At 46.8% G+C, this 57,671-nt stretch carries 55 protein-coding genes and 3 pseudogenes (1 of these 58 only partly in view); 16 read left to right on the forward strand and 42 right to left on the reverse strand.

Annotation, left to right across the window (positions count from 1 at the left end; genetic code table 11):
• Positions 1-3,326: DNA polymerase III subunit alpha (locus tag CZ379_RS21475; protein ID WP_234404972.1), on the reverse strand; the 3,326-nt coding region annotated here is incomplete at its 3' end.
• 151 nt (positions 3,327-3,477) lie between these two features.
• Here CZ379_RS21475 and CZ379_RS21480 point away from each other — a divergent pair.
• The 3 genes from CZ379_RS21480 (at position 3,478) to CZ379_RS21490 (ending at position 4,785) form a co-directional block, all read left to right on the forward strand.
• Positions 3,478-3,807, forward strand: coding sequence for a YtrH family sporulation protein (locus tag CZ379_RS21480; protein ID WP_110933487.1), 330 nt, complete (start codon positions 3,478-3,480; stop codon positions 3,805-3,807).
• Complete coding sequence (locus CZ379_RS21485) at positions 3,804-4,301, forward strand: sporulation membrane protein YtrI (RefSeq protein WP_110933488.1); 498 nt, start codon at positions 3,804-3,806, stop codon at positions 4,299-4,301. Before CZ379_RS21480 ends, CZ379_RS21485 begins: the two co-directional genes overlap by 4 nt.
• Before the next feature lie 172 nt (positions 4,302-4,473).
• Complete coding sequence (locus CZ379_RS21490) at positions 4,474-4,785, forward strand: YtpI family protein (protein WP_110933489.1); 312 nt, start codon at positions 4,474-4,476, stop codon at positions 4,783-4,785.
• Positions 4,786-4,891: 106 nt separating this feature from the next.
• Here the strand turns inward: CZ379_RS21490 and CZ379_RS21495 are convergent, their stop codons facing one another.
• The 4 genes from CZ379_RS21495 to CZ379_RS21510 form a co-directional block, all read right to left on the reverse strand.
• Positions 4,892-6,229, reverse strand: coding sequence for a DRTGG domain-containing protein (locus CZ379_RS21495; protein WP_110933490.1), 1,338 nt, complete (start codon positions 6,227-6,229; stop codon positions 4,892-4,894).
• Positions 6,230-6,503: 274 nt separating this feature from the next.
• Complete coding sequence (locus tag CZ379_RS21500) at positions 6,504-6,812, reverse strand: hypothetical protein (protein ID WP_234404973.1); 309 nt, start codon at positions 6,810-6,812, stop codon at positions 6,504-6,506.
• Positions 6,813-6,920: 108 nt separating this feature from the next.
• On the reverse strand, positions 6,921-7,268 hold the full coding sequence (locus CZ379_RS21505; RefSeq protein WP_110933491.1) for a YlbF/YmcA family competence regulator: 348 nt from the start codon (positions 7,266-7,268) through the stop codon (positions 6,921-6,923).
• A gap of 105 nt (positions 7,269-7,373) precedes the next feature.
• Positions 7,374-8,540, reverse strand: coding sequence for a DUF445 family protein (locus tag CZ379_RS21510; RefSeq protein ID WP_110933492.1), 1,167 nt, complete (start codon positions 8,538-8,540; stop codon positions 7,374-7,376).
• 273 nt (positions 8,541-8,813) lie between these two features.
• Between CZ379_RS21510 and CZ379_RS21515 the strand changes: the two genes are divergently transcribed.
• The 5 genes from CZ379_RS21515 to CZ379_RS21535 all read left to right on the forward strand — a co-directional run bounded on the left by CZ379_RS21515 (position 8,814) and on the right by CZ379_RS21535 (position 15,049).
• Complete coding sequence (locus CZ379_RS21515) at positions 8,814-10,181, forward strand: YheC/YheD family endospore coat-associated protein (RefSeq protein WP_110933493.1); 1,368 nt, start codon at positions 8,814-8,816, stop codon at positions 10,179-10,181.
• Positions 10,182-10,198: 17 nt separating this feature from the next.
• On the forward strand, positions 10,199-11,320 hold the full coding sequence (locus tag CZ379_RS21520) for a YheC/YheD family endospore coat-associated protein (protein ID WP_110933494.1): 1,122 nt from the start codon (positions 10,199-10,201) through the stop codon (positions 11,318-11,320).
• An 83-nt stretch (positions 11,321-11,403) separates the two neighbouring features.
• On the forward strand, positions 11,404-12,777 hold the full coding sequence (locus CZ379_RS21525; protein WP_110933495.1) for a YheC/YheD family endospore coat-associated protein: 1,374 nt from the start codon (positions 11,404-11,406) through the stop codon (positions 12,775-12,777).
• Positions 12,777-13,901, forward strand: coding sequence for a YheC/YheD family endospore coat-associated protein (locus CZ379_RS21530; protein WP_110933496.1), 1,125 nt, complete (start codon positions 12,777-12,779; stop codon positions 13,899-13,901). Before CZ379_RS21525 ends, CZ379_RS21530 begins: the two co-directional genes overlap by 1 nt.
• Positions 13,902-13,936: 35 nt before the next feature.
• The gene (locus CZ379_RS21535) at positions 13,937-15,049 is read left to right on the forward strand and encodes a YheC/YheD family endospore coat-associated protein (protein WP_324616499.1); all 1,113 of its coding nucleotides are present in this window, start codon (positions 13,937-13,939) and stop codon (positions 15,047-15,049) included.
• Between the two features lie 49 nt (positions 15,050-15,098).
• Here the strand turns inward: CZ379_RS21535 and CZ379_RS21540 are convergent, their stop codons facing one another.
• A complete protein-coding gene (locus CZ379_RS21540; RefSeq protein WP_110933498.1) occupies positions 15,099-15,815 on the reverse strand; it encodes an HAD family hydrolase in 717 nt (238 codons plus the stop codon).
• A gap of 150 nt (positions 15,816-15,965) precedes the next feature.
• Between CZ379_RS21540 and CZ379_RS21545 the strand changes: the two genes are divergently transcribed.
• The 4 genes from CZ379_RS21545 (at position 15,966) to CZ379_RS21560 (ending at position 19,635) form a co-directional block, all read left to right on the forward strand.
• The gene (locus tag CZ379_RS21545) at positions 15,966-16,238 is read left to right on the forward strand and encodes a hypothetical protein (protein WP_110933499.1); all 273 of its coding nucleotides are present in this window, start codon (positions 15,966-15,968) and stop codon (positions 16,236-16,238) included.
• Between the two features lie 225 nt (positions 16,239-16,463).
• Entirely contained in the window at positions 16,464-16,940 is a 477-nt protein-coding gene (locus CZ379_RS21550; RefSeq protein WP_199925721.1) for a class F sortase, read from the forward strand.
• The gene (locus tag CZ379_RS21555; RefSeq protein WP_110933501.1) at positions 16,924-18,051 is read left to right on the forward strand and encodes an amidase domain-containing protein; all 1,128 of its coding nucleotides are present in this window, start codon (positions 16,924-16,926) and stop codon (positions 18,049-18,051) included. The genes CZ379_RS21550 and CZ379_RS21555 overlap by 17 nt, the downstream gene beginning before the upstream one ends.
• A 93-nt stretch (positions 18,052-18,144) precedes the next feature.
• Complete coding sequence (locus CZ379_RS21560; RefSeq protein WP_110933502.1) at positions 18,145-19,635, forward strand: oligosaccharide flippase family protein; 1,491 nt, start codon at positions 18,145-18,147, stop codon at positions 19,633-19,635.
• Here CZ379_RS21560 and CZ379_RS21565 read toward each other — a convergent pair.
• The 17 genes from CZ379_RS21565 to CZ379_RS21645 all read right to left on the reverse strand — a co-directional run bounded on the left by CZ379_RS21565 (position 19,624) and on the right by CZ379_RS21645 (position 35,079).
• Complete coding sequence (locus tag CZ379_RS21565) at positions 19,624-20,220, reverse strand: SCO family protein (RefSeq protein WP_110933503.1); 597 nt, start codon at positions 20,218-20,220, stop codon at positions 19,624-19,626. The two genes, CZ379_RS21560 and CZ379_RS21565, sit on opposite strands and share 12 nt — an antisense overlap.
• Entirely contained in the window at positions 20,217-20,588 is a 372-nt protein-coding gene (locus tag CZ379_RS21570; RefSeq protein WP_110933504.1) for a c-type cytochrome, read from the reverse strand. The genes CZ379_RS21565 and CZ379_RS21570 overlap by 4 nt, the downstream gene beginning before the upstream one ends.
• Before the next feature lie 26 nt (positions 20,589-20,614).
• The gene (locus CZ379_RS21575; RefSeq protein WP_110933505.1) at positions 20,615-21,076 is read right to left on the reverse strand and encodes a FixH family protein; all 462 of its coding nucleotides are present in this window, start codon (positions 21,074-21,076) and stop codon (positions 20,615-20,617) included.
• 31 nt (positions 21,077-21,107) lie between these two features.
• Positions 21,108-21,425 (reverse strand): hypothetical protein, encoded by a 318-nt coding sequence (locus CZ379_RS21580; protein ID WP_110933506.1) that lies wholly within the window; start codon positions 21,423-21,425, stop codon positions 21,108-21,110.
• A gap of 240 nt (positions 21,426-21,665) precedes the next feature.
• Complete coding sequence (locus CZ379_RS21585; RefSeq protein WP_110933507.1) at positions 21,666-23,657, reverse strand: methyl-accepting chemotaxis protein; 1,992 nt, start codon at positions 23,655-23,657, stop codon at positions 21,666-21,668.
• A gap of 364 nt (positions 23,658-24,021) precedes the next feature.
• The gene (locus CZ379_RS21590) at positions 24,022-24,924 is read right to left on the reverse strand and encodes an EamA family transporter (protein ID WP_199925722.1); all 903 of its coding nucleotides are present in this window, start codon (positions 24,922-24,924) and stop codon (positions 24,022-24,024) included.
• A 123-nt stretch (positions 24,925-25,047) separates the two neighbouring features.
• Positions 25,048-25,884 carry a sensor histidine kinase gene (locus CZ379_RS21595; RefSeq protein WP_110933508.1) on the reverse strand — a complete coding sequence of 279 codons (837 nt, stop codon included), beginning with the start codon at positions 25,882-25,884 and terminating at the stop codon, positions 25,048-25,050.
• A 72-nt stretch (positions 25,885-25,956) separates the two neighbouring features.
• Entirely contained in the window at positions 25,957-26,514 is a 558-nt protein-coding gene (locus CZ379_RS21600) for a TlpA family protein disulfide reductase (protein WP_110933509.1), read from the reverse strand.
• Positions 26,511-27,251 carry an ABC transporter ATP-binding protein gene (locus CZ379_RS21605; RefSeq protein WP_110933510.1) on the reverse strand — a complete coding sequence of 247 codons (741 nt, stop codon included), beginning with the start codon at positions 27,249-27,251 and terminating at the stop codon, positions 26,511-26,513. The genes CZ379_RS21600 and CZ379_RS21605 overlap by 4 nt, the downstream gene beginning before the upstream one ends.
• A complete protein-coding gene (locus CZ379_RS21610) occupies positions 27,244-28,065 on the reverse strand; it encodes an ABC transporter permease (protein ID WP_110933511.1) in 822 nt (273 codons plus the stop codon). Before CZ379_RS21610 ends, CZ379_RS21605 begins: the two co-directional genes overlap by 8 nt.
• Before the next feature lie 17 nt (positions 28,066-28,082).
• Complete coding sequence (locus CZ379_RS21615) at positions 28,083-28,673, reverse strand: nitrous oxide reductase accessory protein NosL (RefSeq protein ID WP_110933512.1); 591 nt, start codon at positions 28,671-28,673, stop codon at positions 28,083-28,085.
• The gene (nosD, locus tag CZ379_RS21620; protein WP_110933513.1) at positions 28,670-30,079 is read right to left on the reverse strand and encodes a nitrous oxide reductase family maturation protein NosD; all 1,410 of its coding nucleotides are present in this window, start codon (positions 30,077-30,079) and stop codon (positions 28,670-28,672) included. Before nosD ends, CZ379_RS21615 begins: the two co-directional genes overlap by 4 nt.
• 326 nt (positions 30,080-30,405) lie before the next feature.
• The gene (locus CZ379_RS21625) at positions 30,406-31,122 is read right to left on the reverse strand and encodes a GntR family transcriptional regulator (RefSeq protein WP_110933514.1); all 717 of its coding nucleotides are present in this window, start codon (positions 31,120-31,122) and stop codon (positions 30,406-30,408) included.
• A gap of 9 nt (positions 31,123-31,131) precedes the next feature.
• Entirely contained in the window at positions 31,132-32,148 is a 1,017-nt protein-coding gene (locus CZ379_RS21630; protein ID WP_110933515.1) for a sugar kinase, read from the reverse strand.
• Complete coding sequence (gene dagF, locus CZ379_RS21635) at positions 32,141-32,896, reverse strand: 2-dehydro-3-deoxy-phosphogluconate aldolase (protein WP_110933516.1); 756 nt, start codon at positions 32,894-32,896, stop codon at positions 32,141-32,143. The genes CZ379_RS21630 and dagF overlap by 8 nt, the downstream gene beginning before the upstream one ends.
• Position 32,897: 1 nt before the next feature.
• Positions 32,898-34,001 (reverse strand): DgaE family pyridoxal phosphate-dependent ammonia lyase, encoded by a 1,104-nt coding sequence (locus CZ379_RS21640; protein WP_110933517.1) that lies wholly within the window; start codon positions 33,999-34,001, stop codon positions 32,898-32,900.
• The gene (locus CZ379_RS21645) at positions 33,967-35,079 is read right to left on the reverse strand and encodes an amidohydrolase/deacetylase family metallohydrolase (protein ID WP_110934498.1); all 1,113 of its coding nucleotides are present in this window, start codon (positions 35,077-35,079) and stop codon (positions 33,967-33,969) included. The genes CZ379_RS21640 and CZ379_RS21645 overlap by 35 nt, the downstream gene beginning before the upstream one ends.
• A gap of 334 nt (positions 35,080-35,413) precedes the next feature.
• Between CZ379_RS21645 and CZ379_RS21650 the strand changes: the two genes are divergently transcribed.
• Positions 35,414-36,157, forward strand: coding sequence for a CAP domain-containing protein (locus tag CZ379_RS21650; protein ID WP_110933518.1), 744 nt, complete (start codon positions 35,414-35,416; stop codon positions 36,155-36,157).
• A 97-nt stretch (positions 36,158-36,254) separates the two neighbouring features.
• Here the strand turns inward: CZ379_RS21650 and CZ379_RS21655 are convergent, their stop codons facing one another.
• From CZ379_RS21655 to CZ379_RS21680, 5 genes are all read right to left on the reverse strand, one after another.
• Positions 36,255-37,628: a sensor histidine kinase gene (locus CZ379_RS21655; RefSeq protein WP_110933519.1), complete on the reverse strand. Its 1,374-nt coding sequence runs from the start codon at positions 37,626-37,628 to the stop codon at positions 36,255-36,257.
• Positions 37,621-38,328: a response regulator transcription factor gene (locus CZ379_RS21660; protein WP_110933520.1), complete on the reverse strand. Its 708-nt coding sequence runs from the start codon at positions 38,326-38,328 to the stop codon at positions 37,621-37,623. The genes CZ379_RS21655 and CZ379_RS21660 overlap by 8 nt, the downstream gene beginning before the upstream one ends.
• Positions 38,329-38,366: 38 nt before the next feature.
• Positions 38,367-38,627 carry an FAD/FMN-containing dehydrogenase gene (locus CZ379_RS21665; RefSeq protein ID WP_110933521.1) on the reverse strand — a complete coding sequence of 87 codons (261 nt, stop codon included), beginning with the start codon at positions 38,625-38,627 and terminating at the stop codon, positions 38,367-38,369.
• Between the two features lie 512 nt (positions 38,628-39,139).
• Complete coding sequence (locus CZ379_RS21675; RefSeq protein ID WP_110933522.1) at positions 39,140-39,832, reverse strand: PadR family transcriptional regulator; 693 nt, start codon at positions 39,830-39,832, stop codon at positions 39,140-39,142.
• A gap of 181 nt (positions 39,833-40,013) precedes the next feature.
• Positions 40,014-41,195, reverse strand: a complete 1,182-nt coding sequence (locus CZ379_RS21680) for an MFS transporter (RefSeq protein ID WP_110933523.1) — start codon at positions 41,193-41,195, stop codon at positions 40,014-40,016.
• A gap of 578 nt (positions 41,196-41,773) precedes the next feature.
• Between CZ379_RS21680 and CZ379_RS21690 the strand changes: the two genes are divergently transcribed.
• A complete protein-coding gene (locus tag CZ379_RS21690) occupies positions 41,774-42,370 on the forward strand; it encodes a protein kinase family protein (RefSeq protein WP_110933525.1) in 597 nt (198 codons plus the stop codon).
• Between the two features lie 96 nt (positions 42,371-42,466).
• Here CZ379_RS21690 and CZ379_RS21695 read toward each other — a convergent pair whose 3' ends face one another.
• A complete protein-coding gene (locus CZ379_RS21695; RefSeq protein ID WP_110933526.1) occupies positions 42,467-43,762 on the reverse strand; it encodes an arsenic transporter in 1,296 nt (431 codons plus the stop codon).
• Between the two features lie 109 nt (positions 43,763-43,871).
• On the reverse strand, positions 43,872-44,195 hold the full coding sequence (locus CZ379_RS21700; RefSeq protein WP_110933527.1) for an ArsR/SmtB family transcription factor: 324 nt from the start codon (positions 44,193-44,195) through the stop codon (positions 43,872-43,874).
• A 169-nt stretch (positions 44,196-44,364) separates the two neighbouring features.
• Here CZ379_RS21700 and CZ379_RS21705 point away from each other — a divergent pair, with 169 nt between their 5' ends.
• A complete protein-coding gene (locus CZ379_RS21705; RefSeq protein WP_234404974.1) occupies positions 44,365-44,964 on the forward strand; it encodes a cupin domain-containing protein in 600 nt (199 codons plus the stop codon).
• 176 nt (positions 44,965-45,140) lie between these two features.
• Here the strand turns inward: CZ379_RS21705 and CZ379_RS21710 are convergent, their stop codons facing one another.
• From CZ379_RS21710 to CZ379_RS21750, 10 genes and pseudogenes are all read right to left on the reverse strand, one after another.
• On the reverse strand, positions 45,141-46,925 hold the full coding sequence (locus CZ379_RS21710) for a copper amine oxidase N-terminal domain-containing protein (protein WP_199925724.1): 1,785 nt from the start codon (positions 46,923-46,925) through the stop codon (positions 45,141-45,143).
• A gap of 22 nt (positions 46,926-46,947) precedes the next feature.
• Positions 46,948-47,349 (reverse strand): DUF2304 domain-containing protein, encoded by a 402-nt coding sequence (locus CZ379_RS21715; RefSeq protein ID WP_110933529.1) that lies wholly within the window; start codon positions 47,347-47,349, stop codon positions 46,948-46,950.
• Positions 47,339-48,091 (reverse strand): glycosyltransferase family 2 protein, encoded by a 753-nt coding sequence (locus CZ379_RS21720; RefSeq protein WP_110933530.1) that lies wholly within the window; start codon positions 48,089-48,091, stop codon positions 47,339-47,341. The genes CZ379_RS21715 and CZ379_RS21720 overlap by 11 nt, the downstream gene beginning before the upstream one ends.
• On the reverse strand, positions 48,057-49,349 hold the full coding sequence (locus tag CZ379_RS21725; protein ID WP_234404975.1) for an ArnT family glycosyltransferase: 1,293 nt from the start codon (positions 49,347-49,349) through the stop codon (positions 48,057-48,059). The genes CZ379_RS21720 and CZ379_RS21725 overlap by 35 nt, the downstream gene beginning before the upstream one ends.
• A gap of 190 nt (positions 49,350-49,539) precedes the next feature.
• Entirely contained in the window at positions 49,540-50,766 is a 1,227-nt protein-coding gene (locus CZ379_RS21730) for a sensor histidine kinase (RefSeq protein WP_110933531.1), read from the reverse strand.
• 1 nt (position 50,767) lies between these two features.
• On the reverse strand, positions 50,768-51,478 hold the full coding sequence (locus CZ379_RS21735; RefSeq protein ID WP_110933532.1) for a response regulator transcription factor: 711 nt from the start codon (positions 51,476-51,478) through the stop codon (positions 50,768-50,770).
• Positions 51,479-51,845: 367 nt separating this feature from the next.
• Positions 51,846-51,959, reverse strand: a complete 114-nt coding sequence (locus CZ379_RS26805; protein ID WP_234404976.1) for a putative holin-like toxin — start codon at positions 51,957-51,959, stop codon at positions 51,846-51,848.
• Between the two features lie 175 nt (positions 51,960-52,134).
• Positions 52,135-52,265 (reverse strand): annotated as a pseudogene (locus CZ379_RS21740) (manganese catalase family protein); the annotation flags it as partial.
• Between the two features lie 1,176 nt (positions 52,266-53,441).
• Positions 53,442-53,642: a hypothetical protein gene (locus tag CZ379_RS26810; RefSeq protein WP_110933533.1), complete on the reverse strand. Its 201-nt coding sequence runs from the start codon at positions 53,640-53,642 to the stop codon at positions 53,442-53,444.
• A 33-nt stretch (positions 53,643-53,675) separates the two neighbouring features.
• A pseudogene (locus tag CZ379_RS21750) lies at positions 53,676-54,068 on the reverse strand (manganese catalase family protein); the annotation flags it as partial.
• Between the two features lie 376 nt (positions 54,069-54,444).
• Between CZ379_RS21750 and CZ379_RS21755 the strand changes: the two are divergent.
• A complete protein-coding gene (locus tag CZ379_RS21755; RefSeq protein ID WP_110933534.1) occupies positions 54,445-55,242 on the forward strand; it encodes a hypothetical protein in 798 nt (265 codons plus the stop codon).
• Positions 55,243-56,065: 823 nt separating this feature from the next.
• On the opposite strand, the pseudogene CZ379_RS21765 reads toward CZ379_RS21755, so the two are convergent.
• A pseudogene (locus CZ379_RS21765) lies at positions 56,066-56,448 on the reverse strand (manganese catalase family protein); the annotation flags it as partial.
• Positions 56,449-56,667: 219 nt separating this feature from the next.
• On the reverse strand, positions 56,668-57,671 hold the 3' portion of the coding sequence (locus CZ379_RS21770; protein WP_110933537.1) for an IS110 family RNA-guided transposase. 175 nt of this gene lie beyond the right edge of the window; only the last 1,004 of its 1,179 coding nucleotides appear in the window; its start codon lies beyond the right edge, outside the window; the stop codon is at positions 56,668-56,670.

Consider the following 57,671-nt stretch of genomic DNA (forward strand, 5'->3'; position numbering starts at 1 on the left):
GCGCTAAGCGGCGCGAGCTCGTCCGCCAGCAGCTTGAAGCCTTCGTCCTGCTGCTGGACAGTGGCGCGCAGCGCAAGCAGGGCGCCTTTGGCGACCAGCTCCCCGCTGCGCCGCCATATTTCAGGAAAGAGCACGACCTCGCAGCGCTCCACCTGATCCTCCAGCTCCATGAAAGCCATCGCTTTGCCCTGCTTCGTCGTAATCGTCTTCACCGATACCGCCATGCCGGCGACGACCACCCGGCTTCCGTCAGGACTCTCTCCTAAATCCATAAGTCTTTCTATGCCATCTCCCGCCAGCAGCTCATCGTAATCATCCAGCGGATGGCCGGACAAATACAAGCCCAGCAGCTCTCGCTCCAGCTCCAGCTGCTGTCCCGCATTGAACGGGGGGATTTCCGGATATTCAATGTTCCAGTTCGGCGTCTCCACAAAATCAAATAGCTGAATTTGCAAATCCTCCCGCTCCTTGCGCCATTTCAGCGCGGCCTCGACCGTCTCGTCCAGCATGGCAAGCAGTTGGGCCCGGTGCCCCGGTAGCGAATCAAAGGCTCCGCCCTGAATGAGCGATTCGATAACGCGTTTATTGCAAGTACGCAGATCAACCCGTCTGCAAAAATCGAGCAAGCTATCGAAAGGCCTCTCCTTGCGCTCCCGCAAAATACTCTCCATGGCCTGGGTTCCAACGTTCTTGATCGCCGCCAGGCCGAACCTGATAACACCCTGCACTGCAGCCTGCTCCGCTGTCCTATTTATGGATTCGCTCTCCCTCGGCACCTGCAATTCGCTTTCTGCATCCGGATCTGCCGCGGTAATGGATGCATCTGTTCCGCTGTTTTCCCGTAATATTTTACCATCCGATGACTCGGCCAAGCGAGGCGTAAACAAAATACTGCTCTCATTGACATCCGGCGGCAGCACCGTGATCCCCATTCGGCGGCACTCAATGATGTATTCGGCCACCTTGCGATGGCTGCCCATAACGGCAGTCAGCATCGACGCCATAAAATGAACAGGATAATGCGCCTTCAAATACGCTGTTTGAAAAGCAAGAACTCCGTATGCCGCAGCATGCGCGCGAGGAAATCCATAGTCCGCAAAGCGAACGATCATATCGTAAACCGCATTCGCATCCTTCTCTTCATATCCTTTGGCCAAGCTTCCTGCAACGAAATGCCCTCTCTCTTCATCCAGCACCTCGCGTTTCTTCTTTGAAACGGCGCGGCGCAGCAAATCGGCTTCACCGAGTGAGAAACCGGCCATTTTCGCCGCGATCTGCATAATTTGTTCCTGATAAACGATAATGCCGTATGTGTCCTGAAGAATTGGAATCAGGTCAGCATGCGGATACTCCACGGTAATCTGCCCATGCTTGCCTGCGATATATTTCGGAATAAATTCCATCGGACCAGGCCGATACAAGGCGAGAACAGAAATAATGTCCTCGAACACAGACGGCTTCAAATCTCTAAGTACCCGCCTCATTCCTGCGGATTCTAATTGGAACACGCCTGTTGTCTCGCCCCTTCCCAGCATTTCATAGGTGGCTGGGTCATCATCCGAAGTATGGCGAAAATCAGGGACTTCTCCTTCCTGCTCCTGAATCCAGTTCATGCAGCGTTCGATAATCGAGAGCGTGCGCAGTCCCAGGAAATCCATCTTGAGCAGCCCGATCGATTCCAAATGCTCCATAGAATACTGGGTCAGGGGCGTCCCTTCACCGCCCGCTTGCAGCGGCACAGTGTCTGTCAGCGGATCGCGGGAAATAACGACGCCAGCCGCATGAGTCGAGGCGTGACGCGGCATACCCTCCACCTTCCGGGCCATGTCGAGCAGGACTTGAATCCGCTGCTGCGACTCATAAAGCCCCCTCAGCTCCGGGCTTTCCTTGATCGCCCGCTCGATCGTCATACCGAGGTTTCCAGGGATCAGCTTCGCGACTTTATCCACTTCGCCGAACGGAACATTTAACACGCGTCCCACATCCCGCACCGCGGCGCGCGCGGCCATTGTCCCGAACGTAATAATTTGCGCTACATGCTCGGCACCGTATTTGTCGGCGACATAAGCAATCACTTCATCCCGCCGCTCATCACTGAAATCGATATCGATGTCCGGCATCGTCACCCGTTCAGGATTCAAGAAGCGCTCGAACAATAGATTGTATTTCATCGGATCAACATCCGTAATATTTAACACATAGGCCACGATGCTTCCTGCAGAGGAGCCCCGTCCTGGGCCAGTAGCAATGCCCTGTCTATGAGCATAAGCGATGAAATCCCAAACGATCAGAAAATAATCCGCAAAGCCCATATTCCCGATCACATTCAGTTCATAATGAAGCCGCTTTTTCAACGGCTCCCGCGTATGCTCCTGCCGCCAAATATCTAGATGGCCGTATCTTTCCTCAAGCCCTTTTTCGCATAGCAAAGCCAAATAAGCTTCCGCACTCATTCCGTCCGGAATTGGGCGGTAGGCCGGCAGAATATGCCGCCCGAATTCAAGTTCAAGATTACATTTTTCCGCGATGATCTTCGTATTAGCGACAGCCTCGGCAATATATGGGAAGAGCGCCGCCATTTCTGCGCCGCTTTTTAAATACAACTGGTCGGTCGGGATTTGCAGCCGCTCCTCATCCTCAACCGTCTTGCCTGTACCGATGCAAATGAGAACATCCTGCACCTCGGCATCCTCTTGGTTCAGATAATGCACATCATTTGTGGCGACCAACTGCACATCAAGCTCGCGAGCCAGCTTGATCAGCTCGGGGAGCACTTTTTTCTGCTCCGGAATGCCATGATCCTGAAGCTCGATATAAAAGTCATCTCCAAATGCCGCCTGATAACGCTGTACAGCCTTCCGGGCCTCATTATATCGGCCATGCAGCAGATGCTGCGGCACCTCTCCGCCAAGGCACGCGCTGAGGCATACGAGTCCCTCACTGTGCTGTTCGAGCACCTCCCAGTCGATCCGTGGCTTATAATGAAAGCCCTCGAGATGACCGATCGAGGACAGCTTCATAAGATTCCGGTAACCCGTTTCATTCTTGGCCAGCAATATTAAATGATGGATCGGCTGATCCTTTCGAGTTCCCCGTTCCTTGCGCGAGCTGGCCGTAAAATACATTTCACAGCCGATGATCGGCTTGATGCCGCTTGCCTTGCAATATTTATAAAAAGGAACCGCCCCGTACATCACTCCATGATCGGTCAGTGCCAACGCCTTCATCCCGAAGCTTGCCGCTTTGGCAACTAAATCTTGAAGTCTGGCGGCGCCATCCAGCAGACTGTACTCGCTATGCACGTGCAAGTGAACAAATTCGTCCATGCGTCTCCTTCCTTTCCAAGACAAACTACCTCTCAAAATATTTTATCATATAAGGCTGGAAAGCGCCCATACAATGGTATAGAAGGACAAGCGAAGCAGGGCCGTATGGCTTGAAAACATAAATAACCTGAAAGAGAGGAGAGTTTGAAGCATGAGCACATTTCTTACAAAAGCAGTGATGGACTTCTTTATCGCTTTCGGCATCGTCCTGGGAGGTGCATTGGTCGGGGGAATCGGAGCCGTCGTATCCCTGCAGCCGCCAACTCAGACCATGCTGGATGTCGCGGATCGGATCAAGATTTGGGCGCTCGCTGCGGCGGTGGGGGGAACGATCGATCCGATGCGCGTTATAGAAAGCAATTTCTTTGACGGCAACCTGTCACCAGCCATCAAGCAAATTCTTTATTTGCTGTTCGCCTTTCTTGGCGCGCATATGGGATCGGAGCTGGTACGGTGGGTGTGCGGAGGCAATCGGGGATGAGCCCGATTCGTCGGCCGACGATTGAGGAGTTCAGACGGTTTATGCAGCTGACGGCGATTTTTATACTAGGGATGGTTGTAGGAAGCGTTGTGTACAACATCCTTTATCAAATGAGCTACAATACGCTCTGGATTCAGAACAAAGACCTGCAAATTCAACTCTATCAAGCGGAGGAAGATAATAAGACGCTCAAAAAGTACAATAAAAGATCGACGGTGATCAAAGAAATTAAAATCCGCGTAGAGGATCGAGATCCTCCGCTCGATTCGCTCGCTGTGAAGGAGGTGGTGCAGCAGTTGCACGAGGAGCTTGAAGTGCTGCGCGGCCGGAGCATTTTTGAAATCGATTCGGACGGGAAAATGGCAAGGACTCTATTGAATCGAAAAATATACGCCGTCCGCGACAAAGAGTACAGCATTCAAATTAAGACGATGCTCGTCAGCGAGGGAGTGCTGCAGGTATGGGTGGATATGCGCCCCTATATCAGGGGCTGACTTTTTCGCACTATACGATTACAATAGACATTACGCAGTATGCATATCATGATTTTGAAGGAACTCCCGTGATATTTGCCACAAGATCTTCCATCAAATCGAACAAATCTGCGTCTTAGCGTCTTTACGCTAAAACTTCCGTGGAATTGTGAAAAGGAGCTGTTTTTGTGCCATGATCGAAAGTATCCAATATGCGTTGTACACCGGACTCATCATTTCATGCATTTTTTCCTTGTTCTTCAGCATTAAGTCACGTCGATCGGTAGATGGCAAGGCTCGCGGCTTGTCCCAAGCCAAAATGAATATCAGCATGGGCTTTATGCTTCTGATTCTCGCTTTTATCCAAATGTTCATTTTCAGCGGCTCATCCATCCGTGTCGTGATCGGCGCCCTTTTTATGGTGCTGGGGGCTTTTAATATTTTTGCAGGTATTCGCAATCATGGTCTCTGGACACGCTACAATCCGGAATCGAACCAATCGTAATCATGCGGAAACTATTTGCAAACTGAGGCGAAAAAAGGACAATCCTGCGCTTAATGAAGCATATCAGGAATTGTCCTTTGCTGTTAGTGGATGCTTTAGTGGATGCTTAAGCGTGGTCGATCGACTGCAGCGTCATGACCGCCTTGGAAATAAGCAGCTCCTGGTGGGTAATAATGATTTCCAGCTTGCAGGCGCGGCGGCTAGTTTCCAATACGACCGGCGTAATAACGACCGCATTCTCAATTTGTACAGGCCGGACAAAATAGGTCGTCAAATGATCTACGACGTAATCCCCGCCGCCAACGTCCTTGGCTGCGCTAAGGCCAGCTTGTGTCATAATCGAAGTTAACACGCCATGGGAGATCGTGCCGATATCCGTCGACATTTGCGGCGTAATGATGCCGTGGAAGAACAGCCGCCCTTCCTCGTCCCGTTCCTCGACGAAGCCGTTCCACATTAAATGCTCGAAGGTTTCGCCGAGCTGCGGCTCGTTCCGGGCATCCCGCATCGCTTGCAGCACTTCTTTGCGTGTGACGGAGGAAACCAGCTTCCGGTTGCGATCAATGACCGGCAAGAAATCGATGCCCTCCCACACCATAATTTGCGCTGCGGAAGCAAGCGAGGTTTGAAGCCCTACCGTAATCGGATGGCGTACCATGCACTTCTCGATATGATGATCTCCGCCGCCGATTTCCTCGACATTTTTACGGCTGACAATGCCGATGACCCGATTCCACTCATCCACGACCGGAAAATGCTGCATCCCTGTTTCAAGAGACAGCTGATCAAAATCCGAAATGTTGCTGTTCACCTTGAGCATGTTCGGCCTTGGCTTGGCTGCAACAATATCCTCGACGAGCATGATTTTCTTCTTGATTAGTCGGTCAAACAGCGCTCGGTTAATCATAGAGGCAACCGTAAAGGTATCATGCCTCGATGAAATGATCGGCAAATTAAGGCGATCCGCAAGCGCCTTGACTTCCCGGCTTGTCCCGAAGCCCCCGGTAATAAGCACGCCGGAGCCCTGCTCTAGGGCCAAGGAGTGCGCATCTTCCCGGTTTCCAACAATCAGCAGGCTGCCAGCGTCGATATACCTGGCCATCGCGTCAATTTTCATCGCACCGATAACATATTTATGCAGCGTCTTATCCAAGCCTTCACCGCCGCCCAGAACATGCCCCTCCACGATTTCGACGACATCGCCAAAGGTCAGCTGATCCGAAATATTCCGCGGCTTCTTCTCTACCCGCACCGTGCCGATCCGCTCTTTCGTAATGACGATGCCTAGATTCTCCGCTTCCTTGACCGCACGATAGGCTGTCCCTTCACTGACTCCCATGCTTCGCGCCAATTTGCGAACCGAAATTTTAGTGCCGATTTTCAGTCCTTCAATGTACTGTAGCAGTTGTTCGTGCTTTGTAATGCTCTCCTCATGCCCTTGCAACTGTTACACCCCCGTTCAAAATCTGTACCATTCTGTATCTATTATACACACTTTTCGCTTGAAAATAAATGGACGCTGCGGGAGCCTCTCTATCTCATCTTGCCAAACGAAATAAAAGAGAAAAAAAGAGCAAGTGCAGCCTGTCCCTCTCGGAAAAGCCACACTTGCTTAGTACGGGCGTACCCAGCTCTGCTTAATTGCCACTCTACATCCCTGCTGTTGTTCATAAAGCAAGCCTGCTTCAAGGAAAAGCCTGATTATCCCTGCTTGCTCTCTATCGGCCAATCTTCATCTGCAGCTGGCTCTGCCACTCGCGCAGCTTTGCCCGGCGTACGGCTTCGAGGGCGCGCTGCTTCTCTTCGTTGACTCCCAGGAGAAAATGCAGATGCGCACCGATAACCATAAAGGCAAAGGCTGCCCATACGGCGCCAAATAACGACATCCAGCCAGCACCGGAGTCAAAGGAAATTAGCGGAAGAGCATATATGAGCATACCCAGAGAAAGAATGAGGTAGACCGCATGCTTCCATTTGCTTCTTTTTTTCTCTTTCTTAATTAAATGCAATGTCTTCATTGTTTTCATAATCCGCACTCCTCTAAACAAATCTATATTTCTAGTCTATGAAGAAGATATCCGTATTATGAGACTTGTACTAAAATTGTTATGTTTGACCGCTCTGCTCTTTTGCGGCTAAGATTGCTCTGCCCCGTAAAGATGCTGAAGGCTGTCCGTGATGATTTTATTTACATCCTGAATAATAACGCTCAAACGGCGCTCCGCGTCAAACAGGCGACGAATGTTCAAATTCAAGCTTAGCACCTCGAACAGCTTCTCCATTTGCTCCATTTCTTCGGGTGACGGCATGTCTCCGCTCATCATCCGCTGCTGCACTTCATTTTGCTTCACGCGAAAATCATCCAGCATCCGCTTGCTCTCCGGATCAGCATCCACCAGCTTCATGGCTGATGTAATATCAGCCACCTCTTGGCTCTCTTTAAGTGCATTTGCCAAATCATGTGCTTTGTCATAAATGTTCATTCTTATATCCTCCTTAAATGTAGTAATGCGTCGATAATAACGCATTATTTTTTCCAACTTACTGCTTAGAATCTTTAATTACTTCATCAACCAGCCAGCTCTATTTTATCGACCGATCCACAGCAGCATCAACGATTGCATCAGACCAATCATGGCTCCGAGCAGAACTCCCAGCCAAGTAATTGCTCTAAACTCTTTGCCGGATACACTAAGTATAACCTCTTCCAGGCGCTCTACGGGAAACTTCTCTACCTGCTCCTTTACAAGCTGTGGTAGCCTGATCGCCTTCATCGCGGGTGGAATGACGCGGGCGATTAGAAGAAGCATCCGATCCGCAAGGCCAGGAACTGCGGCTTCCGCTTGACTGCGCCACGGTTCAATCAATGAAGCGATTCTAACGCTCTCGACCTTGGTGATCCAAGCTTCGAGCGGAAGCTCCTGGAGCTTCGCCCCGATCCAAGACTCTGGATCACGCCCAACCCAAGAATAGAACAGCTCACCTACAGCTTTCTCACCATAAAGCTCCAGTCGATCGTTAATCGCAGAAGCGACTTTACTGCGTGCCTCATCCCCCTGCAAAGCCCGGACGAGAGCAGGTGTCAGCTTCTGGACAAGCTTCTCCTCATCCATGAAGATCGCTGCCATCGTCCCGAAGAAACCTCCAGTATTGTCGACAAGGCCCGAAGCCATCTTGGCCAGCAGGCGCTGCCCCTTGGATGAGAGCAATTCCTCCGCTACCGCGTCAAGAATCGCCCTGGCCGCCGCCTCACTCCACAACTGACGGTTCTCTTCCGACCAACCCGGGACTATACTTTTCAGCGGTCTTTGCTCCCAATCATACTTCTGCCACGCTTGCCGAAAGCCATATTGGAGGATTGTCGCAAGCGCTGATAACACCCTGCCCTTAACCGACTCCCATTCCTCTTCCGTCCATAAACGCAAGGCAGCCTCCTTGACAGTTATACTGCTGCCCGCCCAACGTTCCAGCAGCGCCCCTAGCTTCTCCTCTGCCTGACTGCGGAATTCAGGCCGGAGCACCATTTCCTGCAGCCCTTCCGAGGTTACCAGATAGTCGGAAACGACATTGCCCAAAGATTCTGCAATATCATCTCTTCGCTTCGGAATAAGTCCTGGCGTAAACGGCAGGCGCCGCTTCCCGATCATTATCGGGTTCCTTGGATGAAACAGCATTTTAATCGCAAAATGGTTCGTTACTCCGCCAACAAATGCTGCTACAACAACACTGACCATAATATATAACCAATCTGCCAACCTTACATCCTCCCTGAAAATCCATAAAGGACATCGCCTAATCATCTACCTTTATATAGGCTGCTGTCACAATTTATTATGCGCTAGACCTTAGCACATGGCCGTCTACCTACTTGCCAGACAGCGAAATCCGGCATTAGACCGCTTCTTATACAAAGTTATTTCAAAGATGGGTTAATCACCAAGGATTCTATGTCCTCATATGATGCATTACATGTATTTACGAAGACGCATCCAAGACATCAAGCCTAAGCTTGGAAGGAGATCCGCTTCATGCACTCCAAAAAAATAAAGGTACAAATCATGAATCCGGGTTTGCTGGAAGAGGATTGTCTTGTGCTCGGAGAGCTGCTGATCAAGCAACTGAAAATTCCGACCAATCATCCGCTACAGCTATCCTTCGGTTCATTCCGGCACAATGTCAAAGTCATCCCCTTGTCCCGGTTAGACGGGATTAGGATCAGCCAGGGGCTTGCAAAAAGCATGGCTCTTCCAGCAAGGTCGACACTTCGGATCACTTATCGTCCCCATTCATCTACCATCCAGCTTGGACCGATTATCGGTGTGCTGATCAGCCGCGACTATCCGGAGGTTCCGGAGAAGCCTTTCGGTCCAATCACCCTGTTCTGCCGGGAACTCGCTAATGCTTGTCAACGACAAGGAGTCTTTGTTTATTTCTTTACGACATCCCATATCGGAAGCAACAGCTCGACTGTTACGGGGTGGATTTATGCGGATGGCTGGAGGAAAACCGAGCTTCCTGCCGCAAATGTGTTCTACAATCGCCTGACATCGCGAAAATTGGAGAATAAACCTAGCGTACAGCATTTCATGAAAGAAGTAAAATCCCTCTATGGAAGCCATTATTTCAACGAAAAGTTTCTGGATAAGACCGAAGTTTTCGATGCACTGAGCCGCGCTCCTGCCCTATCAGGATATATGCCAGAATCTCATTTGTTCCGCAATTTTGCCATGCTGAAAGCGATGTGCAGCAGACATCCAATCGTCTTTCTTAAACCGATTAAAGGCAGCCTGGGTAAAGGCATCATTCGCATATCCCGGCTGGAAGGGGGAGCTTATCAGACGCTAACCGCCCAAGTCGGAGGCACTCAGAAGCAAACTTATCCCAGCCTCATCAAGCTATTCTCTGCCCTGTCCGGCAAAATGAAATCGACCCGTTACCAAATCCAGCAAGGACTCCATCTGATGGTTATGGATCGGCGTCCTGTAGATTTTCGCGCACTCGTACAAAAAAATCGGCTCGGTAAATGGAACGTTACCTCCATTGTCGCCCGGATCGCTGGAAATCAGCATTTTGTCTCCAACCTAGCGCGGGGCGGTTCGCTCTGTACGCTAAAGGACGCCATATCGCGCAGCACGCTTGCACCTAAAAGCAAGAAAAAATTAAGCATTAGACTGAAAAAGGCTGCGCTCGATATCGCAATGGGTATCGACGAGCAAATTCCGGCTCACTTTGGAGAACTGGGCATTGATCTCGCAGTCGATCAACAGGGCCGCATCTGGCTGCTCGAAGTAAATTCAAAACCTTCGAAGAATGATAATACGCCGATTGGCGGGAGCAAAATCCGTCCTTCCGCCAAGCAAGTGATAGAATATTCACGCTTTCTGTCCGGCTTCTAACAAGGAGGAACTTTGTAATGAATCTGTCTCCTCTAGGTATAGTAGGCATTTTGGTAGGCGAATGTGCTGGCCCCCTTCCTTTTGCAGAGTCGGCGTTTTGTCGCCATTTGTGCCACATTGGTCAGCGGCAGAGATTGACGATCTACGTATTTTGCCCAGGGTGGGTCACTTCGGGCCGTAGAAGCATCCCTGGATATACGTTTGAGAACGGGAAATGGATACGAAAGCAGTTCTGCGCCCCTGAAATTATTTATGATCGATGCATATCTCACGATAAAAGGCAGCAAAGACGCAAGCAGCGCTGTTTGGAGATACTGAATGAACTGCAGCCCTTTGTTTATTTAACCCGCGGGCTTGCAGGCAAATGGTCTGTCTATCAAGCTCTTATCAAACAAAGCCTTTTCACCCCCTATCTTCCCGACACCGTCCTTTACGAAAATTCGAATCAACTAAGCCAATGGATCTCCTCTCATAATGGAGAAGCATTTCTTAAGCCGCAAAATGGCACGCACGGGAAACGAACACTACATGTCAAACAAATGGATTCGGAGTTGGAAAGCGGCATTGTATTGACCGGCAGAGACAGCAGCAATCAATTGTTCCGTAGAAAATTCCGGTTGAGGCAAGACGGGCTGGAGTGGATACATCGATTTGTTGGTTCAAGAACATTTCTGCTGCAGCCGTATCTGCAGCTAAATAATGCCAAGGGAGAGCCCTTCGATGTCAGAGTACTGATGCAAAAAAACGAAAATGGCAAGTGGAGCATGACAGGCATGGCAGTACGGGCTGGCCGCAAGCACTCGTTAACCTCTAATCTTCATGGCGGTGGAAGCGCCCATCGAGCGCAGCCTTTCTTGACCAAAGAACTCGGCCAACAAGCTGCTTTAGAAGCCCTGCAGATCATTCGCAATCTATCAGAGGCGATCCCAAAGCAGTTGGAATCTCATTTCGGCAGGCTTGCGGAGCTTGGGATCGATTTCGGGGTTGACCGCAGGGGGCATGTATGGATTCTGGAGGTCAATTCCAAACCAGGCAGGTCATCATTGTTCCGAATCGGCGATATACAAGGAGCCCGAAAGTCCGTGGAAAATCCGATACAGTACGCCCGATACTTGTTGCTTCGTAAAACTTTTGCCTAGCCTTCATAGCTAATTGCTTCAAGAACCGTGAGCCTGGCTTCGAAGCTGTTTTGCTTCGCAATACTTTTAGGAGGAAAAAATTCATGAGTTTGACTTTCTGCAACGTCCATTTCACGCAGCAGCCCCAAAGGGTCGTCTACGTGTCGGGATCACTAATGAAGAACCTGAAATTGTCAGGGAAAAAGTCCGTTCATCTCAGGCTTGGCCAAGACCGCATTCCTGCTACAGTCAAACCGATTCATAAACCAGGCAATCATCTATTTCTTGCCTCGGGCGTTCGCAAAGGGATCAAAATTCCGAATTCAGGTACCATATATCTCCGCAACCACCAGGAGGGCGAGGTACAAATCGGCCCACTTATCGGCGTGTTGTCCGATGGCCCCACTAATTCGATCCATAATCCATTCGGCTCCAGAACAGGATTTATCAAACAGCTCCTTAGGCATGGAAGCAAGCAGTCCTTTATATTTGCTTTTACCCCGCGGGACATTAACTGGGAACAAGAAACCGTCAATGGCTATTTTCTAGCTGAATCTGGTCGATTTCAGCGCAAAAAAGTGCCGCTTCCCGATGTAGTCTACAACCGTTTGCCAAGCAGGAGGGCAGAGACAACGTCATCCATCAACCTGCTCCGTGAACGCTTTATCCGTAAGAAAATACCCTTCTTCAACTGGAGCTTCTTTAATAAATCAGACATTTATAAGCTGCTGGAAAAAGACATCGGTGTTAGTCGTTACGTGCCTGAATCGATCATGAGTCCTACCCCGGAACAAATAAAGGATTTGCTCGAGCGGCATTCGCTCATATATTACAAGCCAAACAGCGGAAGCTTGGGAAATGGTATTTACAGACTATCCCATATTGCAAAGAGCGGCTACTATGCTCGTTACCGCAATGGCGGTAAAAATGCGCTGCTTCGTTTCGGCTCCTTCGGCAGCCTGATGCGTACCCTTCAAACCAGGCATGGACGCTCGCTTCGCGGCTATGTGGCTCAGCAAGGAATTCGTCTCATCGAGATTGATGGCTGCCCGATCGATTTCCGGTTCCATATGCATAAGAACGGCAGGAATCATTGGGTCGTTGTTGGCATTGGCGCTAAGAAAGCCGGCAAAGGCAGCGTGACGACACACCTTAAAAATGGCGGTTCATTGCTGACACCGGAGCAAGCACTCGGCCGCACCTTTGGTTCAAGAGCCGACGAGGTGCTGCGGAACGCCAAGAATGTTGCCGTGACGCTGGCTGAAGCTATAGAGTATCACCATCAGCATCTGATCGGAGAAATCGGCTTCGATATCGGGATAGACAAGGATGAGAAAGTATGGATGTTTGAGGCTAATGCCAAGCCAGGAAGATCTATATTCCAGCACCCTTCTCTAAAAGCCGAGGGCAGAGCATCCGTAGAGCATATTCTAGAGCACTGCCTTTATCTCAGTAAATTCCGGAGGAGGGAAGGCTGATGAGCCATCTCTTAACCGACAGAAAGCCTGTCGTCGCTGTGCTTACTGTAGGGGATCACGAATGCCTATTCCGTGGGAACAAAGCTAATTTCAAAGATATACTGAACACAGGCAATGACCTGGATTTCCCCGTCTATGTCGTTACGACTAAAGATTTGAAATTGTCCGCCAAGCGGGTTCAAGGCTATCATTACGATCCGGATGATAAAATCTGGTCGAAGCAGTGGTTTCCCCTTCCCGATGTGATTTATAATCGGATTCCGCAGCGGGAGGACGAGCGAAAACGAAATGTCCGCCAAAAAATAAAAGAAATTATCCAGCATAAAACAATCCATATATACAATCCCTATTTTTTTAATAAACGAAAACTGTTCGAATGGTTAAAAAAGAATCGCTCTACGCGGGCACTTGTCCCCGACACCAAAAGGTTGCTTGGCCCCAGATCGCTTGCTTCCATGCTCAAAACATATGAACGGCTCTATTTAAAGCCTGAAAGCGGAAAAGCTGGAAAAGGGATCATGCTGCTGCAGTATGAAGCGGAACATATAAAGCCTTATCGTTTAACGATCCAGGGTCAAAGATACAGGCATATCGTATATCGAACTGCCAAGCTAGCTTCGCTCTGGAATCGAATTAAAGCCGAGATGAAGGACACTCCCTATATTATGCAAGAAGGAATTCAGCTCACCCCGTACAAGGAGCGCAATTTCGATCTGCGTGTTCTCGTGCAAAAAACGGGAAAGGGCGTATGGATGGTTACTGGAGTAGGAGCACGACTCGCTGGGCTAAAAAGAATTACCACGCATGTTCCGCAAGGAGGCAGTATCGAATCGCCTGAAAAACTGCTTACTCCTTCATTTGGCAACGAAATGACCACAGTAATCCTTCATCGCCTGAAATCCAATGCGGTTCTAATTGCCAAACAAATCGAAAAAGCCTCAGGACATTTGCTTGGCGAAATGTCCATGGATCTTGGAATTGACACTGAAGGAAACATGTGGTTTTTCGAAGCAAACAGCAAGCCCATGAAGTTCGATGAGCCACAAATTCGCAAAAAATCGCTTGAGCGTATTTTTCAATATAGTCAGCATTTAGTCAATCAATCCAAGAACTCGGTTCATTAAGCTTAATATTTTGAACCAAGTATCGTACAAAGAAGGTGAATGTATTGTCGCAGCCTGTTCTTGGCATATTGACGCTGTATATGAATGAGAAAAAGCAGCTTGAGGAGCGGCATATATATCAGAAAATGATTGTTGAAGGCCAGAAAATCGGGTTAGATATTTTCGTGTTTACACCGATGGATGTTTATGATGACAAGAAGAAAATTTATTCCCTCCAGTATGATCCTAAAACAAAAAGATGGTCACGAAAATGGCGCAGCTTCCCTCACCTCATCTTTGATCGGTGTCGTATTCAGAAAAGCAAACGCTTCGAACAGCTGGTCAAGTTTCGCAGCCGTTACGCTAATCTCACGTTCCTGAATCGTCCACTACGCGATAAATGGACGGTATACACCCTCCTATCCCACAAGCCGCGGTTCAAGCGTCATTTGCCGGAAACTAAAACATTTCAAACCATGAACGATGTGTACAAAATTATGCGTTCTCATCCCAGTGTTTACATTAAACCGATGCAAGGAACCGGAGGAAGAGGCATTCTGCGTGTAGATCGGATCAGTCCTGATTTCTATTTGCTGCAAGGCAGAAAACTTAACCGAGAAATCATACCAGCCCAAAAAGTACACAAGGCGAAGCTAGGCTCTTATCTCATGCGCTGGAAAGCTAAGAAGCGTTATCTAGTGCAGCAGGGAATTGAAATCAAGCTGCCGAATGGGCGGGTGCATGATTATCGCATGCTCGTTCAGAAGAACGGTTCAGGACACTGGGAGGTAACCGGCTGTGTCGGCAGGGTCGGCCCTCCGCGTAGTGTAACTTCAAATTTGCATGGCGGTGGGCATGCGGTATCGATGAGCACTTTATTGAAGCAATATGCTCATAGCGAGGAGAAGCGTAATGAAATACGCCGAACGGCTGAGAAGCTTAGCCTGGATATCGCTGCAACGCTGGAGGCCAACTATGGGGCGCTCTGCGAGCTCGCTCTGGATCTGGCTATTGATCCAAGCGGAAGTGTTTACGTCCTGGAAGTAAACCCGAAGCCTGCTCGGGAGGTGTTTATTCAATCCGGTGACTCGGATGCTTATCGCACAGCTATCGTGAGGCCGCTTGAGTATGCTTTATGGATGCACAAACAAAGAGCCGCACCTTCCTAATGCGAAGGGCGGCTTCGTTCTGCTTCCATGGCTTAGTCTAACCGAAAACTTACGGTTTTGCGGCTTCCCTCTGATCAGAAAAATCCACCGCTTGATCATATAACGCAACTAGCTCAGCAAAGGAAGAGATCAGCTTATCGGCTCCATCCAGTTCCTGCCCTTGGCCAAATCCAGCATAGGCGCAGCCAATCACCGTCTGTCCATTCTCTTTGCCCGCTTCCACATCGGAAGAGCGATCTCCAATCATCCATGCACGGTTTACACCATGGTTATCCAGCAGAAGCTTCACTAAATCGACTTTAGATGAGGTCTGATGCTCGCCGGCGCTATAAATTCCCTCAAACAGTGAATAAATGCCGTGAGTATTGGCCACCTCTTTAACGTAATGCTCCAGGCCGTTGCTGGCCACAAAGAGTCGGACACCGCGCTCTTGCAATTGTCTAAGCGTCTCCAGAACATAGGGATACAGTTCAGTGACATATTCCTTCAAACCGACAAGCTCCAATTCAAGCAGCAATTCATCTGCCCGTCGATGTACGGTCACGTCATGTTCCGGCAGCACTCTCTTCCATATGTCGTCCAGCAGCATGCCCAGCCCGCCAAGAATTCGTTCTTCAGGCGGAGTATCCCCGGTATACAACTTCTCTTCCCGAAGTTGATCGAACAGCCGATGATAGACCGGAATGAGGAGCGTCTCTGTCTTGAACAACGTGCCGTCCATATCAAAGATCATCGCTTCGGGCTTAGTCAATCTAGTGGTTTCCATGTCAGTGTCCCTTCCTGTCGTTGTGATAGCCCCATGATATTCCAAAGAGCAGGCCTTGTAAACCCTTTTAACTATAAGTTTCCTGCTTAGAAAAAAGCACAGCGGATATCCTATCCTTGGGGGAAATAGAAAACTCAGGGAGGTAATACTGTGAAGAAATTGTCAGTAGCAATATTATCGGCGTGCTTGCTATTTTCCGCAGCTTCTGCTGTAGGCGCAGCTCCGGTTCACCCGGAAACCAAACACGAGAAGAAAATGCACATGAGGTCAACGCACAAGGCTCACAAAACGCACCAGCTTAAGACGAAGGCCTCCCATCACAAAGGCATTAAGGCCAAAAGCCTTAAGACAAAAAGCATTAAATCAAAAGCAACCAAAATGCCTAAAACTGGATTCGGCGGAGCAAGTGAACAAACAGAATAGAAGGAGGATGAAAGAGGGCCTCACTCCCTCTTTCTTTCTTACAAGATGGAAAAACGAATATACATTCTGCTTACTCTTGTCCTTGTCTTCAGCTGCGCTGGATGCGTAAGTTCCAAGCAAGGTAAACAAAACATACAACCAAATCACTATACCAAATCCGTCCCGCCCTCGTCCCCTCCTCAGACTCCGCATGTTCCCATCAAAACACCGGTAGAGATTAAGCGGGTGTCTCTTCCAAAGCCGTTTATGCCGACAGAGCTCATAATTCCCGCCATAAAGGTAAAAGCTAATATCGAGCCGGTCGGAGTACTTGATAATGGTCAGATGGACGTTCCCAAACAGACGGAGGTTGTAGGAATTCTGCATCCGGGCGTTATTGCCGGAGAACAAGGTAATATGGTGATGGATGGTCATGTCGATAGCTATAGCGGCCCGGCTGTATTTTTTAATTTAAAAAAATTAAAACGAGGCGACCCCATTATCGTTTGCGATATGAACAGAGAAAAGCTGACCTACATTGTGCAATCCGTAGAATCTTATCCAACCTCGGACGCGCCCGTTGACAGGGTATTCGGTGAAACCGATGAACGAATGCTAAATTTAGTAACATGCAGTGGAAAATACAGCAGAAAAAAAAAGGAGCATGAGCAAAGACTGATCGTTTTTGCCAAGCTGGACGGTGACTATGAAATTAACAAATAAAATGGCAACAGCCGTGATCCTTCTTTGCTTAGTATTGTTGACCTATAGACCCGAAATTACAGCTGCTTCTGATGACAAGCAGGAAAATGAAGTTCGTCTTTTTCTGAACAAACTATACAAGCAGAGAGCTGATGCTCTCATTAACCGCAACATGAAGCAACTGGAAAGCTATTACGTCAATGGCTTCAAAGTTAGCATGCACGCCTATCGCAACGAGGAGAACCGGACGAATTATCTCAACGAATGGGCGAGCAAGAGAGCGATCAAACTAGTCAAGGCCGACAGCGATATTCGTATCGTTCGTCTGAAACTATCCAACGATACGGCTAAAATCTCCTTAGTCCAGTCACTGAAGGTAGACTATAGTTATTTAAATAAATATGTGCCTGTTCAGTCGTTCGGTATTGGAACCGAGCATTTTATCACACTCAAAAAGGTCGATAACGATTGGAAGGTTTACAAAGAGTGGTATTTGGATCCCTTGGACGAAAATCCGAACAAAATTGCAGCAACGGAAGATGGTCTATCTCCGTCCGTCAAATATGAGCAAAAATTAGTGGATGGCAAAAGATATCGTCGAGCACGCGCAGTAGAATACGCCAATAAATACGCAGGCACAGCTTGGGGCGCAGGAAATAATCATAGGTATAATCGCAAATATGCCGACTATTCCGGCCGGGGCGGAGACTGCACAAATTTCGCTTCCCAGGTCGTTGGGGATGAAGAGGAAGGCGGAGGTTTGCCGAAGACTGGAGGCTGGCGTTATTTCTCCAAAAAAGGCGGAAGTGAGGCTTGGATTAGAACGGATTCCTTCTATAACTTTCTTGTCTACTCCGGATACGGAAAGCTGCTAGCTAGAGGGAATTTCCGGGATATTGTCGCTCCATCGGCAAAGTATCCAAACGGCGCACTCTCACAGATCCACCCCGGCGACTTGATCGGTTATATTATTAGCGGCAGCGATGTGGATCATTTCTCGGTTGTCGTAGGGTTTGACGATTACGGCTACCCGCTCGTCAACTCGCATTCAGCAGATCGTTACCGAGTCCCCTTTGACCTAGGTTGGGATCAGCATACCAAATACTTACTCGTGCATATTAAGGATCATTGAAGGTCGCGAGATGAACAGCTTGTCAGCATAACTGCAGCTTAACGTCATACACTAGAAGAACTGGAACATATTGACGGTTATGCTGGAGGACATATGAAAGTATCCCGCCTGTTAAAGCAGTCCGCAATTAGAGCCGGGGCAATGGCTGTCGTAAAGCTGCTTGGATTAGTCGGCCGTGTCGTGTTGACCAGGCTCGTGGGTGCGGAAGGAATCGGATTGTATCAAATCGCCTATTCCTTATATGGTCTACTGCTGATGATCTCTGGTGGTTTGCCGACAGCCTTGGCCATTATAACAGCGAAAAAGCCTTGGCTTGGTTGGCATTTTTTTAAATGGATCTCCCTCTTTTTGGTCATATTAGGGAGCATTTTAAGCATGGTCGTATTCTGGAATTCTCCCGTCATTGCCAGAGCCCTAGGGAATCCCGGCCTCCAATACGCTCTACGAAGCCTCGCTCCGGCTATTTTTGCGGCTCCATTGTTAGGTTTACTACGAGGTTACTTGCAGGGGCTTGAACGATTTAATATTATTGCGTTATCTGAGTTAACTGAGCAGGGCAGCCGAATACTATTCATGCTGCTCATAGTCGGCCAACTGCTATCTCATGGCATCCATGTCGCGGTCGGCGGAGGGGTGCTCGCCGCCTTTATCGGCGTACTCGTATCCTTCACGCTGCTAACGATCTATATTTCTGCGGATCAGCGAAAAAAAACGACGGCTCCCGTGCCCCTTTATAAGCTGCCTTTTGTCTGGTTGTTGAAAACCTCCTTCATCATTTCACTAACCCGACTGTTGATTCCGGCCTCCGATTTTATCGACGCAATCCTGATCCCCGGAAGACTAATGGCAGCTGGTTACGACACCTCCCGGGCCACTGCCATGTACGGTATAATTACCGGAATGGCTGCGATTATGGCTTATACACCGACTCTCGTCACCCAAGCACTCAGTCACACCGTAACGATTCGGATGGCCAGCTATTGGCAGCGCAAGCTGTTGCCCGAGTTCCACAAGCTCCTCTCTGTTACGCTTGAAGCCGCCTGGCTTTGGGGACTATCGGCGGCTATATATTTGTACGTTTATGCTCCTGAGCTGTCCTTGTTTATATTCAACACTACCGAGGCCGCGAGGCCGATCCAATATCTGGCTATTCTTCCCGTTGTTGTCGGCTTTCGCGAATTATCGATGAGTATTTTATGGTCTCAGGACATTAAAAAAGCGACTTTCTTCGGACTGTTTATCGGCATTATCTGCTCCATTGTGATTCAGTATGTAGTCATCGCCATTCCTGGATGGGGTTATGTCGGAGCTGCGCTTGGAATACTTGTGATGGAGATTATATCCTCTCTTTGGAATTTGTGCGCACTCAAAATTTCATTAGTCCGCATGCTTAAGCGACTCCCGTCCCTTCTCTTCGATGCTATAATATTGATCGCTTCAATGTTTCTAGTCAGCCTGTTATCTGGGGGCAGGAGCGACGGCTCAATGAGTATATCCGAGTTTCTGTGGAAAACAGCCTTGTTCTTCTCCGTGGTCGGTGTTTTTCTCTATACTCGCTTCAAAGGAAAACTATCAACGGGATAACGCCTTAACATCTTTAATAATTTTACTGTAGGGCGGCTCTTGGCCATCGTATCTCGTCACAATTGTTCCTGATGCATCCGCGAGATAAAATGATATGCCGTGGATGACCTGGTCTCCGATAGCATCCTTCTGAATCGCACTCTTAAAGCTGCTTTGCCCAAAGGCTTGAATTTCTTCAAACGAATACCCTGTTAAAGCATTCCAGTTATCGAAATCATCCGTAAATTTGCTAATGTACCTCTTTAATGCTTCCGGGGTATCCTTCTCAGGATCGACAGAAAAAGACACAAGCTCTGCTTGAAGTCCAGCCGACTTTATCTCCTTTTGCAGCTTCGCCATGTTTGCCGTAAGGGTTGGACAAACGGTGGAGCAGTTTGTAAACATAAAATGAGCAACCCAAACCTTTCCCTTTAAATCATCCAGGCCGACAGGCTGTCCATCCTGATTTGTGAATTCGAATGGCTCCACTGGATAATTCAGGTCATTTGGCTTGCCGCCTCCCCATGAAAAAGCCAGCAGAGCGACCGCTGCGATAACTAATACGGCAATAATCGTGATATCGACGATCCGCTTCGTACCTTTCATTCGTCAACTCCTTCAGCAGCGCCTGTATGAGCGGCGAGCCAAGCAGCCAGCGCATCGATGTCCTCCGCTTTTAACCTTTTATCATAAGGAGGCATCCCTTCTCTCCCGGAGCTGATTGCGTCGTAAATTTCCGCTTCGGTAAGCGTAGCTCCGATGGTCTGAAGACTCGGGCCTACCCTTCCGCTAAGATCGGCAGCATGACAGCCAATACAATTCTGTTTATATATTATTTTCGCCTTGGCATCATTCGCACTCCCGGCTTCGGTCGATGGCGTAGAGTTCTTGCTCGTAGAGACGGATTGTCCGCAAGCCGTTAATACGAATAGAGTGAGCACCAGCAGTTGAAGTCGTCGTACTCCTGCTCTCATTTTGCGGTTCCTCCTTGCCTAAAAATTTAATCCATATGCGAACTCTTATCGTAGAGCGATTCCTTCGCTTGTTCAATCTCCTCTTCCGACACCGTACCGACAATGAATTGTTTGCGCGGCATATTATGCATATCCCGAGCCGTCACATGAGCGATCACATTGTATACTCCGTCTTTGTCGAAGGTTCTTTCGATTCCGTAAACACCATTTCCCGTATGCGTGCCCTCCAGCATTTCATGTTCCTCGTCTCCGCTGTACCACACCTCAAAGATCACGGATTTGGCATCCGTTACATCTTCTCCGCCCTGAGTCACCTTGGCTTGGATCGCCACCGATTCCCCAAGTTTCAATTCCTCGGGATCACTTTGAATTTGTACCTCGATAATTTCCGGAATTTCATTCAATAGTCGTGTCTGGTCGCTTGCGGATGAGCATCCCGCCAAAACAGCGATCACAAGCACTAGCAAAGCTGCCGTCCATTTCTTCATATTAGATTGAACCCCTTCTTTCTATGATAAGTCACCAACTCCATGGCCCTTTTACGATTCCCAACTTCATGAACAAAGCATCTGCTAAACTCATTTTTTGGCTCATTAACGAATCTGTCGTGCACTTTGCCTCCGATTCATATTGAAGCTCTCTTGCCTTGCTAAGCGTAGACTCTGCAATGTTGTTCGTCACCTGGGCTTCATTAAAGCAAGGCGGGGAAACATAAACATGCAGGGAATGATCCAGAATCATTCGCGTCTGTCCTGATGGCTTGGCATGGATCGGGATAAAGAATAGACTTAATAGAATAAGTGCAACCAATGACACTACTATGCTTATCTTTTTCATCGCTACTCCCTCCCTTACTGGCAGTATATCTCATTATTATGAGGCAAAAATGACTATTTGGGGCTATTAACACCCTCAAGTTGTTAACATTTTGTGAAAATAAAGAAAGCACTGCCAAATCAGCATGCCACTGTAACAAATATCATTGTAACCGATTTGATTCGGAAAAATAAAGCAAGGATCATGCCGGCTTAGCAGCATGACCCTTGCTTCGTCATATTTTATGATTTACATACCCGGCTAGAATTTAAAATGACCGATCGTTTCCTTCAATTCAACCGCCATCTCCGCCAAATTTTGGGCAGAGGCAGAAATTTGCTCCATCGCAGCCAGTTGCTCCTCTGAAGAAGCAGCAACCTCCTCCGCAGCGGAGGCGTTGCCGGTAGCGATCATCGAAAGCTCATTTGCCGTCGCCACGATCTGCTGTACACTCGCCGATATTTGCTGAGCCGTCGCCGCGATCTCGGCAATTTGGGGTGTCGTCTCGCGGATTCCTTCCATGGCCTGCTCCAGCCGCTGCATAGTAACGACGGATATATTAAGCCCTTCCTCCACCTCTGTTGTCACGCGAGTCATCGTCTGTACTGATTCCTCCGCATCCCCTTGAATGCCGTCTATGAGCGTCGTGATTTGCATCGCCGACTGCTCGGATTGCTCCGCCAGCTTGCGGACTTCGCTTGCGACGACCGCGAAGCCGCTGCCATGCTCCCCTGCGCGCGCTGCTTCTATAGCTGCATTCAGAGCGAGCAAATTCGTCTGACCGGCGATATCCCCGATCAGCTTCGTAATTTCGCCTATTTCATGAGTACGCTCGTGAAGTGAGCGGATCATGCTATTCGACCGCTCGACCGATTGATAAATAGACCCCATCTGATTGCCTGTCTGCTCGACCGAACGGCTGCCCTCCTCCGCCTGCAGCGTTGACATCTTCGCCAATTCGGCAACAGCGCTTGTGCGTTCGGCAATCAGCATCACACCTTTCGCAATCTCATCAAGCGCCGCCGCATTCTGCTCAAGCCCTAACGTTTGCCGTTCGGCTCCCACGGCTATATCCTGTACCGCCTGGGCAATATGATGGCTTGTCTCTGCGGTCTGCTCAGAGCTTGCGGTCAATTCGCCGGATGAGAGGGCAACCTGCTCCGCTCCTTGCCCTACCTTCCCGATCAAGCCACGAAGCTTCTGCTGCATCACCTGAAAAGCGGCCGCCAACTCGCCAATTTCATCATTGGATTTCACCTCGATTACCTGGGTTAAGTCTCCTTCACTCACGCTTTGCGCCTGCTCTTTCAAGCTGCGAATCGGTTTGATAATCGATTGGATCATGAAATAAATAAAAACGAATCCTATAAGAAGACAAATGCCCCCGGTAAGCAATGTATTATAAATAATAGGCTTCGCGGCCGCATCAATCTCGGATAAATAGATCGTTCCGCCGAGTTTCCATCCGGTCAATGCATTGGTTATGTAGGTCATGTATTTATGCTCGCCTTCGGTAGCATAGGTGTAATCCCCATGATCTTTCTCATACATTTTCAACTCGGCAGGCTCCGATGCTATCTCCCCCGCGGCATGGACAGGATGAACGATATAATGCTGATCGCCATCCAGGAGAATGGCGTAGCCTTCCTTCCCGACTTTAATATCGCCGAAGGTCTCCCTGATATTCTCAAGCTTCAAGTCCATTCCGATCACGCCTGAGCCATCTGCGGTAGCCATAGACACCGAAATCGTAATATCGCTGTTCTCATCAGCGGATAAATACGGACGGCTGACCACGGTTTTGCCCGGCTCTTTCATCGCATCTTCGTACCACGGCCTTGTTCGCGGATCTAAATCGGCCGCTACCTCCGAATAAGGTACAATCAATGCTTTGCCTTCCTTCGTGCCATAGTAAATAAGACTGGTTTCGGGATGAAGGGCGGCATATTGCTCGAACGATAATAGAGTATCCGCAGCCCCTCCCGCATCAAGCATATTTCCTTGCAGCTTTGCCGCAAAAATTTGCGCATCGTGCAGCTTCGGCTGAACAAGATCGTTAATCATCGAATCCGCCAGCTTGATAGATTCGGTAGCACTGTGCGTAATTTGCTCTTGAATTCCGCTTTTGGCGCTCTTCGTGGCCAAAATGCCAACCACTAATGAGGGAATAAGCAGAATGATGCCAATGGAGATAAACAGCTTAACTTTGAAATTTCCGAATATTTTTCTAAATAGTGCTCTGATGGCTTCCATTTCTTATGCAACTCCATTTACTGAATGATGGATGTTTCTATCTCTAATTTTATTGTTGTAAGCAAGGGTGAAATCAGATCGGTTCGCTCGACTTTCCAAGCTATGTAATTAAACGCGTTGAGTCCTCCTTTTCCATTTTTCTTGCTAGGCATAATAGCCTGGTATGCATATTCTGCACCGTACAGCACTTGGCGGTAAGCCAGCAGCCCCTCCACTATTCGCGAAGGGGCGCTGCATTAACGCAATATTATAGATGAACTAGACGAAATAGGCAACTATTACCAGAGTGCTACTTAAGCCTTAACTTAAATCTCGCTTCATCCCCTTATCGGATTTCATCGTTCTTCTCCATTCACGGCTCTTCTCATCCTAATTCCGAAGGATGCAAATGGGATTTGGAGCGGAATGAAGCCATTTGCGGGATAGCTATGCCGACAAGCACGACGACAATTCCAAACCATTGCAGGGGGGAGACATGCTCATGCAGTACGATCACGGACACGATGACCGCTGCAGGCAGCTCCGCTGCGCCAAGAATCGTACCTAGCCCCGGCCCTACCTTTGGTATAGCAATAGCAAAGAAGATGACCGGAATAATAATACCAAGCAATCCCAAAGGTATGCCATATTTCCATAACCCATTCGCGATAGAACCATCGAATAGGATCGAGGGGGTAAATGCGATTATCGATAGTACAAACGCACTGCTGACCATCACGAATGTTCTCGATAAAACCGGAACCTCCGTCGCAATATTTCCGCTTAAATATATATACAGTGCAAAAGAAACCGCGGACAATAACCCAAAAATAACGCCGCTCAACGTCCAGCCGCCACTGGTATTCTCCAATACACCGCCCGCGAGCAGCGTACCTATAATCAATACTGCGAGAGAAATCAGCTTCACCTTACTCGGAAACTTCCGCTGCATAACGGCTTCCAAAATTACGCCGATCCACGTGAATTGGAATAACAGCAATACAGCAAGCGAAGCCGGCAATTGCTCCACTGCATGTCCGTATAAAATGCTCGTCGAAATCATCGGGATACCCGCGAGCATCAGATGCTTGATATGCCGCCATCCGATGCGGACACGTGAAAATAATAACATAAGAATGAGTAAAAATCCCCAGCCAAATAAATATTGTCCCCCCAGAACCTGCTGAATGGTAAAGCCATCGGCCAGCCCCAGCTTGACGACTGTTGACAGGGTGCCGTAGCTGCAAGCACCGAGAAAGACAAGCGCAGAATATTTAAGCATGTTCATAATTGTTCTGTTCCCCCTTGATGTAGTCAGCAACTTTAATATTGTACTATATTAAAACAAGCCCAATAAAGGGGTTTTTATATATAGCGAATGAAAACAAGCAGCTCTTCCCGAGACGCCTCTTCATCCTGTATGCCGAAACTCTACGATTGTATAGTTATTCTCTGAAGCAATCCGAAAGTTCCAATTCATCTCTTTCGCTCGTTCCTGCATGATCAGCAGGCCATAGCTCTCTTCCAATTGAGTTGGATCCTCCTTGAAACCTATGCCGTTATCCTTGATCTCTACGACCCAGCCTGACTGGTTGTTCATCGTCCCGCCTTTGATCCATCCCTTTGTGGCCTGAGCATGCTTCTGAATGTTAACGACCGCTTCCCGTATGCTGGACAGAAGCTCTACCTTTTCCTTCGGACTCAACAGCTCGTCAGGTATGCTCCAGTCGACCACAATCGGCACGAGAACCTCCTCGGCAATTTGCCTTACTTTCTCGTCCATAGTTTCTCTATATAGCAGCTGCGTTTCGGATTCGGCCGCATACCTTAAGTTTGCAATCGCCTGGCGAACGTATCGGTTGACCTCATGCACCGTTTTACGAATTTGAAAAATATCCTTATCATACTTCGCCTGATCCGATGTAAATTCCAAACGATCGACTTTAACAGATAACAGGAACACGGATTGGGCAATGCCGTCATGCAGCTCTTTGGCCAAGTGCTCCCTCGCTTCTAGCGCTACTTTCGCGGCTCGTTCCGCTTGAAGCTCCTGCTGTATTTTCTCCAGCATCTGAAATAGCCTGTTCAGCAATGTTACGCTTACTAGGTATACTAGAACCGGAGTCAGCCAGTTGCCCAAGTCCATCGAAATATATGGAAGCAGGAACTGATGCCGGACGTACTCCCATATTCCAACAACGATCGTCGGGATGAACAGAATCATCCATTTGATTTGTTTATAAGTCACGGAAGGTACCCTCTCTCGCTTTGCAGCCATTGATATTCTTTATAACATAAAGCAGATGATCAAAGCTTGGCTTTAATCATCTGCTGCAGCTTGAATGTGGGTTTGCAGCTGTTCGCTGCTCGTAATTTCGCCAACGATGGATTGATGGAGATTGCCCTTTTTATCAATAATATAAGTAACCGGCAGGCCGACAATCCCGTATAACCCAGCCACTTTCCCTGTCACGTCAATCATGACCGGAAATTCAAAATGATGCTCAGTCAAAAATTCATTCACGGTTGCTTTGGATTCTCCCGCATTCACAAACAAGGTAGCTACATCCGATTGGTTCGACAGGTACACCTCATTGATGAGCGGCATCTCCTTCACGCAAGGCTCACACCAGGAAGCCCAGAAGTTAAGAACAACCACTTTTCCTCGATAGTCGGATAGCGCAACCTGATCTCCATGCGTGTTCGTAACTTCAAAGTTCGGTGCAGCCGCCCCAATTGCTAGTCTTGCTTTCTGCTCCGCGCGCTCCCCCTGATTGGACGTAACGATAATCCATATGACAGCGCCGATAGCAAATAAAGCTAGTCCCAGCGTAATTACTGAGCTTGTACGTAGTCCTTTATTTTCCGGTTTATTCATTTCAACTCACCTGCCGTAGAGGTTATTCCTAAGCTCTGCTGAAACGCCGCCTGAAGCGGGTAAGCGCCGTACTGCTGGCGGAAATGCTCCACCGTCCCCTCGCCATAATTTCGACCGTTATTCAAAAAGACAACGTAGTCGGCGATCTCCTCGGCAATCTCCAATTGGTGCGTGGAAAATAAGACCGTATGACCTTCGCGCCGAATATTTTGCAATAAACGAACAAATTCACTCATCCAATAAGGATCAAGCCCATTTGTGGGCTCATCCATAATTAACAACGGCGGCTTCCCCAGCATAGCCTGAGCAAACAAAATGCGCTGCCGCATGCCTTTGGAAAAAGTGTGCACCTGCTTGTTTCGCTTGTCCCTCAAACCTACGATTTCCAACACTTCGTCAACCCGACTCTGAGGAACGCGGCGCAATGCTGCCCAGAAAGACAATGCTTCCGCGGCCGTCAGACCGTGCGAGAACTGAAAATCGTCCGGCATATAACCGATCTGTTGGGAGAACTGCTTTCTATCTTTTTTCCATTGTAGCTGATTTACGGTAATTTCCCCGCTCGTGGGTTGAAGGATTCCGGCAATCATGCGCAAAACCGTACTTTTCCCGGCGCCGTTCCCCCCGCAAAGGCCAACGATGCTGCCTGCCTCGATATTCAAATTGATATTCTCGACGAGCTTCTGCTTCTTAATCACCTTATCGACACCGATTACCTGCACGAATGGATCAGCCACGAGATCGTCCCCTTTCCCAGATCCAATATACCCCCGTTATAGAGATACCGATCCAAGCCAAGCATACTATAAAAAACAGCAAGCTGCCTCCCGGCTGCTGAATCCAGGTCACCCACTCATAATATTCCGGCCCGAGCACTGAACCTCCGCCAAGCTTAATTACAACAAAGAGCCGCACGAGCTCCGCCGGATTCAAGAATGTTAAAGCGACCAGCAGCGGCTTAATCCATAAATAAGGCAGCATGCCTAGTATAGAAATAAGAAGCGTCGTCCAGCCGATCACGGCAAAAAACCAGATCATAACGGAGAACGTCAATGCCTGCCAACGATTTTTGGATAGGGAGCCGACAAATAAGGCGATAGCCAGAAACAACAGCACTAAGCCGCAGGAGAAGGCAAGGAACAGCAAATAAGAACTAAGTTCAAATGCTGTGCCCGTAAAAACAGAAATCAAGCCCATCAAACCATAGCCGAATGAGACAATGATTAATAAAACGACGGAAAGGCCTACATATTTTCCAATAATAAAAGGCATGGTGCCGAGCGGATACGTCGATAATAGCTGCCAGCTTCCCTCCTCCTTCTCCCCCGTTAAGGAAAAGGAGCCGAGAAACAAAGTCATCAGCGGAAGCAAGTATAAAATCAGGTTCAGCATGGAACCCGTAATTGCGGAATAGCCGCTGACGGCATTTTGAGAATTAACGAGCAGCAAGCTTATGCTGAATACCGAGAACAGAATGAGAAAAGAATAGGCCCACGGATTGCGGAGCCCAATCTTAATTTCTCTTTTTGCTACTTGAAGCATATCAGTCATCTTTTTTTCCTCATTTTCTATTGCTGGTTTGCGTCATCGCTAGCGTCGTGATGCATCTCATGAGTCCCCTCATGTTCATCTTCGTGATGATCATCCCCAGGCGCATCCTCATGATCTCCATGACCTCCGTGCTCATGATCATGCTTCATATCCTGGTTCTGCTCCCAAGCATGGCTCGCAAGCTCATCGGAACTTAACACTTGGCCTATACCCTGCTCTGCGACAAAAGCTTCTGCCGCTGCTTTATCTTTAAAGCTGACAACGCCATAGGCCATCGGAGTACGGAGTGAGGCGTCGTATACATAAGTTGCTTTGCTAACCTCGATCCACTCCTTGTCGTTGTAGTCACGTACATAGTCCTTGCCGATATCATCAGTACCGTTCTCATTCTTCCATACATACATACAGCCTAGATCGTCAAATTTCAAACTTTTGCCGTCCTTCGTCACGATTTGCGTAGCAAAGGCATCATCCTTCACCTGCATATTGCAAACAACACAGACGTCTACATCTTCATTAATTGCCTGTGCCGCATACTTATCCTGACCGCAGCCTGCCAACAAAGTAAATGTAAGCATAATAATCAAAGCTAATGACCATTTTTTCATGATTTGGATACCCCCGAATAAAGTATAGTTATAATTGCTGTAGCAAGCAGCATCGTTGCGATAATCAAAATAAACGTTTGATCGGAAATGACCGTTTTAGCCTCCGCATCACCAGATGGCAATGGCAGCATGTCCGATGCCGCATTCAGCTTCATTTGTGGCGCGCTATCCATCGCCCAGCTTTTCTCTTCATCGGTGATCATCTCGCTTAGGAACGTCATGCCTGGCGACTGAAAGAACAACTGAAAGGCCGGAGTCTTCGCGACCAGCTCTTGATAAAAAGGGTTTATTGCATACGGGATATCGCTTATTCCATCATTATCCATATCCAACCCCTGCGCGGAATCCCAGTAGTTTCCCTTCATCTCATTCTCTCTGCTATCGGTCGCTTCTGCTTCAATCACATTAGATATGAAGTCGTTGCCCTCGATCCTGTTGCCTTCAGCTTGCTTGAATTGAATGCCGATGAAGTTTCTTATCACTGAATTCTCTTTCACTTGATTATCCTTCGACAATTCAATGTATATCCCCACTCTATTGCCCTCAACAAAATTTCTCTCGATGGCTGAATTTTGCACATCAAATAACAGAATCCCTTGCGAATTGGCATTCTGGCTCTGCTTCGCGAAAGAATTGTCCGTTACCTGCACGTTTCTTACGCCCATAATCATTGCACCCGTTACGTTGAACTCGCCCTGATTGTTATGGACTCGTGTATCTTTTACATACATGCAGTGGATGCCGTAGCGCGAGCCGTACAACCGATTATTCTCTACATTTTGCCCATTGCTGTTCTCCAGATAAATGCCGTCCCGCATGCCAGCGATCGTATTCTCCTCAATGCGATTGTCGTGTGAATTATACAGATCGATGCCGTTTCCCTTCTGTCCGAGTTTTGTATCGGCTTCACCTTCTGCACGCAGCCAAGAGATTTCATTGTTCCGAATCAGAGCATGATCTGCATCGCGCAGCAAAATGCCGAAGCCGACAGTTTTGATTCTCAGCTCCTCAAGAACAACGTTATCCCCATCCACTGCAATCGCGGCAGTCTCTTCTCCAGCCGCACTCTGTAAAATATTCACTCCCCGAACTATAACATCGGACGCTTCAATTCGAATGGCCGCTTTTGGCATCTCGTTATAGATAATCGCCGTCTTTCCGCCTTCAATCGTTAGTTTCTTAGTTAGGACGGCCGGGCCTGCATATTTTTCTTCAGTCAGTACAAGAGTGTCTCCCGGATTTGCTTCGTCAATCAATCGCTGTAGGGAGGGGATGTCGGAAGCTGATCCTGGATCCTCTGCCGCAGACTCTGCAAATATTGGAGAAGCAGCAGCACCTGCCCATGCTAGATTTAGCAGCATTGCCGCAGTAAGGACAAGAAATGCAACCACTCCTTTGCGTCTCATAAGCTTATTTCTGATGCCCCCTTTTTTTATTACTTAGCCCAGACGAATTATTCATTTAACATGATAAGCTATAACATTTCTCACTAACATAGCCCATTAGAGTCCCTTTTTTCAGAATCAGGCATGATTTTATGTCATTTTTATGACATTATCCCTAATATCTATCTTCACGATTTGAGGTTCCTGCATTAAAACATCTAATTATTACAATTATTGCTTGATGAAGAGCTTCTTGTTGATAGCGCATTCAACATCATAGGAAAAGGCTGCCCCAGCGGTAGTACACCGCATGCTAGGGGCAGCCCTTCAGATGAAGAAAATCCAGATTAGACATCATAATTCACGATATAATTTTGCAGTTCCGTATTGTAATATCCTACGCTAAACTCCCTTACCTTGCCGTGTTCATCGTAGGAATAACGAGACCGTTTCAGCAGGGGCAATCCCTTGCTCCCGAGCTGCAAAATATCTTCCGCTTCCGGTGGTGGAACAGCCACCGAGAACTCGTCTCGCAGCCTGTCCAGAGAAATACTTTGCTCCTGGAGCAGATCGTACAAGGATCTGGCATTTAAATCAGAAAGTTGCAAGTCGTCAATAATCATTGCCAAATAATGCGTATAGTAAATGTAGGGCTGATCATCAAGATAATACACTCGTTCCAGCCTTAAACATTGATCTCCAAATAGCAGATGCAGTTCCGTCCCTGCTTCATTGCGCCTCATTTCTGCACGCAGCCACTGCTTGTTGATCCGATGTCCCTCTTCCACCAAAATCTCTGTGAAGTGCTTCCACTTCGATAGTTTGGAGGCGGCCTTGTTGCGGATCACCTTAGTTCCTTTTCCGCTGCCTCTTTCAAGATATCCTTCTAGGACAAGCTCTTGAATCGCACCTCTAACGGTAATTTTGCTTACGGAAAACTCCTGCTCCAATTGCGGCTCAGAAGGGATATTCTCCCCTAAGGGATAAACACCGTGCAGGATCCGATCCTTCAAAATATCCCTGATTTGCAAGTATAAGGGTTTATCCTTTCTGGACAGGCTCACTTCAATCCACTACCTTTCTACGTCGCGAGCAGATTCCGTCATGGCCCGCAATATTTCCTCTTCAGTTGCCATAGGGGTATCGCCGGACACCGTGTGGGCAAGCATGCCTGCCGTCGCCGCAAACGCGACCGTCTTCTCAGGCAGGTAGCCTTCCAGTTCGCCATGAACGATTCCGCTTGTAAATGCATCCCCGGCACCTATTCTATCATAGACGGCGAACGTCAGCATATCTGAAAAAGTAAAGCTCTGATCCTTGTACAGATAGCCGCGCAAGGAATGCGAATTATCGTTGTGGATCCGGCGGTGTGTACCCGCTATGACCGAGATTTGATATTGCTCGGCAATGATTGGAATCAGCTCCCTAAGCTGCTCTTCGCGCTGCTCCTTCTGCGTGCTCATGCCTAAGGTGTGGATCGCGTCCTTCTCGTTCATCATCACGATGTCCGCCAGCCGCAGCATCTCCTCATAATGCGGCTTCGCCTTGTCATACCCACCCTCGCCCCACAGAGACGGACGGTAATTGCAATCGAAAATAACAAGACCACTCTGCCGCTTCACCGCACGGGCCAATGCTTGCATATGCTGCCTGACGCCGTCGTTCATTGCCAGAGTAATTCCACAGAAATGTACTGCATCAATTCCCCGGGCAATATCGTCATAAGGATACACACCCTCAGGTGCTGTATTGAAGCTGCTCTCCAGGCGGTTGCTATAGGTCACCCGGCTAGGCCTAGCGCCAAAGCCGTTCTCAAGGAAGTACATGCCGATATAATTTCCGCCTTTTTGAATAAAGGGCGTAGAGATGCCCAGCTTACGCAAATAAGCTGCAGCAGCCTCACCTAACGGATTGACCGGCAAGCGGGAGATCAGGCTCCCCGTGTGGCCGAACCGCGCCAACGCCGAGGCGACGTTCACGCCGGTGCCGGAAAAGGTATAGTGCAGTGTGTTCCCCTGCGACAGAAGCTCATACCCCGGCACTTGCAGACGCATCATGACCTCGCCAAACGCTGCTATCCGCTTAGGCATACGAATCAGCCAGCCTTTTCATGATTGACAGCAAATCGCGCATGTCTTGGACATTCGTTTTTCCCGATTGCTTATCAATTATCGAAGAATATACGTGAGGGATGACCTGCGGCACCCCTGCGTCCAGGGCAATTCGCAAGATAGCCTCAAAATTGTCCATATCAATGCCGCCTGTCGGTTCGAGGGCAAAGCTCTCTTCGGCACACGCTTTAGCAACGGCACGATACTCATCTTCACGGCTCAGTCCTTGCATCGGGAAATACTTCAGGGCATTTCCCCCCATATCCCGAACGAGTGAAATTGCCGATTGAATCGATATGATCGCTGGCTCGCTCCCCGCGGCACTGATCGGACCCGTTGAAATATTCACATAGCCCGGATGCCCCGATGGCGATACCAGGCTATTAATCCAGCTATCCTTCTCCCCAAGGTTGGCTCGGGTAGCACCTACGGCTGGAAACACCTGATTGATATGGCTTCCGGGATAATACTTGGCGATTTCCGCTACGACGGCCGCCTGGCGATTATCGCCAGCGCCTAGTCCGATCGATACAGCTTCATCGATTTCCCGGCCATACTGCTTCATGGCAGCAACAGCTTCTTCCACCGTCGCATAATCTTTGGATAGTACGCCGACCAGTACATATCCTTCCGCGGCCTCGAATACTTCCTTGGCATTTTCAACGTCCTTGGCCAGAACATTTAATGCGACTCTGCCTTTATAAAATCGTTTGGCGATCTGTGACATACTAACGTCCTCCTGTCAATTCCCGTATTTTGGCTTCAATAACGATAATGTCATCTCCAAGGAGCGGACGCGGGTCAATATCGAAATACCCCTGCCGCACACCGTAATCCCGTGTATATATAGCAATCTCGCCGTTCTGCAATCCCTCCGCCACTTCTTTAGCAGAGACGCCCGTCTTCTCAGAATCGATGTGTATGCGCCCACGATAAATCGCCCGCCCCGCTTCATCCTGTACAATGGCAACATGAACTCCCGAGATATTATTTAATGGCATGAGCGCTTGTAACGCCGCCTTCTCCTGCTCGCTCTTGTCTTCCTTGACCATATATTCATCCAACGCCTGAAGCAAACCAAAGGTCGTTTCTTTGCCTACCTTCATGCTGCGCCCGATTCCGTGCAATTGTACTTTGAGCCATTCTATAAAGGTTCGTTTACCGGCGACGATTCCGGAGGTTGGGCCTTCAATTGCTTTGGAGCCGCTGTAAATTGCCAGGTCGGAGCATTTCACATATTTCTGGAGATCTTCTTCCGCTGCCGCATCCACGATGAGCGGTATTCCACTGCGCTGGGCGACCTCCCACGCTTCCTCCGCTGAGATCATATTTTTTTGCACGGCATGATGTGATTTTACGTAGAGGATCGCGGCGGTATTATCGGATATTGCCTCCTCGATATGTTCTGCCCGGCCTTCATTGGCATAGCCCACCTCCAGCAGTTTTCCGCCGCCTAAAGATACCATCGTTTCTACAGGAGCTCCGTACTGCACATTATGTCCTTTCAGAATGATGATTTCATTCTTGAGAATCGCATCCTGATGCAAGCGCTCACTGCGGCGACGATTCCCCTGAGTCACCACAGCCGCCACCGATAGGGCAATTCCGCTGGATGCGGAGTTGACGACCACCGCTGCTTCCGATCCGAGTATTCGCGCGATATGATCCCCTGCCTTATCGACCAGATCCGCGATCTCGACGTAGCTTTGCCCTCCTTGCTTCATCGCCTCCATGACCGTATCAGTCGGCGCGGACACCCCCAGGATGCTCATTCGCCCGCTGGCATTAATGACCCGCTTAAGCCCGTACTTCGCATTCAATGTATTCCCCACCTGTAACCACTCCTTTAGCTTTAATAAGACGGTTCGCCAATCTCCGCTCGCCTTCCGAATCGATTAGCTCAGCCTGCTCGTCGTCCAGCGTAAATAGCGTCAGGTTAGCGTCATCTCCCACCTGAATCCGGCCCAGCTCCGGTTTGTCTAGCCAGTCAGCCGCATGGCGGGTAACCGCATCGATCGTCTCTTCCAGCGAATAACCCAGACTAAGAAATTTGCTTAAAACGTTGGCCATGCTGTAAACCGGGCCATTCAGCCGATTCCCCCGGTAAATATCGGTGCTGATCGTATGAAGACCAATCCCATGCCGCATGGCCGCTTCGGCCACCTTAAAGGAGAAGCTTGCCGTGCCATGTCCAACATCTAGATGAACGCCTCTCTCTATCGCATCGGTCAATACTTGCAGCGGATGATCTTCCTCATCAAATAAATTGTTCGTCTTTCCGTTAAGATAATGCGTAATGATATCTTTTCGCTGCAAAAGTGGAATTACCTCTCGAATATCCGGGGGACCCGAACCGATGTGCACCATTAGCGGGAGTCCCGTGTCGTCCGACAACTCCCTGGCTATGCAAAGCGGCTTCAAGCCGCTTTCGCCGACAACGCTCCTACTGATCCGCGCTTTTAACCCTACGATGAAATCCCCGCAGGACTGAATCTTCCGTTTGATCTGCTCCTTATCGATCCATTCCAGCCAGGACAATTCATCTACTCTTAACAACCCGATGCGCGAAATGTTCAAAAAAGCAAAAACCCTCGTCTTAGTCTGCTCGCTATCGGCCAGCAGATCGGCAATTCGATCCGCACCGCAACTTCCGGCATCGATAATCGTTGTCACTCCCTGCTTCACGCCGATCTCATCGATCTCGTCCCCATAGGGATCGAACTCAGGAAAGGCATGAACATGCATATCGATCCAGCCACTCGATACATAAGCGCCTGTCACGTTCACCAGCGGCTGTCCGCTTCCTTTTCCGGCTTCGGTTATTTCGGCGATTTTTCCATTCTCAATGACGATATCTATCTTCTCGCCGTTCACCCTTTTTACATCACGGAGTACGAACCTTTCGTTCAATCCTTGTATTTCGCCTTTCAAAGCCCCTGCTCTACCTCTCCCTATTTCCGTTTCAACACTATCATCCAATACTACCACCCGCTCCCCATCGAAACATTATAATGTTTAAAATAACATGCATACGCCAGAAAGTAAACATAACGTTATAATGTTTATATCTGGCGTTCCCTCTGCATCCGACGGTTCGCCCTCCTCTATCCATAACTTACCTCCCCTATTTCTCTTTAATGCATGTTAGAATGAGGTTGCGCAAAATTACAAAATTGTAACTATTGTCGTATTCAGTCTATCATGTTTTCAAAAACTCATAGAATGATTTGGAGGGAATTTAATCATGAAAAACAAGCAACTAAAATCAATAATAACAGGCAGCATAGCAACGGCTGTACTTGCTGCAGGACTTATATTGCCATCTGGCACAAAAGCAGAAGCAGCTTCAACTCCGTCTAGTGATTGGCAAAAGCAAGTTCAACAAATTTGGTTGAAATGGAGCTGGAATGAATCTTTTGACAATGTAAAATGGTATATTCCTAGCCTGCCTGCGCCAGGGAATCAGACTGAGACACCGCAAGCGCCGCAGAAGGAAACACCGACTGCGCCTAGTCAAAAGCCGACTACTCCAAGCCAGAAACCATCAACTGACAATGGAACGACTACGGCACCAACTACACCAAGCAAGGACAACAATACAAGCGGACAAACAGACGAAGCTTCCTTTGCCGCGCAGGTAGTTGATCTGGTGAACAAAGAGCGCAGCAAGGCAGGCCTGAAGCCGCTTGCGACGCAAGACGATCTAACCAAAGTGGCTGTTGCCAAAGCAGCGGATATGCGCCAAAATGGATATTTTGACCATCAATCGCCTACGTACGGCTCTCCATTTGATATGATGAAGCAATTTGGAGTTTCCTACAGCTATGCCGGTGAAAATATCGCCAAAGGCCAACGCACGCCTGCCGAAGTCATGAACGCTTGGATGAACAGCGAAGGACACCGCCAAAACATTATGAGCGCCAACTTTACGAACATTGGCGTAGCTTACGACAACGGTTACTGGGTTCAAGAGTTCATTGGAAAATAATATAGCTCATTCTTAAGAACCTAGGCCCCTTGTGGGCCTAGGTTCTTAAAGTTATTTTTGACTATGTTGGGTAAAAAATTACTAACCCGCGGCTTTCTCATTTAGGAAAACAAATGTCAAAACGAGTACCCTCACCGGGCTTGCTCTTAATGGAAATACTTCCCCCATGTGCTTCAACGATGGCCTTAACGATCGCTAGTCCAATTCCTGCCCCCCCTGTTTTGCGATTACGAGATTTGTCACCACGGTAAAAACGTTCAAAAATATACGGCAGTTCCTCAGCCTCAATGCCGGGTCCTGTGTCCGTAATCATGACCAAAGCTTGATCCGAGTTTTCCAGCATTTCAATGGAAATCTGGCCCTCATTCGTATATTTATACGCATTCTCTAGAAGATTGGCAAAAACTTGGGTTAAACGTCCAGCGTCACCGGATATATACAGCTTATCCTGCTCTTTAATAACAAGCTCAATTGGCTTCCCCTCAAATTGTCCTTTAATGGAGTTCACCGAAATCTTAATGATCTCGTTTAAACAAAGCCTTTCACGCTGCAGCTTCACCATCGGATTTTCTACACGCGTCAAACTTTCTAAATCTTGAATAAGCTTGACTAAACGCATCACTTGCTCATGGCAGATCTCCAGCTTTTCTGAACTCACTTCCCAGATCCCATCCTGAAAGGCTTCAATGTGACTTTGAATCGTTGTTAGCGGCGTACGCAATTCATGCGCAATATCAGCGGTCAAGTGCTTGCGCAATTTGTCCTGCTGCTGTAGCGAATCGGCCAGATGATTAAGAGCAAGCCCCACCTCCTCGATTTCGGTTTGTCGGCTAGAGATCGGAACCCGCGAGGATAAGTTTCCTTCCTTCATTTGAGCAGCGATCTGCCTAATGCGAACTAAAGGCCTGCTTAGACTGTTTGACATTAAAATACTAAACACAGTCACACCAGCGATGACAGCAACAAGTGCCCACCCGAGCAAAGTATTGAACAGCTTCAGGAACTGACGATTTTGCGTTTCGAAGCTGCCTGCGATCCCGATGATTTCAAGGCTGCCTATTTTTTCACCATTTTTTATAATATCTCGTGTCACGACATGATCAGCTTCAGATTCACTCACTTTCCCGTGCATTCCCTTAGAAGCCGAGCCATGCATCATCCTCCCCATGTTCTCGGTATCCCAAATGATATTCCCCGCTGCATCATAGATTCTAATATCATAATTACGCAGCATGGCCTGATGGGATATCGACATCAGGTTATTCATTCTCCACTGTCCTGAATTAACATTATAGGAGCCTTTCAAATCCTCTAGGATGGTATTAGCCTCTGCTTCATACTGATGTTGTACGTACTTGCCGAATGAAAAAGACATCGCGAAATAAACAAGCAGCATAATTGTCAGGAGCGAACCGAGACTTACGCCAATATGGGAAAAAAGAAGTTTTCTACGCAGCCCCCTGCTATTCATCCGAATCCACCTGGAACTTATAGCCTATGCCGTATACGGTGGCAATAAAGGTTGGAGTTTTGGGATCATCTCCGATTTTTTGGCGAATGTTCTTGATGTGGACATCTATGGTACGATCCATGCCTTCAAAATCGTCTCCTTGGATAAGATTAACCAGCTCGGAGCGTCCAAATACCCGCTTGGGGTACTTGGCCAGAATTTCCAATAATTTAAATTCAATTGGTGTTAAGGATACCGCGGTTCCTCCGAGTTTCACCTCGTACCGCTCCGGATCGATGCTCAGGAAGCTTTTATTGAATGACATCGTTTTTCCCCGATCCGTGTTTTCCGAGTTCTTCGTTCTTCTTAACAAGCTCATCACTCTCGCCATCAGCTCCCGAGGACTAAACGGCTTGACCAGATAATCATCCGCGCCGATCTGCAGACCGTACACCAAATCATCCTCGCTGCTTTTAGCGGTTAACATCAGAATGGGAACCTCCGATGTTCTGCGAATCGTTTGGCAAACTTCTTCCCCCGAAATGTCCGGCAGCATCAAATCCAGAATAATGAGGCTTAGCTTCAGATTTTTAAACATCTGAAGCGCTCCTTTTCCCGATTCGGCTTCATAAACGCAGTATTCATTTTTCTCCAAATACGCTTTAATAACTTGACGAAGACTAGGCTCATCATCGACAATTAAAATTTTGATTCGATCCATCGTTCAACCTCATTGTTATATCTTTGACAAAGATCAATTTAAAAGCCCATCATGCCGCCACGCATTTGCGCATTGTTGTTCATCATTCGCTGCGGGCCATTTCCGCCATGACAGTTATTATACATCTCTTCGATTTGTTTATCCGAAAAATTAGGATGCATTTGCCTTGCATAAGGCAGCATTTGTTCAAAGAATTTGAAGCGGCTATCCGCATCATTATTGGTGTTTGCAGCATATGCCGCTGTCCCAATTCCCATGACTATAGCTGCTGTAGCGATTCCGATCCAAATTTTCTTCATTATTATCTCCTCCTTACAAAACAATATAAACTACAATTATGAAGAACTGATTTATATATTGTGTATAAGTTGTTAAGTCCATTTCATAAAAAAAAAAGCCTTGATGCCGAATTCCTGTCAAGGCTTTAAGATAGACTAATAACCATTCTATTCGCTTAATAATATCCGCTTAATGACTTCGCCGTCAAAATCTTTAACGCAGAACTCACCGTTCTCCGCTATCGGCGGCCCAAATACGAAAGCTATTCTTGTTTCAAACCTTCCTTTACGGCCTTCACTTCATACATATTGACAGTCGTACTAATAATGTAATCCGGCGCCGGTTTGCCTCTATTTTGCCGATGTCACTGGATATGAACGTCGCTTTTCTCCCAATTTTTCCATTCCTCCAGCGATCTCCACCGAATCATGACGCCGACCTCTTTGTGCTCTGCGAATGACGATACAATTCCGCATAACAGGTATCATTCGCCCTTCAAGCGCCTGATCATTTGATCCACGCCTACGTCTGCTTATTTACTATTCTCGCTGGTTCGCTGAGATTCGGTTCCATCATTGCTTCTGACTGGAACAGAAGCCAGATTTTCAGTTAAGCTGGCTTGAAGTTTAGCCATGAGGTCTTGAAACTGCCCGGCTTGCTTGGAAGAGGGATTCTCTTTTGCCGCTTCGGAGGCTCTTGCCATCAAATAAACGACATCCGACCATTCCTTCATCAGGCTGCGCAAAACATGCTTCCCATGTCCGCCGCCATGCGGCCGGTGCCGCCCGCGGTGTTCCCAGCGGTTCTCTGCCTGTTCCGTGTCTTCTGCACCTCTCTGTTCACGAAGATACGCTAATCCCTCATTCGTAATATGGTACAGCTTCTTGCCGCCCTTCTCGCTGCTGCCTATTAACTGCATGTCCTCAAGCCACTGCAAATTCGGATAAACAGAACCGGGGCTTGGCGTATACAAACCGCCCGTTTTCTCTTCCATCGTCTTAATCAACTGATACCCGTGCATCGGTTCAGTGGCCAGCAGTTCAAGCAGTGCAAATTTAAATTTCCCGCGCTCAAAAAAGCGCTTGCCTTCCCCCCGTCCTTTAAAGCCTTCGCGTCCGCCGCCATGGCGATGCCTCAGGAATAACTCCTGGTAAATTTCTTCCTTGTTATATCTGCCGTGTCCATGTTGATTCCCTGACCAAGCACCATAATGATGAAACTTCATCCCATTCTCACTCCTCAATACGATATATCGTTATAATATAGCGATATATCGTATTGGTCAATAGCTTTTAGAAAAGAATTACATGTTTTGTAAATATAATAAACCGGAGGCTTTGGTGATCCAAAGCCTCCGGTTAGCTAATCTCGGCGTATGCTGCGGTATAGTGTACAGTGAAGCTGCGTCAATTCGTTTCAGACGAAAGACCAGCGTCGTTTTGCGGGCACAGCCCTTTATTTTTTAACAAGTGCTTTACAAAGAAAATGAACAACAACAAGGAAAACGCGACCGAAGCAGCGCTAACCGTAAACAATACCTGGTAGCTGGTATGCTGGGATATCCAGCCTAACACGATAGCGCCCAGCCCAATGCCAAGATCGGTAGCGGTTAACAAGGACGCATTGGCTCCCCCTCTCCGTTCTGGATGGGCCAGACGGATCGTTGCCGCTTGCAGCGTCGGCTGTGCTGAGCCAAAACCAATACCGTATAAAACAGCCGATGTCAGCATGCCGAATAGTCCGGCCGAGAAACTGAGCACCATCAATGCCAGAATCGTAATCATTAGAGACGGAATAATGACAAATGCCTCACCATGACGATCCGATAGTTTTCCTGCGATAGGGCGAATTAAAAATAGGGTCACGGCATAAACGAGAAAGAATGTACCGGAATTGACCTTGACCGAACTGGCAAGCAGCGGAACAAAGGTCGTAATGCCTCCGTAAGCAATCGTCAGGAAAAAAACAGCAGCGGTGACAGGCAGGACGGATTTTTCGAAGAGCTCGATTCTCGTAGTCCTCTTTTGCGGCTGGAACGGGATTTTAGCGCCAAATGTAAACAGCAGCGCTGCGACGGAAAGACCCACGGCGGACAGAAATAGGGCGCTATACGATAGATGCTGTACAACCCAGATGCCGAAGAGCGGAGCGATCGCCATAGCGAGAGTCATGGCTGTGCCAAACCAGCCCATTCCCTCCCCGCGGCGGGTAGCGGGGATCATATCCGTAGCGGCCGTAAAAAGTGCCGTCGTAGATACGGCCCAGCTCATCCCGTGCACGATGCGAATCCATATTAAGACGGCGATGCCGCCGATCCAATCGTACATATACATCGCCAAGGCGAAGAGGATCAGTCCCCAAATGATAAAGGGACGCCTTCCGAACCGATCCAACAGCACGCCGACGATCGGACGGAAAATAACGGCAGACAGCATAAACGCCCCCGTTACCATGCCAACCTGCGCTTCGTCGCCGCCCAGCTCTTTGATAAACAGCGGCAGCGTTGGAAGCAGCAAATAAAATCCAGTGAACAGAAGCAGCGTTCCAACCGTCATAAAAATAAACGACTTCGTCCAAAGACGCTCCACGCTTCATCCCTCCCTAGTAAGAAGCTATTCTGCCGGTATTCTCAGCATTCTTTCTTTTTCAAGCACAGTCTGCTTGTATCCCACTCCAAGTCAAGCGAAGAAAATAAAGTTCCCTCAAGAGACCGTTAAAATCAACGAATCTACCTCGTCCATTGAACCACTCTTTAAATCGTATTTTAGCATAAATTAATAGTAAGAAATGAGAGGGATAAGCCGAAGTTATGGATGATCGATCAAGCCAATGTGTTTAACGGCCCCCTTTGGAACGCTGAAATGTTGCTAAACAAGATAAACAATTACAAGGCTTACTGGGGAACCCTTTATCAACGCTTCGTTCCTTTTATTGATGGTACGCACCCTTTTCGCGAAGCGCTATCCAAGCTGCATTCCTTGACACGGGATGACTTATTTCATGCTGCCAGCAATATTCCAAGAGAGTGGGGCGTATCCGAACAAGATGTAATCACCTTGGTAAATTATATGGAGCATCGGCGAAATGCTATGAATTCTTTGATTCAATCCATAATATATAATTTCCCTGTCTGGTATAGACATTACAAGTATCATGGGGGGGCAATATGAATAACTTCGATAGGATTATTGTTTTTCCAGGGACTCATATGGCAGGTGTCCCGTATCAAATCGGTCATCATAACCCGACTGAGCTTCCTTATATTGGTGCAGGTGCTCAAGGAGCAGTATTTCAAATTTCTGCCCAGCAATGCGTAAAAATCTTTGTAAATGAATCAGATGCTGAGACCGAAGCCAAGGCTCTTCTTGCGGCTGCTTCCGCTTCCTTTATTCCGTTGGTCTATGAGGTCGGCAGAAATTACATCGTGATGGAATACTTCAGCGGGCCTGGGTTAAAAGCATTTCTCACCAACAGGTCAGATTTTCCAGACTTTATCGCCGAACAGCTAGTATTAATAATCCAAGAGATGAGACGGATACAGTTCACTCGTATCGATACCGCGTTACGGCATGTCTATGTAACTCCTGAAAATACATTAAAGGTCATCGATCATGTGAATTCATATCGGACAGTACAACCCTATCCTCAGCGTATGCTGAAAAGCTTGTCCAATATCGGTTGTCTGCAGCCTTTTCTCACTTATGTAAGTCATCAGCATCCAGAGCTTTATTTCGAATGGAGTCAAGCGCAAATCATCCCATAGAATAGTATTTGGTTATAGAAAAAGAGATTTTAGCTCTTTCGCACATGAGCTAAAATCTCTTTCTCTCTCTGTTTCATTCCCTCCTTTTTCGCAAAATTAAAGTATGGTTAACCAAATATATAATCCTAAGAGGGTTATAAATAAAGTTGGAATTGTTAGGATAATCCCCGTCTTGAAATACGTACCCCAGTTGATTTTCACACCCTTTGTGGACAGCACATGAAGCCATAGCAGGGTTGCCAATGAACCAATCGGTGTTATTTTAGGGCCTAAATCGGAGCCGATGACATTCGCATAAATTAATGCCTCTCTAATAACCGCTGATGTATTTGTAGCCTCGATGGCTAGTGCATCAATCATGACTGTCGGCATATTGTTCATCATGGATGAGATCAGGGCAGCAATGAAACCCATCCCCATCGTTGCGGCAAACAAGCCTTGATCGGCAATTTTTTGAATAATGCTGGCAAGAGCATCGGTCAGCCCCACATTCCGCAAGCCATATACGACGACATACATGCCTATGGAGAATAATACGATAGACCACGGGGCGCCTTTCAGCACTTCCTTCGTTTGTACGGTTGGACTTCTCCTTGACAGCAGCATAAATATTATCGCTATAACTCCCGCCACAATAGACACGGGGATCCCTATAAACTCACACATAAAATAACCTATGAATAGAGCGCCCAGCACCAGCCAAGAAGCACGAAACATTCTCGGATCTTGGATTGCAGTTGACGGCGGTTTAAGCTGTTTATCATCAAACTTCCTCGGTATGCTTTTACGGAAGAACAAGTACAGCACAAGAATGCTAGACAATAAAGAAAATATATTGGGAACGATCATGCGGCTGGCGTATTGGATGAAGGTAATCCCAAAGAAATCTGCCGATACGATGTTCACCAGGTTACTGACAACAAGCGGAAGCGAAGTCGTATCTGCAATAAAGCCGCTCGCGATGATGAAAGGAAATACCTTCTTCTCATCGAATTGCAGGGCTCGAACCATGGCTAGTACAATCGGCGTCAGGATCAGGGCTGCACCGTCATTCGCAAAGAATGCAGCAACTACAGCACCGAGTACAGATACATAAACAAACATGCGTATACCGCTTCCTTGTGCCGCACTAGCCATATGTAATGCAGCCCATTCGAAGAAACCAATCCTGTCCAAAATCAATGAAATGATAATAATCGCAATAAAGGCCAACGTAGCATTCCAGACAATTTGGGTCACATCCCATACATCCTGAAAATCAACAACTCCAACGAGAAGTGCTACGACTGCCCCTCCGCAAGCTGACCACCCTATCGATAGATTTCTAGGTTGCCAAATAATTAAAACTAATGTAACAATAAAAATTAAGCTGGCTAGAACTACGGATGACAAAGTACAACCTCCCAATGAGCAAGCAAGAATTAAAAGAATTGCTATATAATTATATGCTTATATAAAGGATTAAAAAGTGTAAGTATCGCATTTCTATACTTAAATATCTCTATTCACAGACGCAATTGATCTCTTTATTCAACGCTGAAAGAATCTCCTTGGAGCTTGGCATTTCCTTTAGCACGTTATTAATATACGGCTTATCCTCTACATTCAAGGAATAATAAACCCATTGGCCGCGCCGCTCCTCATTTACAATCCCCTGCGTTTTTAACTTTCTTAAGTGCTGGCTGATAGCCGGTTGGGACATATCAAAAATATCGACAAACTCGCAAACGCACCATTCTCTCTCCTTAAGGAGTGTTAGCATGGTAAGTCTAGTTTTATCACCAAGTAGTTTGAGTTTATCGGCAGCATCAATCAATTTCTCCATTAGATCCCGTCCCTTTCTTTAGAATATTAAAACAATAAATATATAAGTATATAACATTATGCTTATATATTATTTAAAGTTTCGCACAATTTCAAGTGTCTTTATCCCAAGCACTTAATTAGAAATTGGGCATATGATGGGTAATAAAACTTTTGGAGGGCTTCTCAAAATGCGTTATTCATCTGGTTCTTATCCTCGCTCAGTGTATCCTTATCCAATGTATGCTTATCCCCAACAACCGTTGTACCCTCATCCTTATTTCCAATATACCAACACACCTTTGTATTATTTTAATCATGTACCTAGAAACCATCAACAATGCTACGCACAGCCGTCGATGCAAACAGATTCTCGGAATGATGGAGGAAACAAAGATTACGGGCCAAATCCATTTGTAGTCAATATTGAACAGGCTACTGAAAAAAACAACAATTACCGAACCGCTTTATGGACTGGGAATCATCTCCAATTGACCGTAATGAGCATTAATGTGGGGGATGACATCGGACTAGAGGTTCATCCAACAACCGACCAATTCATACGCATCGAAGAAGGCCAGGGCGTTGTTCAAATGGGGGACAGCAAGGATAATTTGGATTTCGTCAGAAATGTTTATGAAGACTATGCGATTGTTGTCCCTGCCGGCAAGTGGCATAATGTAAAAAATACGGGGAACAAGCCGCTCAAAGTATATGTGATTTATGCACCGCCCGAGCACCCGCACGGTACAGTACACAAAACTAAAAAAGATGCCATGGCTTCCTCGTAGAAGAAATCTGCGCCTTTGTACCGTTCCATCTACATCAGTGCTATTCGTAATTTCGCCGTTGAAGTCAAATCCAAGTGAGACAATATTGATTAAGGTTTGCTTCGGAAGCCTAGTGATCAGGCTTCGAAGCAAACCCTTTTTTAGATGCTGCGGCAATGTAATCGTGAAGATCAAACTTAGTTTCTCACCTCAGGCAGCGGCAAGAACAGAAACGTAAATGGCAAATTGCTGCCTGCTGCAGGGGTAATCCATAACTCTACTTTTTCTTCTTGATCACCTGTTCGATAGAGGACACTGGTGCTGTCCTTAGTAGAACCAATGTGCTTAATATGAACGACATCGTTATTCACTCTCGCTGCACCAGAGTAAAGCCCGCCGCGCGGGTTGAAGGTAATCAGCGTATTCGGGGCGACACGGTTAAGAACGATATAATATAGCACGCCGTAATTGCCGGAGTTCGTAGCGTCGGTCAGCTTAATCCCATCTATTCCTCTTTGAAAAGGATCGGTGGTATTGTCGGTTAGCGGCAGCCGCTCCGGCTTTGTCCCTACCAGCTCGTTATATTCGAATATGCGGGCCGAATCCTTGAAAGTACCGCGTATGATCGATTCCTGCGGATCAAGATGGGGCAGGTTGTAGAGCGCCTCCAATGGATCATGGTTTGCCTTGACGATCAGCACCGTATATTGAATGGGGCCATTGCTTACAAGATCGGCATTCAGTGTCACGACATCGCCGTTTGGCACGGCGAATGTACTCAGCTCCGCAAATATGAGCTTTTTTTCTCCCGGCGCAAAGGTCATGCTCTGGCTGGCATTGCCGCTAATCATCGTTTCGAAATATCTTGCTGCGGCCAACCTTCCCGCCACTTCAGGATAATTGCTAGGGCCGGCAAAGCCTAAACCGCCTATGTTGACGCTCGCAGGAGACTCGCCTTTGTTCTCGGCAACGACATAGAATTTCGCTTTTTCTCCAAGGTTGTTCTTATGATGAATCATAAATAGCGTAGTCCCTTCGATCATGTCTTGATATAGGATACCCTCACGATTTACTGTCTCTGGGCCGCTTGCGCGAAACAAAGTATACGGCTCTGTCCGGTATGTATAGGGCAAGGCATCGAAGGACAGCACGGAGTTTCCCTCAATCTCAAAATTACTGCCTATTGGCGTGAACAAGCGATCAAACTCTTCCTTCGTATACAGCTGCTCTGCAGTAATCTCAATCTGCTGCTTGTAAGTGGAGGTTAAGCCATGTTTGTCGGTCACTTGCAGAGTCACCTCGACTACGCCAGGCTCAAAGAAGGCAGGCAGATTATTATCCCATTTACGTTCAACGATAGCCTCCTCATCATCCGTACTCTGATCGTCGTATCGAATGAATTCTCCCATGCGGTATTTATGCTTGTCCGTTGCAAATAAGGCTACAGGAGGTTCATTTTTGCGCTCCGGCTCTGGTTCAGCTTCGGGATCAGATGCGGTCGCGTCAGGGAGCTCAAGAGTTGCTTTGCTTCCCTCCAACGTAATCTTGATCCCGTATATTGCCGAGAAGGATCGCAGCGGAAGCATGAGTACACCTTCATCCATATATGGAGTACCATTCATTGAATACGAGACGCCGTTCACGGTATACGTATTACGATTTGCTTTGAATCTTGCTTCCGATGCATCGCCGCTGCTGACCAGCGCTTCATTCGTATTTTCGTCATATTCGACTTTGTAGCCTAAACGATCCGCTATCGAGCGTAAGCTGACATACGTTACGCCCTGCTTTACCGTTGCGTTGCGAATGGCAGTATACTCCACGCCGCTTTGCTCCATTTTTCGGCTATTTAGATATAAGACCAGTGAACCCGTGTTTCCATCCGGCATCTCATTCGCAAAAGCCGCAGAGCCAGGCATAACAAATGCCGCTTGGAAGGCGGCAATGCTTACAGCTAGAATTGCTTTCTTAATCTTCATCATCGTATAAACTCCTTTGCACTTTTCAATCATACGCTTGCTGTCCTCCTGTTCGTGCCTCCTTCTCGGGCTGCTCGTTCTGCTTCATCAAGGCCTGGATTTTACGCTCATGCAGGGCAAGGGTCTGGATCAATTCCACATTGCGCTGGGCAAGTGAGGATACAGTCATCGTAAGATGCAGCAGAATAAATAAAATCCCGACCACGCTAAGCAAATATAGCAGCGATGGGGCATAATCAATGCGGATCAGTCTTGCCAAATCATCCAGGATGGATGGAAACAACGTCAAAATCATCATCATGGCGCTAAGTGTCAGCCACAGCAGTGCGTACTGCTCCTTCAGCTTTTGATTGCGAATGAGATAAAGGATCGTCGCGGCAAAGCTAAGGCTAATTAAGAAGCTGAACAAATAAATATCAGGTTTCATGACGCATTTCCCACACTTTCTTTTTCCTTGTCTTCATCATAAGAATGGCTAAAATCACCTTGCACATATAGTAAATCGATTGAAGAGGCGAGATGCTGGATACGCCCCCTTGCCGCTCTTTCATCACTACAGGAATTTCTTGAAATGACAACTGGTAATTATCGAGCAGCACAAGAGCCTCGACCTCTGGATAATCTGTAGGGTACTCCTGCGCAAACAAAGCAATCGCCCTGCGGTTGCATAATCGGTAGCCCGAGGTAGGGTCGGTAATTCGTTTACCGGTCAATCGTGTAACCAGACCAACAAGCAGATCAATGCCCAGCTTTCTAGCGAACGTGGATTGAAATCCCTCTTTCTCGATAAAGCGGGAGCCTACGACCATATCCGTGCCATTCTCTTGCATGCAGCACAGCAGCTTATCAAGATCAGCGGGATTATGCTGGCCGTCGCCGTCAATCTGGACAGCATAGTCGTAACCGTTCTCTGAAGCATATCGATAACCAGTCTGTACCGCGCCTCCGATCCCAAGGTTGCTGCAGAGGTGAAGCACCGCTGCTCCGGCATTCTCAGCAAGCAGCCCTGTATTATCCGTTGAACCATCATTGACGACTAGAATGTCTGCATAAGGTGCGTATTTCTGCAGCGAAGCAATTACTTGCTCAATGCCTTCCTCCTCATTGTAGGCAGGTACGATGGCTAGAATCTTGTCATGATTGAGGTGATGATGGCGATGGTGAAGCATCGTTTACGCTCCTTTCTGTACTTAAGACAGTATGTTGTTTGACGGGCAGACATTTACGGATCATGGCGACGCCAACGATGCTGGCCACGATGATCATGAATGGCATGACCGTATAGTTGTATCGATATTCCGGCACGAAAACGAGCCTGACCAGCGACATCGTCACAAGAATAATGGCAAGGATCACTGCAGGCTGCCTCCACTTTCTCGCAAATACGAAGAGCGAGACGAAAGCAGAGAACACAAGCCCGCGATGCAGCCAGTTCAGCCAGCTCCACGGTAAAATCGGAATCACCGGGTATAGCGGCTCGTGACCGCTGCCAAAGTACATTTTGGAGTACGTATGTTTAAGCTTGCCGTACGTATACCATTTGACGAATTCCCATGTATGCTCCGTAAAGCCGATTTTCAATCGTTCCTTGGCAATTTCCATTTGCGTCTTCCCTCGGCGATCTACCAATCCATCATCATAGTTCTTGTCTGGGTAGGTACCTGCCTGAAAAGGATTCACTTGAGTAGAGGCGACTACGAATTCATTCAGCGTGATTATATTCCGCACCACCCATGGAGATAGCACCACGGCGGTTCCGATGACGGTAAACAAAAATAGTTTTAAGGTCGTTCGTTTTTCTTTCTTCCAAAAATAATGAAAAGCATAGATTGGAAACAGGAGAATCAAAAATTCAGGCCGGATCAGCACGAGAAGTCCCATAACGGCTCCGCCCAGCAAAGCATAGGCAGATGTCTTTTTTTCAAATACAATGAGTTGCAGATAAACGTAGGCCATAAAGAACAATGTCGCCAAGGTTTCGGTGAGAATGCTACCATTGCTCCATACAAATGGCGGATATATGGCTCCAATAAGTAAGGCTACGATGCCGACGGTTCGTCCGCCAAGCCTTTTGGCGATAGCATAGATCAGCCAAAGCGTAAGGAGGCTCATCACGACCTGGGCATACCGGATCGCTGGAAAAGGATCATGATGCTGATAATCGGCCAGCTTGTAGATCGCCGCCATGAATAACGGGTATCCCGGCGTAACCTGTGCATTCGGCTCTGTATCTTTGTAGGCATAAATCCCTGTCTCCAGCAGCTGCCTCACCATCTCGTCGTAATAAATGGAATCATGGGATACTTTGTGATTGACAGATGTGAGAAAATCTATTCTCAGAAAGGCTGCTAAGACGAAGATAAGTACACTGAGTATAATAGCGAGCCTCGGTTTAGGCAGATGAGAACGTACTGCTCTATTCAACATGGTGCGACTCCTTTCGTGTCAGACAGTCTTGAAGTGAGGATTGACTTCTATAACCGTATAATAGATTTCTTAATAAATGGCATCGGAATCCTTAACAAATCCTTAATTAAAACGGTGCAACTGCTTATCATTTAAAGGGATAAAAATAACAAAAAATCCCTTCACGGTTGTGAAGGGTGGAGAATTCGCATTATTGGGTTATTGGAAGTATCGTTTCAAAACAGGTCTGCCGTTCGCTGCTGCTCGCGGAAATGGTGCCGCCGTGAACCTCGATGATGCTTTTCGTAATGGCAAGCCCAAGTCCCGTTCCACCCCCGGTCTGCTTGGATCTGGACTTATCGGCACGATAAAATCGGTCGAAAATAAACGGCAGATCACGTTCTGGGATAGGCTCGCCATAATTCACGATCTGAATGACGGCCTTGTCATCCCGTTCCTGAATGTAAATATCGATTCGTTTGCCGTCACTTCCATAACGAATCGCATTGGAGATTAAGTTCTCGTAAGCGCGAACGAGATGATCTCCATCGGCTTTTATAATGACGGGATACTCAGGTGCATGGACACGGCAGGATACACCTGCGCTCTCCAAATTAGGCACAAACTCCTCGGCAAGCTGCCGGAAAAAGTCACTCATGTCGATCCGCTTCAGATCCAGCGGCATATCGTTATTAATGCGTGTATATTCGAATAGATCATCGATGAGATTTTTTAACGTCACGGACTTTTCATAGGCAATGCCGATATAGTAGCGAAGCTCGACCTCATCGAAATAGCGGTCTTTCTCGATCAGCTCTAAAAAGCCCAGAATCGATGTCAGCGGAGTTCTCAGATCGTGCGATACCCCGGTGATCAGGTCATTCTTCGTCTTCTCCGCTTTCCGCTCCTCCTGTATGGAGTGGTGCAATTGCGCGCTCATTTCGTTAATACTCTTAGCAATCTCGCCCAGATCATGATCCGGCTTGACCGGGATATCGTACTGGAAATGTCCTTTGGCAATTTCCTGAAGTCCATGGTTGATTTCCCGCAAATAGTCGTTCAGCTCTTCGGCGACGCGATTTGCGTGGGAAGCGATCAGACCAAGTTCATTCGGGGATTGCACCGGTGCCGGTTTATGGAACTTGCCGTTCTCCATAAGCTGCAGAATAGCCGCAATTTCACCGGCGTATCGAACCAATGGTCTGCTTAAGATGTAATAGAAAAATAAATATAAAGCAGCCCCCGATACGATCATGACAGGCATGGAGCCAACATGGTTAATGATCCATACGAGCACAGTATTGATCTTATTGAATTGCAAAATGTAATTTGCCAGCAAGTTGCCAAGCAGCACGACTAGCGCGGTCAGCAGGCTGCTTATAATATGGATCAGCAAAAATCTCCATCTGAGGGAATCGAACAATCTGATACGGATCATGTTACAACTCCTTTGATGACTTCATTTTATAACCGATGCCCCATACGGTTTTTATAAAGCGCGGATTTTGCTTATCCTTTTCGATCTTTTCACGAATTTTCCGAATATGAACCATCACTGTATTTTTGGAATCCATGAACGGTTCATTCCATACCTGCTGATAGATTTTGTCCATACTAAGCACGATTCCCTGATTCACCGCAAGCATCTCCAATATCGCAAATTCGCGGGGAGTCAGTTTAACCTCCTGATCTTCTACGGTTACGGTATGAGTCGCGGTATTGATCACCAGCTCATCGATGACGATTTCGTGATCGCTGTTGTTCGGTTCTTGAGGATTCAATTGCTTATATCTCCGAAGCTGAGACTTGACGCGGGCAACCAATACCAACGGATTAAACGGCTTTGTCACGTAATCATCGGCTCCGATGCTGAGCCCTGCGATCTTATCGATATCCTGACTTTTCGCGGACAGCATAATGATCGGCGTGTTCTTCTGCTCTCTGATCTTCATGCAGGCCTCTATGCCATCCATCTCAGGCATCATAATATCCAGAATAATAAGATCAATATCATGGATTTGCAAAATATAAAGAGCCTCTAGGCCGTTGGAAGCTTTATAGAGGATATATCCCTCATTCTTCAAATAAATCTCCATCAATTCAATAATTTCCTTCTCATCATCAACGAGTAGAATCGACTCTCTGGCCATGATCTACACCTCTGCTTTACTCTATATCATTGCTACAACTCTGTTTTAAATATACCATACAAGGTAGAAATCTTGTTCAGCATGTCCAGCAGGTAAAGTCTATTTTAACCGTTATATCTTAAGATGGACGATCTCAAATCCTTAAAGTTTTCTTAAATTTTTCTGTGAGAATGCAGCGCTATTGCTTAATTCTGGCTGAATCAAAGCGGAGCTCCTGCTTGAGGTATAAATTAGCTTATGCTATGATAAAAATAGTTAAGGAGCCGTGCAGCAACACGGCTCCCCGTACACTTACCGCTTTAAAGAGCGGTCGGCTGCAGGATTTCATGCAATCGAAATAGACCGCAATCCTAATCCCTAGGGCGGTCTATTTCTTTGTGTTTTGATTAATCGCTACAACGATAGTCACTACCAGCGTCAGCAGCGCTACAATAAGCCCACCAAAACGGATCATGATCGTTAAAGCGTCTTTAATCTCCACAGGCTATCCCCCCCCTTCCGGGAGATTAGCCGACCGTCCTTCAAGCCCGTTCCATGTACAAGCTCTATTATACCAGATTGTTACAGTAGAAAAACCAATGAAGCAGATCATAAACAATTGCAAAGGGATTCGAAGCCATCGGCTAACGAATCCCTAATTCAATTTACTAGAATATCTTCTCCTCTGCCGCGATATCCTCGTACAGATCAGCAATCGGATTACCCCTAGCTTGAATATAGGCGGCCGTCACGGTGCGGCGTTCTCATAAAACAGCGCACTGTCGTGCGCGACATAGTGAGGCGCCATACTTTTGGTGAAACTGACTTTATAAATATGTTTACTGCTAAAATAGCTGTAATCATTTCTGATCCTAACAATAATGATGTCGTCTCAAAAACACTTACTCATGAACAGCATGTGCTACATAATCCTACAAGAACCGGAACCTTGGAAATGCAATTTCTTCCATTGAGTATGACAGTGATAAAGACTATACTCTCTTTGGATTTAATGACAACGATGGTGACATAGTCAACTGGGTATTTAAAAATGATTTATCTAACCGCTTCAAAGTTGGCGACTCATTGCGTTTGGAATTACGTGTTGTTGAAGAGACAAACGGATTTGAGAATATCGATTTAATCAAAAACTTTCAAGATAGTGGAGAAATAGCTGAAGAAATTGATAAATACTTAATTCTATAAAGAAACATGGTGATACTATCAATAAGGTAAAAAGTTGGGCTGTCATAGCACTAGTTTTCTGGGGAGTATTCCAATTTTTTTATTATATACTTAAAAACTTAATATTTGGACAAATCAACATACCATCACCTTATGAAAACATTGTTCAGATGATAAGCCTAATCATAATTATTTTACTCTCGATCATTATTACAATAATTTTAGTCAAAGGAAATAATATAAAGTAAAAACCAAGAGTGAGCTATATCGAAATCGAGCTCACTCTTATTTTTAATAATTGAAACTCAATTGAACTCTTTAGTTTAGAAACTCTTTGTGTTAATCTCTTAAATCTCCGGTATGATTGCCGCCCCAACCTCTATTTCTAATCAAACCTATCACAGGCAATCAATAAGAGAAATGGTGCAGCACACTAGTATGGATATAAGAAAGTTCAAAGAAAGAATCAGACCAATAACCACTATTATCTGATCTTGATGACCTGCACCTACATACTTAGGATTAATAAAGTCTATTAACAATAGTAACACTGAAGGGAGCATTAACTGTTCAATTAAACGTCGCCATTATGGTCAACTCGAGATGTGCGAATTTCCGGACTTCCAAAGCTACGATCCGTAAGCGTACATATTATTCGTGTGCAACTCTCTCCCGCAATTGTATTTACTCTCCAGAAAACTCTAGAAAAAACAAAGAACCCTGCACGTTGTACAGGTTCTTTGTTTTCCTACTATAAAAATCTCTTAATTACCCTCGCAGGCGAATTGTACCGCACCTACTACACGCCAAGTGCTCCGGCGGCAGCGTCAACTTTTTCCTGAGGAGCATGGAAACAGCGTTTGCACACTTTCAAAACCTGCCCAAGGCCGCTTTTTCTCGTGTACAGCAATTTGATGCGCGTGCTCCTGCATACCGGGCAGGTACCGCGACCTCTGGAGGGTAGCGTCCACAACGCTTTTCCGCGTTTGGATTTGGACATCTCAAACCACCTTCATTTCAAATTAGAATGCCGCTAGAATACCTTCTTCTTCCCCCGGTCATCCTTCAGGATCTCCACTGCCTCGCGGAAGCGCAAAGAATGGATAATTTCCCGCTCCCGAAGAAACTTGAGACCGTCCTGCAAGTCGACGTCATCGGTCATGTCGATGAGCCACTGGTATGTAGCCCTCGCCTTCTCCTCTGCCGCGATATCCTCGTATAAATCTGCGTTGGGGTCTCCCTTGGCTTGTATATAGGTGGCGGTCCATGGCACGCCTGCGGCGTTCTCGTAGAACAGAGCTTTATCATGATTGACATAATAAGGATCCATTCCTGCAGCCTTCAGTTCCTCTACCGTCGCATCCTTGGTCAGCTTATACACCATGGTGGCGATCATTTCCAGATGAGCCAACTCCTCGGTGCCTACAAGTTATCAATCATTATTTTGATGCAGTAATTTGTATGGTTTATTATGATATTTAGAAGTTTCTTAAATAATTAGTCTTTATAAATATTTATTTGTTGATTGAGACAGGTATCATCTATTTCTTGAATTAAGAAGATATGACTATACATTTCAAAATAATAGATAACTACTGTTCGATTTATCACTCTCATAGTAAAATTTCAGTTGAGTTTTAACAGAAAATGGAGTATCACCACAATGAAACAATAATTCTTTAGCAAGTTTTAATAGGATTAAATTACTAACTTATCACTATTTGGATTTACTAAAGTTTACATATATGGTAATCTAGAGCTGGGTGGCCGCCAAATTTTAACTTTCATGGAGGGTGAACAAATTGAAAAGAAGCTCAATATTTCTCTTTACTCTTCTTTTAATGGTTGTTTTCTCTATTCCTGCATCTGCAGCACCAAATGAAAATGACCTTATTGCTCCTTTAGAAGATGCCTTTTCTAAGAATAATCAAGAAGTAGACCAATATCTAAAGATGATGGGTTTTACTGAAGATGAATTGGCTCCTTTATCCACAAAATTAAAAAAGGAAATTGCAAGTAATGGTGGAATAAAAATTAAAGTTGAGCAGTTAGATCCTGAAGAAAGAATTATTGATAAAGACGGAAATGATATTACCAATAGTAGGATTAGTATTCAAGATTATAATGATAGTAAATTTAGTTTGTATGGCCTCGCGATTAAGACGGCATCAGGAACTACAGAAAATACTTATGATATTTACGCTCAGTATGTATGGAAGTCCAGACCTAATTTTGCTTTTACAGATACTTTAGCTATGTCTTGGCAATCCCAAGTTACTCCATTTGGTTCTCCTTATAGTGTCCATAATTGGAGAAATGATCCTTTTACTCACCAGTATACTAACTCTATTCAGAATCAACAAAATGAAGGAAATTCAGTTCTAATTGACTTATTGGCTGTGGATAGCCAGCAAGATGGATATATAAAGCAGACAGTAAAAGTGTCCAAAAGTTATCAAGGTACAACTGGCTCTGTTTCTCTAGGTTATGCACACAAAATCATTCCAGGAATTGTTTCAACTATTTTGAATTATTTTAGTATTTCTTTTTCTGGATCAGGATATCAAGAATTTACTGACAGATTTAACTTTACTTATTAATCAGTACATTGACAAAATGGACGCGGGAACTCTCCGCGTCCTAAAAAACTGTTGAAGGGATGTTGTAAATTGATTTTTATATACATGGCTTCCTCCATTGTGATTTATTACATTTTACTAGGTGTTTTAGCTATATTTCGGATTCATTTCTTTGATGGTAACCTTGAAACTTTATTCATGATTTTATTTATTATTATCAGTATTTTAATATACATTTCGAACCAAATAAATAAATTAATAGACTTAGAAAAAATGAAACAGCAAGATAAAGATTAGTGATTTAACTCTAAAATGGGTTTAATCTGATCTGAAATTTTGTATAAACACGCCTAAAAACATAAGGAATAACTTAAGGATGGGGCAGAGACGATCTAGAAAAAAAACCAAAAACAAGCCGAATCTGACCAATTCTGGACAAGGCCAGTCACTTTGCAGGTAATATTCATTGTTGTCAAATAGTGCATCTCAAGCAAGGATTCATCTGTAGGAAAGATATCTTTCCCTTCGTAACTTGCGAAGGTAGCTTATATTATTATTATGACAGAGCCGGCTTGTCTTATGTCTGAGATAAATCAATCGAATGCCAGTAATTTTTCAAAATGAAAACAAGTTGGAAGGTTGGATCGTAAGAATACAACTGCGCCCTCGCTACTAAAATTACTTTGTCCATATGATTCTGATGAACAGATGAACGAAGTAAGGCCCACTAACCATCAGTATAGGTTAGCAGGCTTCGAGATTCCTGTTATTTATCCGAGTCAAAAATAGGTGGCTATCGGTTCATAAATACTCAATAGACTAATTCTATTCAACACTAAATTCTCTAAAATACCTTCTTCTTTCCCCGCCCATTCTTCAATATCTCCACCGTTTCACAGAAACGCAGTGAGTGGATGATCTCCCGTTCCCGCAGGAACTTCAAACTGTCCTGCAAATCGCAGTCATCGGTCATGTCGATGAGCCACTGATATGTAGCTCGCGCCTTCTCCTCTGTCGCAATGTTTTCCTCGTAAAGGTCGGCGATCGTATCGCCCTTCGCTTGAATGTAGGCGGCTGTAAACGGCACGCCAGAAGCGTTCTCATAGAACAGCACACTGTCGTGCGCAATGTAACGTGAAACCAATACCACTGCCTTCAGATCTTCTACCATCGCATCCTTCGGCAGCTTGATACCATCGTAATGATCAACTCGAGATGTGCGAATTTCCGGACTTCCAGAGCTACGATCCGTAGGCGTACATATTGTTCGTGTGCAACCCCTCCCGTAAAATTAGTATTAACTCCTCAAAAAACAAAGGGGCTGTCCAGAAACCAGCTAATGTTTGTCAAGCATTTTGCTTTAATTTAAATAAGATTGCTGGTATAATGTTTTCATTGCATGACAAATATTCCTTCTGTGCAGAAGGAATATGGTTAAATATGGGATTATGCTTTGTAAGGCTGGCTCTTACTAAGGATGGCGTAAATATGATGGAGCAGCTTGTTCGCGCAAGCAATCACAACCACCTTATAGGGCTTGCCCTCTTTTCTTTTCTTATCGTAATAGCTCCAGATCCTTCGGTTTGCACTTTTCCGGACTCCACATTGCACCGCTAGATACAAGGAACGTCGAAGCCTTTTTGATCCACGCTTGGTAATTCTCGAACTTGTGGCAGTAAATTTCCCAGAGCTATAGATTGTAGGGTCTAAGCCGGCATAAGCGACCAATTGCTTGGCGTCTTCAAACTGATGGATGTCCCCAATCTCTGCAACGATCGCCGCAGCCAATTTATCCCCAATCCCGGGAATACTTTTCAACCATTCTACCTCGGGTAAAGTCGATGCGATCCGATTCATCTGTCTCTCAAGGTCGCCTAATTGTTCGATGAACGTGAGTAACAAAGTGACCATGCTGCTTAACATTACCGTTTGCGCTCTGCTTATCGGATAATCCCTCCAGATGGACAAGAGCACCTCGATACGTTCCGCTTTTTCTTCCACCCAACGTTTGGAGTGGGATTTCCCGACACCTTCCTGAATCACTTCCATAAGATTCTCACTATCATCTTCCAAACAACGTTTCAGCACGCTTAGTGAGGTAATCGAAAACAGATTAGAAAAGATCTTCTCGTAGTCTGGAAACACTTGATCCAGCAACGCTCTGGTATTCAGTTTTGCTTGCACGAACATGTCTGTCACAAACTCATGTTGTCTCGTCACATGCTGCAGTTCTGTAAACGCCTTATCCCACGTACGATGCGGTTCGACGTCTCCACGGTAATACATATCCGCTAAATGCCATGTGTCTGTAGCGTCCGTCTTCACCTTGCGCAATTGAGTTCCTTTTGCCCGTTTCGACTGCAATGGATTAACGATGAAGTGCGTCCATCCGCTGCGCTTCAGATAGGCGACAAGTGGCTTATGGTAATGCCCTGTCGCTTCTAGCACGA

The sequence above is a fragment of the Paenibacillus bouchesdurhonensis genome, from assembly GCF_900155685.1.
Classification (GTDB): domain Bacteria; phylum Bacillota; class Bacilli; order Paenibacillales; family Paenibacillaceae; genus Fontibacillus; species Fontibacillus bouchesdurhonensis.

What these genes read in the sequence shown, in the direction of transcription:
- CZ379_RS21560 (WP_110933502.1), top strand. Translation starts at nt 18,145, where the DNA reads ATGAAAGTATCCCGCCTGTTAAAGCAGTCCGCAATTAGAGCCGGGGCA.
- CZ379_RS21710 (WP_199925724.1), bottom strand. Translation starts at nt 46,925, where the DNA reads ATGATGAAGATTAAGAAAGCAATTCTAGCTGTAAGCATTGCCGCCTTC.
- CZ379_RS21705 (WP_234404974.1), top strand. Translation starts at nt 44,365, where the DNA reads ATGCGTTATTCATCTGGTTCTTATCCTCGCTCAGTGTATCCTTATCCA.
- CZ379_RS21520 (WP_110933494.1), top strand. Translation starts at nt 10,199, where the DNA reads ATGAATCTGTCTCCTCTAGGTATAGTAGGCATTTTGGTAGGCGAATGT.
- CZ379_RS21500 (WP_234404973.1), bottom strand. Translation starts at nt 6,812, where the DNA reads ATGAAAACAATGAAGACATTGCATTTAATTAAGAAAGAGAAAAAAAGA.
- CZ379_RS21480 (WP_110933487.1), top strand. Translation starts at nt 3,478, where the DNA reads ATGAGCACATTTCTTACAAAAGCAGTGATGGACTTCTTTATCGCTTTC.
- CZ379_RS21720 (WP_110933530.1), bottom strand. Translation starts at nt 48,091, where the DNA reads ATGCTTCACCATCGCCATCATCACCTCAATCATGACAAGATTCTAGCC.
- nosD (WP_110933513.1), bottom strand. Translation starts at nt 30,079, where the DNA reads ATGAGACGCAAAGGAGTGGTTGCATTTCTTGTCCTTACTGCGGCAATG.
- CZ379_RS21575 (WP_110933505.1), bottom strand. Translation starts at nt 21,076, where the DNA reads ATGAAGAAATGGACGGCAGCTTTGCTAGTGCTTGTGATCGCTGTTTTG.
- CZ379_RS21660 (WP_110933520.1), bottom strand. Translation starts at nt 38,328, where the DNA reads ATGGATCGAATCAAAATTTTAATTGTCGATGATGAGCCTAGTCTTCGT.
- CZ379_RS21665 (WP_110933521.1), bottom strand. Translation starts at nt 38,627, where the DNA reads ATGAAGAAAATTTGGATCGGAATCGCTACAGCAGCTATAGTCATGGGA.
- CZ379_RS21675 (WP_110933522.1), bottom strand. Translation starts at nt 39,832, where the DNA reads ATGAAGTTTCATCATTATGGTGCTTGGTCAGGGAATCAACATGGACAC.
- CZ379_RS21650 (WP_110933518.1), top strand. Translation starts at nt 35,414, where the DNA reads ATGAAAAACAAGCAACTAAAATCAATAATAACAGGCAGCATAGCAACG.
- CZ379_RS21610 (WP_110933511.1), bottom strand. Translation starts at nt 28,065, where the DNA reads ATGACTGATATGCTTCAAGTAGCAAAAAGAGAAATTAAGATTGGGCTC.
- CZ379_RS21590 (WP_199925722.1), bottom strand. Translation starts at nt 24,924, where the DNA reads ATGAACATGCTTAAATATTCTGCGCTTGTCTTTCTCGGTGCTTGCAGC.
- CZ379_RS21525 (WP_110933495.1), top strand. Translation starts at nt 11,404, where the DNA reads ATGAGTTTGACTTTCTGCAACGTCCATTTCACGCAGCAGCCCCAAAGG.
- CZ379_RS21700 (WP_110933527.1), bottom strand. Translation starts at nt 44,195, where the DNA reads ATGGAGAAATTGATTGATGCTGCCGATAAACTCAAACTACTTGGTGAT.
- CZ379_RS21555 (WP_110933501.1), top strand. Translation starts at nt 16,924, where the DNA reads ATGAAATTAACAAATAAAATGGCAACAGCCGTGATCCTTCTTTGCTTA.
- dagF (WP_110933516.1), bottom strand. Translation starts at nt 32,896, where the DNA reads ATGTCACAGATCGCCAAACGATTTTATAAAGGCAGAGTCGCATTAAAT.
- CZ379_RS21490 (WP_110933489.1), top strand. Translation starts at nt 4,474, where the DNA reads ATGATCGAAAGTATCCAATATGCGTTGTACACCGGACTCATCATTTCA.
- CZ379_RS21515 (WP_110933493.1), top strand. Translation starts at nt 8,814, where the DNA reads ATGCACTCCAAAAAAATAAAGGTACAAATCATGAATCCGGGTTTGCTG.
- CZ379_RS21600 (WP_110933509.1), bottom strand. Translation starts at nt 26,514, where the DNA reads ATGAATAAACCGGAAAATAAAGGACTACGTACAAGCTCAGTAATTACG.
- CZ379_RS21630 (WP_110933515.1), bottom strand. Translation starts at nt 32,148, where the DNA reads ATGCCTAAGCGGATAGCAGCGTTTGGCGAGGTCATGATGCGTCTGCAA.
- CZ379_RS21615 (WP_110933512.1), bottom strand. Translation starts at nt 28,673, where the DNA reads ATGAAAAAATGGTCATTAGCTTTGATTATTATGCTTACATTTACTTTG.
- CZ379_RS21505 (WP_110933491.1), bottom strand. Translation starts at nt 7,268, where the DNA reads ATGAACATTTATGACAAAGCACATGATTTGGCAAATGCACTTAAAGAG.
- CZ379_RS21565 (WP_110933503.1), bottom strand. Translation starts at nt 20,220, where the DNA reads ATGAAAGGTACGAAGCGGATCGTCGATATCACGATTATTGCCGTATTA.
- CZ379_RS26810 (WP_110933533.1), bottom strand. Translation starts at nt 53,642, where the DNA reads ATGTCCAAATCCAAACGCGGAAAAGCGTTGTGGACGCTACCCTCCAGA.
- CZ379_RS21690 (WP_110933525.1), top strand. Translation starts at nt 41,774, where the DNA reads ATGAATAACTTCGATAGGATTATTGTTTTTCCAGGGACTCATATGGCA.
- CZ379_RS21540 (WP_110933498.1), bottom strand. Translation starts at nt 15,815, where the DNA reads ATGGAAACCACTAGATTGACTAAGCCCGAAGCGATGATCTTTGATATG.
- CZ379_RS21715 (WP_110933529.1), bottom strand. Translation starts at nt 47,349, where the DNA reads ATGAAACCTGATATTTATTTGTTCAGCTTCTTAATTAGCCTTAGCTTT.
- CZ379_RS21655 (WP_110933519.1), bottom strand. Translation starts at nt 37,628, where the DNA reads ATGAATAGCAGGGGGCTGCGTAGAAAACTTCTTTTTTCCCATATTGGC.
- CZ379_RS21730 (WP_110933531.1), bottom strand. Translation starts at nt 50,766, where the DNA reads ATGATCCGTATCAGATTGTTCGATTCCCTCAGATGGAGATTTTTGCTG.
- CZ379_RS21580 (WP_110933506.1), bottom strand. Translation starts at nt 21,425, where the DNA reads ATGAAAAAGATAAGCATAGTAGTGTCATTGGTTGCACTTATTCTATTA.
- CZ379_RS21570 (WP_110933504.1), bottom strand. Translation starts at nt 20,588, where the DNA reads ATGAGAGCAGGAGTACGACGACTTCAACTGCTGGTGCTCACTCTATTC.
- CZ379_RS21725 (WP_234404975.1), bottom strand. Translation starts at nt 49,349, where the DNA reads ATGTTGAATAGAGCAGTACGTTCTCATCTGCCTAAACCGAGGCTCGCT.
- CZ379_RS21530 (WP_110933496.1), top strand. Translation starts at nt 12,777, where the DNA reads ATGAGCCATCTCTTAACCGACAGAAAGCCTGTCGTCGCTGTGCTTACT.
- CZ379_RS21585 (WP_110933507.1), bottom strand. Translation starts at nt 23,657, where the DNA reads ATGGAAGCCATCAGAGCACTATTTAGAAAAATATTCGGAAATTTCAAA.
- CZ379_RS21735 (WP_110933532.1), bottom strand. Translation starts at nt 51,478, where the DNA reads ATGGCCAGAGAGTCGATTCTACTCGTTGATGATGAGAAGGAAATTATT.
- CZ379_RS21485 (WP_110933488.1), top strand. Translation starts at nt 3,804, where the DNA reads ATGAGCCCGATTCGTCGGCCGACGATTGAGGAGTTCAGACGGTTTATG.